This is a genomic window from Sphingobium agri (genome assembly GCF_023051225.1).
GTDB classification, from domain to species: domain Bacteria; phylum Pseudomonadota; class Alphaproteobacteria; order Sphingomonadales; family Sphingomonadaceae; genus Sphingobium; species Sphingobium agri.
In genome coordinates, this window is the sequence record NZ_JALKHS010000020.1 from 1 (window position 1) to 55,509 (window position 55,509).

A 55,509-nucleotide genomic window follows, 5' to 3' on the forward strand; every position below is an offset into this window, starting at 1 on the left:
AAAAAAAGGCTCGGCGTCAGCAGCAAATCGGCCCGGTTCAACATGTCTCGCAAGCGATACTGGCGGTAAAGATTGATGCCGGCATCATCGACGCATGTGCTGCACACATTGAGATCAATCTTGGTCTGGAAACAATAGCTTCCGTCCCCCTTGATCATAAACTGCCGGCCGCAGATCCACCAGGCATCGTGCAGCGTGACCACCGACGGCACGCCTTCCTCCTCGCATATCTTGAGAAGCGGAGCGCCCAGGCCTTGGATCGAATGGAAATGCACTACATCTGGCTTGGTGAAGCGCAGGACTTCGCGAAAGCCGTGCGTGGTATATTCGGAGTCGAACGTCAAAGTGGGATCATGCGTATCCGGCACGCAGATCGCGAAAACGGGAATGTCGCGGGCATGATATTTGAGGATCTGATAGGGCTCCGCCGCGCCTGGCGGGGCTGTCGTGAATATCGCCATTTCCGTGTCGTCGCGCTGATGGAGCCGATGGGCCATCTGCTCGGCGACGATGGTGGCCCCACCGAAACTGCGCGGCTCGAAAAATACATTTGCCGCCAGAACCCGAAGGGGCTTGCGGGGCGTCTCCAGCCGCTCGACGATGGAGGACAGTTGGGTGCGCGCGATGCTGTCTTGGCTGTACCGTGCCAATACAGCCTTCCTGGCGCTAGCAGCGACGTCGAGGCGCAATTCGCGGCTTGCGATCAGGGCTTCCAGACCTTCCAGCCAGGATCGAGGATCGCTTGCTAGCATCCCGTTCCGGCCATGGTCGATGATGCCGGTGAATTCGGCCCTGGTCGAACATACCGATGGCAGTCCGACGATGCTGGCCTCGATATATTTGATATTACTCTTGGCGTCGTTGAAGAGCGTCGGCTCCAACGGAGCGATCGCAATGTCGCAATCGGCCATGAGCTGAAGATATTTGGGATAAGTGGTGCCGCTGAAGCGCTCGATTCGTTTACCGAAACGGGAAAAGTCAGCCGGCAGGTTAAGCTCCCCGATGATGCGCAACCTTACTTCAGGGTGGTTCTTGAGGCAGGTCCGGATCGCTTCGGCCGCTTCCAGAAAATCCTCGTCATGGGTATTGGTGCCTGAGCCATAGACGATCCGTATGACAGTGTCCGTCGCCCGCTTGCGGGCCATGGCCGCCTTCGCCGCCGTCAGGCTTTCGGCATCGAGAGCGTTTTCCACGACATGGACCCGCGGCACACCCGCCTCGCGCATGGCCTGTGCCAGGGCCCGCGTCGATGCGATGCCCTCATCGCATGCGAGCATGGCTTCCCGATAGTTCGGGACACCAGTCAGGACTGCCCTTTGTATGGTTGGGGGAACGGCCTTCAGGCTGGCATTGGCCATATAGGCGTTGGGATCGAAGATGAGATCATCGACTTCCCAGAAGGTGGTCAGGCCCAGTGCTTTCGCCTTGGCGATGCACTGCAACACGCTATGCGCGGCAGGCACCCGGTAAAAGATAACCATGGAATGGGTGGTAAGAGCCGCCTCGCACCGGCTCGCCTCATGCCAGTTGATGACAGTAGTGTCAAAGCCGAGACGCTTGAAAAGCTCGCATTTCTGATCGACGCGATATTTGCGGCATTGCGGGATGCTGAGCTCGGCGATGATCAGGATGCGTTTGGTAGCAAAGCGCGGCAGATTGCGATTGCTCGCGGACTCTCCGATTTTTCGGAGATAGGTCAGAGCAGCTGCAAGATGAAAGGGGCCGCGCGGCGTGCGTGGATCCTGAAATATGCTCGGCCGAAAGCGCATGCTGGTGTCGCGGCGCTCGCCGGCGCCATGGCGGATATAATGGAGCAGCGGATTATAGTCTGCATCGCCGACATCTGGATACTGGTCGAGATACCAGGCCGTATCGAATAGGCTGTTGGGATTTCTCGCCTCGCGCCAGCCATGTTCCATATAGTGCAGCAGGGGGTCGACGCCCGCAGCAGCAATGTCGGGATATTCATTCAGATACCAACGCCGGTCGAAAAGGCCGGATTGCCGAACGTCCTCAATCTGATCGGCAGGAATCTGAGACGGCCGGGCTTTTTTAGGTGATTTAATAAGATTCTGAAAAACTTGACCTAATCGAACCATAACCCGCCGTGCCCCAAATATAACTATTTTCGATTAAGAGGAAAGCACGGCAGGCGCAAGTTTAGCCTCACGGCCATGTGTTCTGATGGGGCCCTCGGACGGCTGCTCCCTCAACTATCGGGAGAGGGTCATCGCCGCCGCGCGCCGGGTTGTATGCGATCCCGGCGGCGCGGCGTCGCACGACGGGGTACGTCTATGCGGCGGCCTCATAGGGATTGAAGCCGAGCGGCATGTCGATGTGGAAATAGGCACTGCCTTCCGGCGTGCGCTGAACGATCGGCATATCGATCCGATGCGAAAGGCCGCTATAATGGCCGATCAGCGTCTTGCGCGGCATGTCCTGCACCCGCGCGACACTGCCGCGGTGCATCAGGCGGCCGTGCCAAATCAGCAAATCTCCCTTCTTCGCCAGAAACTGCTTCGGCGCGATGCCGCGGCGGCTGATCTCCTCATCCGCGATGGCGTTGACGAACCGCTCGGAAATCTTGGACCAGTTGGTGTGGCTACGCTCTTCGGGCGTTAGGAACATGCGAACCTTGTGGCTCTTGAGCAGCGGCCATTTGTGAGAGCCGGGCACGAACTCGAACGGCCCGCTGTCGGCGGAAATATCGTCGAGCGCGATCCAGGACGCGGCGTACCAGCTGTTGATATAGGGCGGATTGAGATAATCGTCCTGATGCCAGTTGCGCTCGGTGCTGACCCAGCCGGTCAGGTTAAGATGCAGACCCATCTCCTCGCCGATCAGGCTCTCCATAAGTTTCATCATGGGCGGGTACAGGCTCACGTCCCGCATTTCTTCGATATACATATAGGGTACGGGACAATCCCATCCAAATTTGGACGGGTGACGCGCCCTGATCTCGCAATAGCGATCAATCAAGTCGTGCGGAATGAAGTTTTCCTTGATGAGGTAGCCATTGTCGCGCCAGAATTTCTGATCGGGAGTGAGCCTGCTTTCATCACATGTCGCGCGATCGAGAGGCGGCGCAGTGGTGTCGTCCACATCCTCGGCCAGCATGTCGAACGTGATGGCGCCTATGTCTTGGAGGCGGCTGTCCCAAGCGGAAAGCAGCGCGCGTTTTTCAATCTCCAAATCTATGATGCGTTCAAGCAGATTCTCGTCCGCATGATAACGAAGACCAAGCGGAGGCGATTGGGAAGGTACGCTGCGAGGGCGAATACCGGCAAGCTCCTCGCCATGTCCGGTCAGAACATAATGTTCATAGGCGTCGAAATTGTCAGAATGTGATGCCGCATGCAGCAAGTCAGGGTTGTTCTCCAGATATCTTCTGCTGTTGAACAGGTCTCGAGGAAGCGGCTGAACCAGAATATTGGCGGGCTGGGCAGGAACAGGCTCGGCCACGGAGTCGGCGATCGATTCCACAGGCTCAGGGGCGAAAGCCGCCGATGGTCGTTCCATGGTCTTCTTGGAACGAAAGATATCTAGGATCGGCATGGCAGGACTCCCCTTCGCAGACTTTTGAACGATCACATTGCGGTAAGACGGACTTAACGCCAGTTCTGGGGGCTTAGCAAGGCTAGGGCTGTTAGTCGGGCATCTGGGCACCTTTAGCGCTGTCGCCAAGCCTTTGCGGTACTTCTAGGATACGAAATCCATCGAGTTCCTGAGCAGGTGGACAATGCAGGTCTGAACGATTGCGCCGGAGAGGCCCGTGAAACACGCCAGCTTAGTCTTCCAGCATGACGGGCCTGTGCTCGTCATAGAGCCTACGAATCTCCTCTTTCTGAGTTAGGCTCTGGAACAGGTCGATCATCTCGGCTTCAGCCTCAGCATAGCCGTCGATTTTCCTGATCCTGCTCATCTCCGCCTTCACTTTGCCCAGATGGTCCTGATCCGGCCAAGGATCGACGCCATTCGAACCCACGCCCCATTTGAAGAAGTCCGCCCAATCCCGCTTGGATCCATCACCAACGGCGCCACGGCCACGCTGACGTTTCACATAAAATTCGACAAAGGTCCGGTTCCAGTAGTGGTTGACTTGGCCTAGCAAGGAGCCCTGCTGGCTTTGTGAAGCCGAAGGCAGTGCCCGTGCTTCTCCGTCCGCCCCTATAACCTTCGCGTCCTGGGAGTAAATTGGTGTATGAATGGCAATTGAATTCGCGGCCCGCAACCGGAATAGGGTCTTTACATGGTCGTTCCACGAGGCGGTCCTGAAGCGCTCCATGACCAGACCATCACCCAAGTTGAACGACGTGTCACCTCCGAACCATCGCCAGTTCAGGGCAACTCCATCCGCACCATATGTCTGTGAAATGACGTCGATAAAGTCTGAAATTCCGACGATCTTGTTCTCAACGACTGGGATGAGGAATTCGTCCGCATCCAGAAAGGTGCACCACTCGGCTGCAGCTACAGTCCGGTTGTGGTAGAACGCATGCCTGAATGCCTTCATCTGAGGCGAAAGCCCTGGGGCTACCTCATTGTGAATATGCTCGACGATTCCAGCGTCGTGCAGAATATCCAGCATCTGTCCAGACAGATCATCGTTGCTGTTCGAATATATGATGATCCTGTCGAAGCCTAAGACCTTGTAATGCGCTACCCATTCGGTGATGAGTAGCCCCTCGTTCCTCATGGACGAAACGATGACGGACTTAAGGCTTGCATCTTGACTCTTGAAAAGCGGTGGATCCTTTGGCTCCTCAATAGCGAGAAAGTCAAAATCCACAGAAATCGTTTCTGTGCTTTTGCCGTATTCAGACAATGGTTTCTCCATCAGGCATCTAAGGTAGGCTTTAGCCTACGCGTCTTCATGTTTTGAGTAGTCTTAGGCACTGCGCTGGTGCAAGCGTTTCTAACAAGCTGCGAGGAAACATATTGCGCCATATTCACTTCGGGGCGGATTTTACAAGCGTATGCGCTGCATCATGCCTCTCTGAGAGGCTGTTGGAACGCTGACGTAATGGTGAGTGATGAGCTTCGATGATTCCGAGGGAGTGCAACACAGCCCTTTAGATTAAATTAAAATAATCCGCTATATGTGCGGCATATTTGGTCGCTCGCGTCGTCGCCTCTTGTCCTAAATTATGCCGTTCAATGGTATTGGATTGAACGGCCACGATCTCGTCGTAATGGCGCTGGTTTGCATTGCCGATCGTCACGCTGTCGGCATGGCGGCGATGATCGTTCAATGCCTTTGGCGTAAAGGCGATGCTGCCGCGTTCCAGCAGGCGCAGATAGGCCACCCAGTCACCGGCATTGCGATAGGAGATGATCTCCTCGCCATGCTGGGTGAGGACATCCTGAAGCACCGAACGGCGGAAGACGGCGCCGCTGGCATTGGGGATCGTGTTCTTCATGAACAGGGCTGAGGCAATTTCTTCCCGCCCTGTCGCCTTATAGGGGCGGGTCCAGCGCGCGGCGTCGAGGTCCGAGACATAATCGAGATAGTCGTTCGCCGTGACGATGCCGTGAGCGTCGATCTGCCGCGACTGGCAATAGCTTATGACGACAGCGGGATCTTCGAACGCTGCGACCGTCTCGGTCAGGAAGGAAGGATGCGCCAGGTCGTCGGCTTCGGCGATCCAGACAAGATCGCCCTTTGCCAATTCCAGGCCGCGCTGCCACTGCCTGAAGACGGAACCGGAATTCTCTCGGTTTACGACCAGTCTGGCCGATATGTTGCAGCCGGAGAGAAATTCCCTGATGACCTCGACACTATTGTCGGTTGACTTGTCATCGAGGACAATAATCTCATAGATGGTATAGTCTTGATCGACGATCGTTTGCAGTCTGTCCCTGATATAATTTTCATAATTATAGTTGGGAACAATGACGGAGACCGTCGGCCTTTTCTCGCCGAGATAGATCAGCAGATCTTGGACATATGTGTCGAAGACGAAATCCCGGTCGATCAGCGACATGGATTTTTGTTCGCAGGCCTGCCGGTGTTCATCGCTGGCGAGCAGGGCGATTATCGCCTTGGCATAGGCGCGCGTGTCGAAGCGCGGCACGAGAAGGCCATCGCATGCCGTTATCAGTGCATCCATGCCCGTGGCCTGCGCAAAGGCGACGACCGGCAGGCCGCAATCCATCGCCTCGAGCACGACCGAAGGGAAGGGATCCTCGCGCGAGGTCAGCGCGAAAATATCCGCGCCAGCATAATAGAGGTTAGTTTCCTGCACGAGGCCCGGAAACAGGAAATGCGCCGATTTGCCTGAGTCCTCGACAGCCTTGTGGACCTTTTCGGTCCACTCTTGCGCGTCATGGCCGATCCAGATGAAAATCGCGCTGGGTAGCTGTTTCAGGATTTCCAGCCCCGCCTCGACAAACAGGTCGACCCCCTTCCGCGCATCGGCATAGCCGACGCCCAGAATGACGGGCGCATCCGGCGCGATCTCCAGATGTTGGCGCAAGGCTCTGCGCGCCGAGGCGATGCCGTCCTTCTGCCGCCGATAGCCGTTGATCTTGTAAAGGCCCTGCGGCCGTATCAAATGATTTTCCGGCGACAAAGGCGCGAATTCCGCAAAGGCGTCGGCGACCGGCTGCGACGCGAATATGACCTTGTCGGCGAGCTTGACCACCGACCTGGCGCTGTTTTCCAGCCCATGTTGGCGGATCACGTCGGGCATCTCATGGATCAGCGAGATGATGCGATAATCCTGCTCCTTGAACAGGGGCAAGATTATCGCTGAGACCAGTGTATTGCAGATGACGCTTTGCGCGCCCAAATCGCGCAACTCTCTTACCAGTCTACGCGCATAGGGGCCGTGGGGATCATGACCCGACAGGTCGTGTAGATAGCCGACTTCTCGGAAGGCATCTTTCAGCGGCCCGTCGTCCAGCAGGAAGGTATGCACCTCATACCCGCTTTTCGACAGGGAACGCGCGATGTTGAGGGAGAGGTATTGCGCGCCATGATGATAGGCATCGTGGCACACGAGGGCGATTTTCCCATGTGGCGCGGCCTGTCCCGGCTGCCAGCCGGCGATGGCGCGGCGCGTCGCCTCGAGATAGGCGAAGCCCGTTTCCATGTCGGGTTCGAGATGCGCGCCTTCCGCCCACTCGTTCCATGCATTGACGAATACCAGCCGTTCCTGCGGGTTCGGATTGGTCCTGATTGTGTCGGCGACGGCATTTTCGAGCCACCGCTCATAGAGAGCGGGCGTATTATTGACGAATATGGCCCCGCGCGTCTTGCGCCGCGCCGTATTGTCCCATCCCGGACATACGGACCGGAACAGCCTGTAGCTCGGCTCGGGATAGGCTTCGCTGCGCCGGACGAAATCGGTCCAGTCGTAGACCCGCCCTTCGAAATCGCCGCGAAGGGGCAGGACATTGCCCGTGATGTCCGTAGGACTGGAATTATTGGGCGGAAATTCGACCGCGGCGTCGAGGCCGAAGGCGTCGAGGTCGGTCTGTCCAAAAGATTGCGTACAGGCGAGAAAAATTTCTCCGATGCCATTGTCCCGGCACCACTGACGCCAGCGTTCGGCGGTTTCCTTGGGGAAAGGCAGGATAGCTGGGCGATAGATCAGCAGCAGCGGCTTGCCGTCGATGCGCAGATAGCGCGGATCACGCAGATAGCGCGCGATATCGGCGATACAATTGATGTCGTCCGTCGGCGAATGTTCCTGCGCCATCAGGATTTCGGCGTCCGACCCGTCCCAGCGCCGCGACCAGTTCTCATTGGCCCAGCAGACACAGAAGGGGTGATCGAGCGTGGGATCGTTGAGCCAAGCTTCCAATGGAGATTCGAGCAAACGCTTGCCAGCGAACCAGTAATAATAGAAACAGAACGCCTCTATCCCGTAGATTTTGGCCAGCTCTATCTGCTTGCGCTGCGTTTGGGTATCGTTGAGGCTGTAATAGCCGATGTCGGGGTGAGGGACATGGGGCTGATAATGGCCAACAAATTGCGAGCTGGCCGGACGGACGTTGGTCCATTCGGTAAAGCCTTTGCCCCACCATTTGTCATTTTCCGGGATGGGATGGAATTGCGGGAGATAAAAGGCGATGAGCCGCGCCTGTTTGACCGGCAGAGGATCGAAATGTTTTTGCGGAACGAACTCAACCTGCGGCGGCGACCATATAGCCGCCGCGCCGTCCGCCGGGGGCACCTGGCGAACTTCATAGCGACCGCTAATGGCATAATGGACGAGGGGATTGATTCCGGCGGCGGCCACGTCGGGATTGGCCTTTAGATATCCGGTCGAGCTCAGCTTGGGCGACGGATCGCGTCCGAGAGCCGCGCCAAGTTCAAGATAGTGAACGATCGGGTCGATACCCAATTCCGCGACATCGGGGTAACGATTGAGATACCAATCAATGTCGAAAAGACCGCTTTCTCGAAGAACATTAACGTCATTTTCGTCGAAATCGACAAACATATTAAGCCCAGACCCTGAAATTTTTCGTCTTCGTCACAGTGTCGATTATAGGGGGCAGAACCGGCCCTCTTGCATCCCATGTTTCACATAATGTTCGAGCGGGTCCATGCCGGCGGCAGGAACATCGGGATACATGTCACAATATTTGTCGGCGTCGAAGATACCGCGTCGCCGAAGCGACGCATAAGACCATCTGGATCGCCATCCCTTCGGCGCCAAATGCCACCAAAAGGGGCGCTGCCGTATCAAGGCTTCTGAAAGACGGACCATCCAAAGGCGTGCGGCGGCCTCTTGCTCGAATCTTGCCTCGACGGCCTCTCGCTCCTTTTTGTCCTCTACCGATTTTCTCTCTAACTCATCTCCATAAGCCTGAAGTTCTGCCAGCAAGCCTACGAACTTTTCTCGCGTTTCATGCGACGCCTGCAATTCTCTCGATAGCGCGGCGACTTTTGCGCTTTCAGCCAAAAGGGAGGATCGTTCGACCTTCGATTTTTCGGCCTCTTCCCGTGTCGCATAGAGAAGGCGTGTCAGCAGGCTCACTTCCTGGACAAGCCGCTGCGCTTCCTGTTCGGCACTCCAGCATTTATGTTCGGCGAGCCTCTTTTCATCGGCAAGGCGCCGTATCTCGAGGCTCAGCGGATAGATGTCCGTCGCATAGCTGCCCTGCTGGCCCTCACCATGGCGCGGTACGGCCTCGAGCTTGCTCCGAGCGGTGTCGAGCGCCTTGCTTAAACGGTCTATTTCATGGCGCTGCTCGGTCAGCTTCTGATCACGCTGCACCAGCGCATCGGCATGGCGCTGGGCCTGGCCATGTTCGGCCGCCGCGATTTTCTCGGCATAGGCCACTTTGGCTTGCAGCGCGGCCAACGCATGCTCGTTGCCGCGGCGTTCGCCGGCAAGGCGGAAGATCCATTTATCGGCGTTGATCAGCTTGGCGCGCAGCCTTTCAATTTCGCCCTCCAGCGCTGCCGCATCGAGCTTTTGCTGCTCTGCATCTTCCTGCCGGCGCTTTAGTTCGGCATAGGCCTGGTGAACTTCCTCTTCGCGCTGCCGCAGCTGACTTTCGAGAAGCCCCGCATTTTCGGCAAGAGGTTGGAGCTGCGCCAATTTCTTGTCCAATTCCGCCTGTACGTCATTCACCGCATGGAGCGCACGCTGAAGTTGTTCGCTACGGCGTTTATATTGGTCGATGTATTCGCGCAGACTCGACGCTTGGCTGCGCTGGAATGTTAATCCCTCTTCGATCACTTGTGAATCAAGGTCCGCATTCTGTGCATAGTCAGTGACCTGAAGAAGCGCGCCCCATTGATTGTTATCGGACAGATGTTGCGCCCGGTTCTGGCGGGCATCGCCCCCCTCATCGTGGATCAAGGCAGATTTTTGCGACATTATCGAGTTTCTCACCTTAAGTTCGCGCCTCGAATCGGCAGGTGTACCCGCATAATGGCTTGAAAAATTTGAAAAAATTAATCAAGAAAAATCCGCGCATATTCGAAAACATTAAATGTCAATTGTATGTTACAAATTGCTGTACACGTTAACAGCATTTCCTACGTTGTCATAAACGTCTGCGCGGCCTTTATGAATTATCACCGCTCTGTTGCATAATTCATTGACCAATTCTGTGCTATGGGATGCCAATATCATGGCTCTGTCGCTGCGTTTCTCGAACAGCTCATATAAACATTTTCGTTGAAAATTTTGATCGCCTACCATGATGATCTCGTCGATCAGATAGCAGTCGAACTCGATAGCAAGCGACATGGCAAAGGCAAGGCGTGCACGCATGCCCGATGAGTAGGTTTTCACCGGCATCTTCAATTGGGCGCCCAGTTCGGTGAAATCTTCGACGAAGCTGCGAATATCGGCGTAGTCTCGCTGATAGATGCGCGCGACGAAGCGGGCATTGTCGTAACCGGTCAGGCTGCCCTGAAAGCCGCCAGCAAAGCCTAGCGGCCATGACACTGACATTTGGTGCCTGATTTTGCCGGAGGTTGGCATTTCCACGCCGCCGATCAATTTAATAAGCGTACTCTTGCCTGCCCCGTTGCGCCCAAGCAGCGCTACGCGTTCACCCCGCTCCACCACGAGGTTGACATTGTCGAGTACGCGCTTGTGTCTCGAGCCGTGTTTGTACGACTTGCAGACGTTGAGGCAGGTGATCATTCGACCGCCAATGTCCGGCGGACTCGGCGACATAATATCAGGCCTATCATTATGGCAACCAGTGAACAGACAATTGGGTTCCAGATATTATAATAGGCCGTGACTTGATCGCCCCATATGCCCTTGCGCATCATTTCCATGCCATTCACGAATGGCGAAAGGAGAAGATATTCCCTGACCTCGGGCGTCATCCAAGAAAGCATATAAAATAAGCCTGAAAAAGGAATCATGACATATGTCGTCACTGGAATAAATTTTTCCATTACCTCGGAAACTTCAGAAAGTGGCGCTATGACAAGGCATAGAGAGAAGCAGAACAGAGCGTATAAAAACCACCCTGCTATAAAAAGGCCGATATCTGAAGGAACAGGCATTTCCTTCATGATGACTAGAACTATACCTATGAATAGATAGGCCATCATCCCGCCTAGAATTTCAATAATAAATCTCACTAGGATGAAATCAACGATCTTGACTTGGCGATGGTAAAGCAGGCTTGAATTTGCTGTGAAAGCAGCCACGCTGCGGGACACGCCATGACGGAATAAGGTGATTGGAATATAGCCTGTCGCGACAAAGGCGATGATCCCCAACCCATGTTGCGTCGGCCCCTTCGTCAGGCTCCACATCAGGCCGACCAGGCCCGCGAACAGCAATGGTTCGACCATGATCCACAGGAAGCCAATATTTTCTCGTCCGAAGCGCGTCGTCAGTTCGCGGATCATAAGAGCGTGAATCACGCGAAGTTGGACCGACCAGCCATTCTGCAATTTGCGCAAAGTGACTCTAGACATCGATCAGTCTTCCGATGCGTGTTCGACGACGCCAACCATAAACATCCAAGCAATGAAATAGAGGCATAAGGATGCCGCGAACACGATCAGCACATTCAAGAACCGCTTAGGCAGCAGTGGGCTATCCGGCACGTTGGGATCGACAACGCGCTCGAGATAGAATTGCTGGCGCTGCGCCTCGGCGCGGGCCTGGACGAGGGCGGTGTTGGCCGCAGTCATGCTCTGGGTCGCGAACTCCTGTTCGACCAGGAGGTTCTCATAACCGCCCAGTTTCGACGCGATGCCGCTGCCGGTGCCGACCACACGGCTGTCCTGCGAGGCGATCTGCACCGCCATGGCGCCAATCCGACTGCGGAGCGACGGAATCGAAGGGTTATTGGGGGCGACCCGCTGCATGAGGTCGAGTTGCGCCTGGAGCGCTGCGCGCTGCGCGATCAAATTATTGGAAATCTCCAATACGCCCACAGCCTGCTGCTTGGGATCGATCAGCGCCTGTGTGTTGCGATATTGGGTAAGCGCCACGCGCGCCGCCTTAGCGCGCTCAGTCGCAAGATCGACCTGCCGCTGCGCCTCGACGATGCCCTTGCTCTGTGCGCGGGCGTTGAGGCGGTTGACCAGCCCTTCGCTCAGATCCAGCAGCCGCGCATTGATGGCGTAGGCGTCCTGCGGCGTGAAGGCGCGGGTCTTGATGACGGCGGTGCCCTCTTCGGTTTCGAAGCGGGCATCGACCATCTTACCATAATATTTGAACAGGCTCTCGAAGCTGCTGTCGGACAAGGGGCCGGGGAAGCGTGAGAAATAATCAGCTTCGTGCGCATTATATTTGTCACGAATGCCAGGCATTTTTTCCAAGGCCTTCAGGGCATCGCGCGAACGTACGAAGGTCAGCACCTCGTTTGTCTGCTCCTGTCCGCCCGATATGCCGGTCGTCTGGACGAGATTGGCAAGCGTCGAGGTCTGCGACTTCTTTTGGTCCGGGCTTTTGATGACGAAGCGCGATTCCGAGATATAGATGTCGGAAGCGATCAGGCCATAATAGACTGCTGCCAGCAATGTGGGCAACATGACGCAGAAAAGAAACCAGCGCCGTTTGCGTACCCATACCGCTAGCGCGGATCGGCGGGATGAGCTTTCGGCCTCGATAGGGAATGAGGGGTTTACGTTCATAAGATCTTCGGCGCCTCAAGGGTACTAAGCCGCCCCTGCCGCTAGGCCAACATCGGGCAACGCGCAAGGCTAAGCAGCGTCCTTTTGACGCAAACACAAGAGGAACTATTGTTTATTCTCGGACCGCGATGCTAAGGCGTGGCACCCAAAAATGCCGCAAGCCTTCGAGAACATCAGCGATGCAAGTCAAGAATATCGTTTACCTAATCCTGCTCGCCGGCCTCGCAGGGTGCGCAACGCTCCCCTCAAGTGGCCCAACGGGCGGGCAGATCGCAAAAACAGCTGCTGCCCCGAAGGATGGGTCTGCGCCGATCCAGATTGTGCTGGTCCGCACGATTGCGGATGTGCCGGGAACAGATGTGGTGGCGACGGCCGTGCTGCCTGAATTAGCACCTCCTCCAACCGATATGATCGGCCCAGGCGACGTGTTGGATATTAACATTTACGAAGCGGGGGTCACTTTATTCTCGGGCGTTGGCGGCGGAGGGGTGAGCCAGATTACAGCCAATCCCGGCGTGCAGGTGCAGAAGCTGCCGCCGACACGGGTTGACGATCTGGGCGATATTACCATTCCCTATGCCGGTACGCTTCACGTGGCGGGGATCACGACTGGTGAGGTCGAGGCAATGATCCGAAATGCCCTCGCCCGCATGTCGCAGAATCCGCAAGTGATCGTGACGCTAAGCGAAGCTATCACTAATTCAATCATCGTCGGGGGAGAAGTGGCAAGGCCGGGCCGGCTCGTGTTGCAGACAAACCGGGAGAAGTTGTCCGATGTGATCGCCCTTGCAGGTGGTTATCGCAGGGAAGCAAAGGATTTGCTGCTGCGAATTGTGCGAGGCGAACAAAGCGCAGACGTCCGTATCAATGACCTTGTTGAAAATCCTAAGCTGGACATACGAGCATATCCTGGCGATCGGCTGATGCTGATCGATGATCCCCGCACTTTTTCCATATTGGGCGCGTCTGGTCGAGTTGAGCAGGTTCCGTTTCGTCGTTCGTCAGTTTCCCTCGCCGAAGCGATTGCCACAGCAGGCGGTGTTAATCCGGGCGTTGGTAATCCGGCCGCAATCTTCGTGTTTCGCTATGTTCGCGATGAGCAAGGTAAGGAGGTGCCGATGGTCTATCACATCAATATGATGAGAACCGGTTCCTTTTTCCTAGCGCAGCGCTTTGCCATGCGGGATAAGGACGTGCTCTACTTCGGAAACGCAGCGGCCAACCAGCCCAGCAAGCTCATCCAGCTGATCAGTCAACTCTTTTCTCCAATCCTGACCGTTACTGCCGCAGTGCAGGCGGTAAAATAGCAACAGGCTGAAGCGGGTGAAAATTACACCCGGCCTTCATAGGAAGTGGAAGATGGAGATCAAATCCTTCGATGTCTCTGGCCTCACGCTCTTGACACCCCACCATATCGGGGATGAGCGCGGCTATTTCGCGGAAACCTTTCGCGCTGATCTGTTCGCCCAGCATTGCGGAAATTGGACGTTTATTCAGGACAATGAATCCCGCAGCGTCCGCCCGGGTACTATTCGCGGGCTGCATTTTCAGAGCGAGCCGCACGCCCAGGGCAAGCTGGTTCGTTGCACTGCCGGGGCGCTGTTCGATGTGGCCGTGGATATTCGCCAGGGGTCGCCGACTTTCGGGCAATGGATCGGCGAGACGCTGACCCCAGACAATGGTAAGCAACTCTGGGTTCCGCCGGGCTTTGCCCATGGTTTCTGCTCCCTCGAGCCTGATACGGTCATCTGTTATAAGGTGACTGCGTATTACAGCGCCGAATGCGACAAGGGGCTGCGCTGGGACGATCCGGCGATTGGGGTCAAATGGCCCGACGTCGTCGATCCTGAAACCCTCTCGCCCAAAGACCGGCAGCAGCCATTGCTCGCCGAACTGCCCGCCTATTTCACCTGGAGCGAATAACCTCATGCGCGTAATTGTCACTGGCGGCGCCGGCTTCATCGGCTCGGCCCTTGTTCGCTACCTGGTGCTGGATAAAGGCTATGAAGTCCTGACCATAGACGCCCTGACCTATGCGGGGTGCGAGGCTTCGCTGAAGGTGGTCGAGGGCAAGGCCAGTCACCGTTTCCTCAAAGCCGACATCTGCGACCGCACGGCGATGGACGAGGCAATCGCTGGATTCCGACCCCACCGCATCATGCATCTGGCGGCGGAAAGCCATGTTGACCGCTCAATCACCGGCGCGGCCGACTTCATCCAGACCAATGTCGTAGGCACCTTCACTCTTCTGGAGGCGGCGCGCGGTTATTGGAACGCGCTTGCCGGAGAAGCCAAGAACGCTTTCCGATTCCTCCACGTCTCGACCGACGAGGTCTATGGCTCGCTGGGTGATGAGGGGCTGTTCGAGGAAAGCACGCCCTACGACCCAAGTTCGCCCTATTCGGCGTCCAAAGCGGCGTCCGACCATCTCGCCAAGGCCTGGCAGCGCACCTATGGGCTGCCGGTGGTCGTGTCGAATTGCTCGAACAATTACGGCCCCTATCACTTCCCCGAAAAGCTGATCCCGCTCACCATCCTGAACGCCCTCGCGGGTCGCGCGCTGCCGGTTTATGGCAAGGGCGAGAATGTGCGCGATTGGCTCTATGTCGACGATCACGCCCGCGCGCTCGACCTCATCATCGAGCGGGGGGTGCCCGGCGAAACCTATAATGTCGGCGGCCGTAACGAACGGCGCAATATCGACGTGGTGCGCAGGATCTGCGCGGTACTGGACGAGCTGGTTCCTGCCGATGCGCCGCGCGAAGGGCTAATCGAGTTCGTCACCGATCGCCCCGGCCATGATGCTCGTTACGCTATCGATGCGACCAGGCTGGAGACAGAGCTGGGCTGGCGCGCGCAGGAGAATTTCGACAGCGGCATCGAGAAGACGGTGCGTTGGTATCTTGAGAATGATTGGTGGTGGCGACCGCTTCGCGATCGTTATGACGGCCAGAGGCTTGGGCTGAACGCCGCGCCTGCGCCTGCCGGAGTGGCTGCGTGAGGATTGCCGTCACCGGCAAGACTGGGCAGGTCGTCACTAGCCTGATCGAGCGTGGCGCTGCCGCAGGACATGAAGTGATCGCGCTGGGCCGGCCCGAACTGAACTTGGTCGATCCGGCTTCGGTCCTGCGCGCGCTGGAGGCTGCGGCGCCCGACGTCATTGTCTCGGCCGCCGCTTATACTGCTGTCGACAAGGCCGAGAGCGAGAGCGCGCTGGCCCATGCGGTGAACGGGACGGGCGCTGGCGCGGTGGCAGAGGCGGCAAAGGCGCTGGGCGTACCGCTGGTCCATGTTTCGACCGATTATGTTTTCGAGGGCACGCTGGACCGGCCTTATCTAGAGACTGACCCCACCAGGCCGACTGGCGCCTATGGCGCATCCAAGCTGGCGGGAGAGCAGGCAGTGCTGGCTGCCCATGGCGACAATAGCGCGGTGCTACGCGTGGCTTGGGTCTATAGTCCCTTTGGCTCGAATTTCGCGAAAACGATGCTGCGCCTCGCGGGTGACCGGGACGAGGTGTCCGTCGTCGCCGACCAGCTCGGCAATCCGACCAGCGCGCTAGATATCGCTGATGGCATTCTTCGGGTTGCTACCAATATGGTAGCCAATAGCTATCCGGAGTTGCGCGGCGTCTTCCACATGACGGCTAAGGGTGAAGCCAGCTGGGCGGATTTTGCGGAAGCAATCTTTGCGGCTTCCGCCGCGCATGGCGGACCTACGGCGCAGGTGAAGCGGATAACCACCGCCGACTATCCGACCCCTGCCAAGCGGCCAGCCAATTCACGGCTCGACTGCAGCCTGATCGCGAAAGTCCATGGCGTGGCTCTGTCGGACTGGCACCAATCACTGGACCGCGTGATTGCCCGCCTGCATTCCGCAGCAGCCTGAACTGACCACCTAAAGGAAACGACGACACATGAAGGGCATTATCCTCGCCGGTGGCAGCGGCACCCGCCTTTATCCGATGACGCTGTCGATATCGAAGCAGCTCATGCCGGTCTATGACAAGCCGATGATCTATTATCCGCTGAGTACGCTGATGCTGGCGGGTATTCGCGAAGTGCTGATCATCTCCACGCCGCGTGACTTGCCCGCCTTTCAGGCGCTGCTGGGCGATGGATCACAATGGGGCATGCGCTTTGAATTTGCCGAGCAGCCGAGCCCTGATGGCTTGGCGCAGGCCTATATCATTGGCGCGGATTTCGTTGCCGGCCAACAGTCGGCGCTGATCCTGGGGGACAATATCTATCATGGCCACGGTCTGCCGGAACTGCTTGCCAGCGCCTCGTCGCGTAAGCAGGGGGCAAGCGTCTTTGCCTATCATGTCCACGACCCCGAACGGTATGGCGTGGTGAGCTTTGATGAAGCCAAAAAAGCCATCAACATTGAGGAGAAGCCGACGCTTCCCAAATCCAACTGCGCCGTTACAGGCCTCTATTTCTACGACGAGCAGGTGGTGGACATTGCTGCCAACCTAGAGCCGTCCCCTCGCGGCGAACTGGAGATCACCGACGTCAATCGCGTCTATCTGGAACGCGGGCAGCTCAATGTAGAGATCATGGGCCGCGGGTTTGCTTGGTTAGACACGGGCACGCCTGATAGCCTGCTTGATGCGGCGGAATTCGTCCGCGTTCTGGAGAAACGGCAAGGGTTTAAGATCGCCAGCCCGGAGGAAATCGCGTTCCGGCAAGGTTTTATCGGTGCGGCTGAGCTGGAGCAGGCGATCGCCAAGCTCGGCAAGTCTGATTATGGCCGCTATCTGCAAGGTATATTGACCGAGGTCTGAAGAGCTACCCAGTGGTGTGATATAATTTCAGAAAGCGTATCGGAGCTGCGGCTCTTGACCAAGGCGCTCGCCGCTGCGACCTTCTGGGCATGACGCCGATAGAACGCGCAGCTCGCGCCCTGTGCAAACTCGATGGCCACGCCGAAGATGATGAGCGCGAAGGAAAGCCCTTGTGGCGCAGCTATCTGCCACAGGTGCAGGCCGTGCTGGAAGCTATTCATGAGCCTAGCCTGCGTATGACGGAGGCGGGGGCCGCAGTCATTCGATATGTTGGGCCAGAAGAATCGCAGTTAGCCTATCAGGGCGATGCGGCGAATGTCTGGCGCTTCATGATCGATGCGATGCGAGAGGATATTTCGCCGAAACCCGATCGGATCACAAATTAAAATCGCAAGCGATAACTCTGAGAGCGCCAACACGATCGCATTTGCGATTTCAAAGCTTGGTAATCAGGGGCTGAACCGTGGTCTATCATCATCTCGGGGCGCTGTTTCTACGGCAAAGCAGGCAATCAAGCGGGTTACATGCATCATTCATTATGTCCGGTGCCCTACCATTTCGCAGATTCGGTCAAATCTATCGGATGAAGGCCGCAGATCAAGCGGCTTCGCGTTGATCTTTGGCGGCGCGCTTTGTGAAAATTCAGTGGCTATAGGAAAAGCTCCTAATGACTCTGAGAAATATCGTAGGATCAACAAAGTGGCGTTTAAGAGAGGCAAGCGGATAGGGTGCTACAAGCAGATCGGATCCGGCCTTAGCTGGGATCTGCCAGTCCAACAAACTCACTCTGATCGTAATATCGAATTTTCTCCACAATCAGGGGAGCTTGGCCCTGGAGCATCAGCAGTTGGTCGGTAGAGCGCATCCGCATGATTTCGTCGGGGTTCATGAGGTTGCGGGCGCTGATCTGCGTGCTGGCCGACCGGGTGAGCTTGCCGCCGTCAAACATACTGGCCTGGGAATAGCCCGCCGTCTGATATTCGAGGGTTTCCTGTCCCAGCGTCTTCGACAGCAGTTCGGCCGTGGCGAGGTCGTTCACCCCGAACGCCTGAAACACCCCGGCGTTTGACAGGAAGGTGCCCGCGCGCTCACCATAGAGAGCGCGCAACTGGTGCATGTCCTGCAAGATCGGCCAGAGCTGCAACCCGTATCCGGCCATCAGCCCCATGGCGCGCTCGACAGGCTCCAGTCTACCTAGAGCAGCGAACTCATCGAGCAGGACCAGGACGGGCCGCGCCGGTTTGACGGGTGAGCGGGCCATGTCGGTAAGCGCCTGGGCGACCAGTAGGCGCAACCAGCGCGAATAGGCGTCGAGCCGGTTAGGGGGGAGGCACAGAAACACCGTGGAAACCCCTTCTTTCAACCCTGCGAAGGTGAAGTCCGATGCCGATGTGCTGGCGACGATCCGGGGGCTGTCGAGAAAATGGGTGTGCCGCTGGGCTGAGGACAATACCCCTGCGGCCTCGCGATCGGACTTGCCGAGTTGGCGGTTGGCGGCGCGGGCGATCAGGCCACCGGCACCGCGGCTGTCCTGCATGAGGGCGAGTAGATCGGCGAACGCCTTGGGGGCGAGGGTCAGATAGTCGCGCACGGTCGCCAGGGTGCGGTGTTCACGCTCTTCATGGACGACCGCATAGAGGATCAGCCCGGTGATCAGCGCCTTGGCTTCCTCGTTCCAATGAGCCTCGCCGCCTTGCCCCGCCGGATCGTGGACCAGGGCGTCGGCCAGCGTCATCGCATCTTCGGCCAGATCGAGGCTGGCGGGGTCGAGCCGGTCGAGCGGATTGTAGCGGGCAGGGGGTTGCCCGGAAACCTCGAATGGGTCGAGGCACCAGACCTCGCCTTTACTGGCACGCACCTTAGCGGTGACGCGGGCATTCTCGCCCTTGGGGTCGATACAGATCACCGAGCGGACGAGGGTGAGCAGATTGGGGATGATGGTGCCAACGCCCTTGCCGCTGCGTGTCGGGGCCATGGTCAGCAGATGGGCCGGACCATTATAGCGCAGCAGCTTGCCGGATTTCGCCGATCGCCCGATGAGCAGATCGCCGCCGTTAGTTTCAAGCGTGTGCATATCGGCCCGCGATCCGAAGGAAGCGGAGCCGAGCAGATCGTTGCGGCGCATCCCCTGGTTGAACCTCCAGACCGCGATCCCGAAGGCGACCAGCGCAGCCCAGGCAATGGTGCTGGCGATGGATTCCGGGAGCAGCTTGCCGAGCAGCCATTGCGTGCCGATCAGGACAATAATGCCGCCGACGACCGCAAAGCCGCCGCTGATACCCCGTTCACCCCCGACCAGCGGCCCCGCCATCATTTCTTCTCCTTCAACCGTTGAGCAGAGGGGCCATCAGCATGGTGCGCTCAGTTCTGCTTCCGCATCGAATGCGCGGTGGCCGCGGCGCTTCCAGAGCGCCAAAATGTTTCCATCCTCCCGCGCTTTGGCGGCAAGATCGAGCAGCGCGCCATAAAGCGTCGCCCGGTCATCATCAGCGAGATCGACAAGTCCCGCTTTCTGAACAAGCCCGCCCAGTTCAATCAGGTGGCGCGTGCGCTCCCTCCGCTGCATCACCCACTCCCGCGTATCAGTGCGGCGCTGGCCGGCTTCAGCCCGGCGAATGGCGCGCTGCGTTCGCACCATTGTCTTGTCGGTTGCCGCAATCTCATGCGCGAGCCTTCTTCCGCCGCTGTTGAAAGAAAGCTTCGCCCCTCGCGCGCCACGCCTCCCTTGTTTCTGCATCGGGCGCTTCTACCGCCGCGATGAGGGCGCCGGCGAGCACATCAAGATCAAGCATATCGGCCCCGGTTACAGTCACAAGCTGGCCAAGCTGCTCGACCTTTTTCGCCTTCAAGGAGCGGGCCTTGTCATTCAGCGCCTTTAGCTCCGCATCATAGTCGCGCACCTTGCGCATTGCTCTTCCCCTAACCAATTGAAAGCATTAGACTATCAGCACCTCGCTTGGAAGGAATCGACGGAACCTGAAAATGCGATGAAGTCACTCAAGCGAACGGCAGAGAGTTTGAGTGCGCGCTTATACGTCGTTGCCGACGTGCTGCTAAGCTGCGAGAATCATTGAGTAATGGCGATCTACCATTTCTCAGCCAAAGTGATCAGCCGCGCCAATGGGTCGAGCGCGGTGGCTTCGGCCGCCTATCGTTCAGCATCCGAATTGCAGGATGAGCGGCTTGGTCGTGCCCATGATTTCTCAAACAAAGCGGGGGTGGTTCATTCCGAAGTGCTGCTGCCCAAAGGAGCACCGGAGCGCCTGACTGATCGCGCAACCTTGTGGAACGAAGTCGAGACAGGGGAGAAGCGCAAGGACGCGCAGCTGGCGCGCGAAGTGGAGTTCGCCATCCCCCGCGAAATGGACCAGGCGCAGGGCGTTCAGCTCGCCCGTGATTTCGTCGAAAAGCAGTTTGTGAAACGTGGCATGGTGGCCGACCTCAATGTGCATTGGGACAAGGGCAAGGATGGGCAGCCCAAGCCCCACGCCCATGTGATGCTGTCGATGCGCGAAGTGGGGCCCGATGGATTCGGCAAGAAGGTGCGCGAGTGGAACGGCACGGAGCTGCTGAAGGAATGGCGGGAGGCGTGGGAAGCCCATGTTAACGAGCGCCTAGCCGAACTGGATATTGATGCGCGGATCGATCATCGGACGTTGGCGGCGCAGGGGATCGACCTTGAGCCGCAGCACAAGATCGGCCCTGCCGGATCGCGGCGGCTTGAACGTGGCGAGGGCGCCGAACGGGCGGAAGATCATGTCCGGATCGCGCGGGAGAATGGCGAGAAAATCATCGCCAATCCCTCCATCGCCTTGGACGCGATCACGGCTAACCAAGCCACCTTCACGACCCGCGATCTTGCCATGTTCGTGCACCGGCACAGTGACGGGAAGGCGCAGTTCGATGAGGCTCTGAGGGCGGTGCGGTCCAGCCCCGAACTGGTGGCATTGGGGATCGACGGGAAGGGGAATGACCGCTTCACGTCCCGCGACATGATGGCGGCTGAGCAGCGGTTGGAAGGGGCGGCCGATCGGCTCGGACGCCAGGCACAGCATGGCCTTGCCGATCGGCATCGCAACGACGCATTGGTGGCCGCTGAAGCACGGGGGCTTGTCCTCTCCACGGAGCAGCGCGGAGCACTGGAGCATATCACCGGCAGGGAAGGTCTGGCGTCTGTCGTCGGCTATGCCGGGACGGGCAAATCGGCGATGCTGGGCGTGGCACGCGAAACTTGGGAGGGTGCGGGCTATCAGGTCCACGGCGTGGCGCTTTCGGGCATTGCGGCGGAAAATCTGGAGAGCGGTTCGGGCATCGCTTCCCGCACGATCGCGAGCATGGAATATCAGTGGGAACAGGGGCGCGAGCAGCTTTCGCCGCGTGACGTGCTGGTGATCGATGAGGCGGGCATGATCGGTACGCGCCAAATGGAGCGGGTGCTGTCCCATGCCGCCGACGCCGGGGCGAAGGTGGTGCTAGTCGGCGACCCCGAGCAGTTGCAGGCGATCGAGGCAGGCGCGGCATTCCGCAGTCTGGCCGAGCGTCATGGCTGGGCCGAAATTGGCGAGATACGCCGGCAGCGTGAGGAGTGGCAACGGGACGCGACCAAGGCGCTGGCGACGGGCCGGACGGGCGAGGCAGTCCATGCCTATGAGCAGGGCGGCATGGTCCATGCGGCGGAAACGCGTGAGCAGGCGAGGGCTGAGCTGATCGACCGCTGGGATGCACAGCGGCGCGCCGATCCCAACCAGAGCCGCATCATCCTGACCCACACCAATGCCGAGGTGCGCGACCTCAATCTCGCCGCCCGCGAGCGGCTGCGCGATACCGGCGAATTGGGCGCGGATGTGAGCGTGACGGCCGAGCGAGGTGCGCGCGATTTCGCCAGCGGCGACCGCGTCATGTTCCTGAAGAATGAGCGCGGGCTGGGCGTGAAGAATGGCACGCTGGGATGCGTCGAAACGGTGTCGCCGGAACGCATGGCGGTGCGGCTCGACGACGGGCGCAGGCTGGCGTTCGACCTCAAAGACTATGCCCATGTCGACCATGGCTATGCCGCCACCATCCACAAATCCCAGGGTGTGACGGTCGATCGCACCCATGTGCTGGCGACCCCCGGCATGGACCGCCATTCGGCCTATGTGGCGCTATCGCGGCATCGTGATGGAGTGCAGCTTCATTATGGCCGTGAGGATTTTGCCGACCAGCGCCAGCTTGTGCGCACGCTCGGCCGTGAGCGGGCCAAGGATATGGCGTCGGATTATGCCCGAGATGCCGACGGGCCGCGCCGCGCCCTTGCTGGCCTGCGCGGGCTGTCGGGCGAGATCCGCTTGCCCGAAGCGCGGCCCAAGCGGAATGGTATGTTCGACGGCTTGCGGCTGTCGCGCGCTGCCTCACCGACGACGGAGCCAGCGGCCGCTGACCGGACGCTGGTTCGGGCGGTGGAGCGCGTGGCACGGGCCACAGGGGCCATATCTCAGGCGCAGGAGAAGGGCGCCCCCGTGTTGGAGCATCAGAAAGTCGCGCTTGAACAGGCGCGCACTGCGCTCGATCAGGTCCAGCCCAATGCGTCGCGCGACATGAGCGTGGCGATCGAGCGCAATCCGGGCCTTGCCCGCGAGGTGGCATCGGGGCGCAGCGGTCCGATGCTCGCCGCCATGGCGCACGAGGCGCGCTTGCGGGCCGATCCGCATCTGCGCGCCGCACAGTTCGTGGAACGCTGGCAGGGGCTTCAGGCAGAGTATCGCACTGGCGACAAGGCGGGCCGCGAAAGGGCCGGCGAGGCTATGGCCGGCATGGCGAAAAGCCTGGAGCGCGACCCGCAAATGGACGCAGTGCTGCGCGGGCGGGCGCGCGAATTGGGGCTCGAAATGGGCATGGACCGTGGGCGTGAACTTGGCCGCCAGCTGACCCAGGGATTGGGGCTGGACCGGGACCGCGGTCTCGAACGATAGGAGGAAGAATGGACCAGTATCGCGAGGTCGAGCAGGACGACCCGGTCGCGGCGTTCGAGCAGCTGCGCGGCGAGGTGACGCTGCTGCGCCGGGCGGTGGAAGGGTTGACGGCCGCGCGCGAGTCCATCGACATTCCCGATTATGAGCCAACGCTCGCGCGCACGGAGAAGGTGCTGGGGATATTAGCGACGCAGGTTGATGCCGTGCGCAAAAGTCCCGCCATGGCGCTGACGCCGGAGACGGTGGGGAGCCGGCTGAACGCCTCCGTCAAGGAAGCGGTGAATGCTGTGCGGGGCGAGGCGCAGGCGTCAAAAGCAGCGCTGGACGGCGCAGTCAGCGATCTGCGCAGGCTGGCAGGATCGGTGCGCTATGCAGAGGAGCAGAGGCGCTGGCTGCTCATATCCGGTGGCGGTGGCCTGGCATTGGGCCTGCTGCTCTATGCCGCGCTGGCGGGGCCGATCGCGCAGTTGATGCCCGCAAGCTGGCACTGGCCCGAGCGCATGGCGACGCGGGTGCTAGGCAAAGACACAATCTGGAATGCAGGCCAGCATCTCATGGCCAGTGCCTCGCAGCCGAGCTGGGATGCCATTGCCGACGCCGCCAATCTCGTCCGTGACAATCGCGAAGTGATCGAGAGGTGCCGCAAAGCCGCCGCCAAGGCGGAGAAGGCCGTGCACTGCACGATCGAGGTGAAGGGCGAGTAGATCTCCTACCGATCATTCCCCTGCCCAAGAGCATGTGCGGCCGCCGACAGCGACATCACCTCGATGCCATTTCCCAGCGGGAAAGTCTCGGATCCGGGATAAATCAGGATACGGCGGTCGGGACTCAGATCTTCGCAGGCCGAATGGAAGCCGCGTTCGACCTTGGGCGAGAGGCTGCGCTTGACTTCGAACACCCATAGGCGGCCATCGGGGTGCCGAAGGAGCAGGTCGATCTCCGCGCCGGCGGATGTGCGGTAAAAATAGGCTTCCGTCCCCTCCGGCGCCGCGGCCACCAGGCTTTCAATCACAAAGCCTTCCCAACTGGCGCCTGCAACGGGATGGCCAAGGACTGCTTCCCGATCCGTCAGGCCGAGCAAAGTATGAACAAGCCCGCTGTCCCGGACATAGACACGGGGTGACTTCACCAGGCGCTTAGCACCGTTGCTGTGCCAGGGAGCAAGTCGGCGGACGAGCAACAGATCGACAAGCAGGTCGAGATAATTGGCGACCGTCTGGGATGTAACCCCGAGGCTGCGGGCGAATTCCGAAGCATTGAGCAGGCCGGATTGATGATGAGCCAGCATTGTCCAGAAGCGGCGCAATGTTTCTGCCGGGATTCGCGGACCCATCGTCGGAATGTCCCGTTCGAGATAGGTCCGTATGAAATCCTGCCGCCATCGTTGGCTCGATCGGTCCGATCCCGCCAGATAGCTGTCGGGAAACCCGCCTCTGATCCAGAGCCGTTCGACATCCGGCCCCGCTATTTCCAGAGCGTCCACCGGCCCCATTTCCAGATAGCTGATCCGTCCGGCCAAACTTTCACTCGACTGAGCAAGAAGGTCCATGGATGCCGACCCCAGGAGCAGGAATCGCCCCGCTCGTAATCCCTTGCGTCGCCCGCGGTCGATAAGGCCGCGCAAAAGCCGGAAAAGCTCGGGCACCCTATGCACCTCATCAAGGATGACGAGCTTGCCCTCATGGGCGGAAAGGTAGAGTTCCGGTTCGGTCAATTTCGCCCTGTCAGCCTCAGACTCCAGGTCGAGATAGAGCGATGGCCGGGCTTCACCGACTTCTTGCGCCAGCGTTGTCTTGCCGACCTGCCTTGGGCCAAGCAGCGCCACTGCAGGGCTATGGGCAAGGCGATCGACCAACTGTGTTTTGATATGACGCTCAATCATCCTTGCAATATTCAATGTTAGGTTGAAATTTGCAAGGTATGAAGGCGATCAAGCCGCTGCCGGATGAGTAACTTGGCGGTGGCATCTGACTCGAGGCTGGTGTTCGATGTGCAATCCATTTGGCTTTATCAACTGTTGATAAAACGCTATGGATATCTCAAAGGAGTTCCCTATGATTAGTGCGGATCTCGGGCAGCAGCTTGAAACCTTCGTGGCCAGCCTGGTGGCTAAAGGCCGCTACAACTCGAAAAGCGAAGTTCTGCGCGAAGGGGTGCGGTTGATTCAGGATCGGGAAACGCGCCTGGCGGCTCTTGATGCGTCGATCGCGCGTGGGATTGCCGATGCCGATGCAGGCAATACGACACCTGCGGACGAGGTGTTTGATCGCCTTGAGTCTAAATATCGCGCTATGGATGCCGGCTCATAATGATCGTCCATCTTTCGGCCGAGGCCGAGCAGGATCTTGAGACGATCGGTGACTATATCGCCCGGGATAATCCACTACGGGCAATCAGCTTTCTGCGCGAGTTGCGCGAAAAATGCCTTGGCTTGGCGGACCTGCCTGAGCGTTTCCCGCTTGTGCCGCGATATGAAGCATCGAGCGTGCGGCATCGCGGGCACGGCAATTATCTGATCTTCTATCGGGTCAAGGCGGAGAAAGTGGTCATACTCCACATTCTGCACGGGGCCCAGGATTATAGCGCGATCCTTTTTCCTTCCTGACGGGCCGCAGCCTTTGCCGGAGCGATCTATTCCTGATTTGCGCGGGTTTATGGCATGATCCAGGTGAAGGGCAAGAAACCTGGTCGAAGCTGGGGCCAGTCGAACAGTTGCCATTCCAGAGCATGATCGATGAAACACATTTCTATCGATCATAATATCCCCAAAAATGATTAATAGAAGGCAGCCCTGACATCAAAGCCTGATCGCCTCTCATTAAATCCGCACCCACTCGACCTCGGCAAGGCTGATCTCGTCCCTCCGCCGGTCGTAGATCTGCGTCGTCCGGGTCGAACTGTGATTGGCCATGGCGGCGGCGTTTTCCAGCGTGCCGCCATTCTTCAGATAAGTGGTGATCCCGCTCGCGCGAAAGCTGTGATTGCCAATGCGGGTTGCGATGCCAGCAGCCTTCGCGCGGCGGCGGGGCCATGGCATTGGACACGCTTCGACGAGCCGCTGCCCCATGAAGAACTTGGCAGTTGGAATCTGGGTCGAAGCTGCTGCTCAACACGCATGCGCCACCGCGGCCTTGTCACCGCTTCGCACCTTGCTGGGCGCGAACACCCGTCCCGGTCTCCGCCAGATTCTAAACGGCCGCCAGCACCGCCATCACCGGATCCTCGCTGTCATCCATGATGTTCGACAGCCTTAACGGTGCAGCGCCTGCTCCAGCGCCTGGCGAATGAACCGCTGATACGGCATGCCCTTGCTGGCGGCTGTCGCCTTGACCTGCTCCAGCAACTCGGCGGGCAAACGCATGTTGACCCGCGCGTCCTTGCTGCTGAACTCAAACCGCGTGGGTGTAAGCGCAGAAAGATCATAGCCGGTAAGATCAGCGGAACCGACGAAATCCTCGGCCTCCTCATCGCTGGACAACAGCGGAAGGGGTTTATCCTTGCTCATAGTGCCGCACCTCCTTGGCATGCATGTAACGGGCGCTGATCGGACGGATAAATCTGGCCCCATCCCGTTCGCGCCAGGTGAAGGCCAGAAACACATGACGGCCACTGCTGGCGCGGCCGATCGCCAGAAAGCGCGTCTCCACCGTCGAATGTGCGACATCCGGTCCTATGGACGGCGTACCGGCGAACACGCTTTCAATTTCTGCCAGCGTGACACCATGTTTCTGGCATTTCGCCTGGTTGCCTTCATCCCAATCGAAGCCAGCGACATTTTTGCTATCCATGCCAGAGAATGGCATTTGTATGTACGTATGTCAATCCCTGTGGTGCTGAGGCGGTCGCGCAACCCTGCGCCAGTTCACGCCGCTCCCGGTTGGGCGTCTGGAGCAGTCGGGCGTGGAGCTTCAAATCCGCACCCGTTCCACCTCGGCAAGGCTAATCTCGTCCCTTCTCCGGTCGTAAATCTGCGTCGTCCGGGTCGAGCTGTGATTGGCCATAGCGGCAGCGTTTTCCAGCGTGCCGCCATTCTTGAGATAAGTGGTGATGCCGGTCGCGCGGAAGCTGTGGTTGCCGATGCGGGTTGCGATGCCCGCGGCCTTCGCGCGGCGGCGGACCATGGCGTGGGCGTCGGGCTGGGATAGCGGGGTTTCGCTTAGACGTTTCGTCTCGCGGCTGATGGTGCGGAACAGGGGCGCCTTGGGTTCGACCAACTTGCAGGTTTCGATATAGGCGAGGAGATATTCCTCCAGTTGATGGTGGCAGGGCATTTCGTGCCGCTTGCCGCCCTTTTCATGCAGGCGCAGCCAGTGGCGGCGGCCTTGCACGAACACATCCTCCCGCTTCATGGCGAGCGCTGCGCCGACGCGCGCGAAACTGTAGACCATGAGGCCGATCAGCGCCCGATCGCGCAGGCCCGCTTCCGTGGAGATGTCGATTGCGTCGAGCAGGGCGCGAGCCTCCTCGGCCTCCAGTACGGGCGTGCGTCCGGTGCGCGCGCTATGGGCGGGGCCGCGCACGCTTGACGCTGGGTTGAAGGGGATGATCTGGCCGACGACCAGCCAGTCGAACAGGTTGCGCACCGCTGCGAGGCGCAGCTTGACGGTAGGCGCAGATAGCGACTGGCCCAACTCCTCAACCCAGCCCGCGACATGGAGGGGCGCAATGTCGCCCAGGTCACGTACGCCATGGCCGAAGCACCAGTTGAGGAAGTCGCCCGCAGCTCGCGCATAAGCGCGCCGCGTGTTCAGGTTTCGGATGTTCGCCGCGAAAAATTCAAGGAAGCGCATCCGCGTGGCTTGTGAAGCCTCGGCTATGATCACCGGCGCGGAGGAAAGAGAGATGAGGCCGGTCATCAGAGGCGCTTGGCGAAGGGTTTCATGGCAGCGGAGCCTAACTATCCATCATCCTTTGATAAAGGACATTATCAAAGGATGATGTACAGCTGCACACAAACTCGCAAAATGTGTTTTTTAATCAAAATCATGACATAAAAACTAAATGTGGCATAAATGGAAAAGATGGTAAAATCCGACAATCAAGGGGCTTGGGTATAGAATATGACCTTACAGGTGAATGTTACCGCAAATGGCCGCATGAGCCTTCCAGCTGATGTTAGGAAACGTTTGGGCCTTACAGGCGGCGGGGTACTGATCGTGGAGGAAACGCCTGATGGCGTCATTCTGCGCACTGTTGCCCAATCCGTCGCCCATGCGCGTGCGCTGGCCCGCAAATATACTGCAGACAAGCCGGAAGCTTCGGTCGATAGCTTTCTTGCTAACCGCCGCGCGGAAAGCGGCGAATGACGGCGATCGTTCTGGACGCCTCGGCCTTGCTCGCCATGCTGCGCGATGAGCCGGGCGGTGACAAGGTGGCGGGTGCACTCATTGGCTCACGCATGTGCACTGTAAATCTTGCCGAGGTGATTAGCCACTTTGTGCATAACGGCATGCCGCCCCAGGAAGCGGACGCGATGTTGCGGCCCCTGCCCGTCACTTGGGTGGAGGCGGATGCGGAGCTCGCGAAAATCGCAGGCCATCTGCGCGCCGCAACGTCCGAAGCAGGATTGTCGCTCGGCGATCGCTTCTGTCTGGCCTTGGCTATTCGTGACAGTCTGCCAGCTTGGACGGCAGACCGACAGTGGGCCTCAGTCGCCGAGACAATCGGCGCCAAGGTGAAGATCATTCGTTCTGGCAAACGCAACCTGAGTTCGTATCAGTAGCCTTGGTCTGAATAGTTCCAAGGGCTAGATGGCCATCAAGTGTTTGTTAAATAACCCAAGATATCGCCTGACAGAGATAAGGCGGGGCTTATGGGGCACACGAACACTGAAAATCAGCAGCTGGCGTGGGTGAACCTAGCCAAGGCCGTGTGCATCGTTCTCGTTGTAGTCATGCATTGCGAAAATCACTTCCTGCAAGCCAAATGGATCGAAGGTGGCTGGATATTTGAGCAGTGGCACATGCTCAATGAGACGATCCGCCCGCTGCGAATGCCCATGTTTTTTCTTGTGTCGGGCCTTCTCGCTTCATCCTCGATCCTGGAGCCGAGAGCTGACACTGAGCGAAAGCGACTGCTGCGCCCCCTCTACCTGTATGTGGTCTGGGGAGTGATCCTGCAGGCGCTGATACCAGTGCTGCCAGAGCAGACCTTCTTTAACTGGTCGGAGGACAACAGCTTACTGGCGATCCTGCTGGTCGCTGTTGCCGCTTGGTATATGGTCGCGCTGGCGGTGTATTACATATTCACACGTCTGACTTTAGGCCTGCCACTTTGGTTGGTTTTGGGAGGCTGCGCTGTCCTGTCCGCACTCGCGGCGTTCTACGAAACTTCGCTTGCAGGGCATCAACATAAGATTTTGAGGTGTGCCATCTTCTTCGTGGCGGGTGTCAGGATGAAGTCATTGGTCCTTGCCTATGCGAGCAGTGCGACAGTTCGGCGGGCGTTAACACTGCTCAGCTTGTATTTACCGGGAGCTTTGATCTGTGCGTCTTTGGGCACATTTTTCCTGATCGTGGATATGCTCGCCGTGGCTTTAGGGATCACTTTGGCTGCCATCGCGGTCCAGAAGGCGAAGGCTTTGGCCAGTGTTGCTTCATGGTTAGGCAACCGAACGCTAGGGATTTACCTCATCCACTTCCTGTGGCTGGAGATGACCTTGATCGCTCTGCAATCTGGGGCCGTATCGCAATTGGTGGGAAGCTTCTGGTTGGGAATGATATATCCCCTGATCGTTGCCGCCGTCATCATTCCGGCCTCGATCGTGACACGTGACTTGCTTACGAAGGTGGGTGCGTGGTGGTTGTTCGATTATCCTTGGGAAAGGATAAATGATCCGGAGTCCGGCGCCCTATCCACTGCATTGCATGATCCGGCGATCTTAAAGAGGGTATGAAGCTGGCCTCGCAGGCCTGGCGATATCAGTGACAAATTACATGACATTGTCCAGAATTGGATTATATTCAGATCTGGAGTGTATATGCCTCAGCCGACCCATAGTATTGGCGTCTCTGCGCCTGTTCTGGACCTTTCCCGTTTCGAGCCGTCGAACCGCCGCCGCCTCAGCGCCCCTGCCCTGCGCACCTTTCTCGCAATCGCCGATCTATGGGGGTTGAACGAAGAACAGCGACGGCTGATGCTGGGCTATCCGTCGCGCTCTACCTTCCATAATTGGTGTAAGCAGGCGCGGGAGCATGGGTCCATTACGCTCGATGTCGATGCGCTTACTCGAATCTCCGCTGTGCTTGGCATTCATCAGGCGCTTGCCATGCTTTTCAGCGAAGAGCGTGACGGCGTTGCCTGGCTCCGTCAGCCGCATGATGCCTGCGTTTTCGGGAGCAGGTCGCCGCTCACGCTAGCCGCTAATGGGACGCAGGATGGCTTGATGACGGTTCGCCGCTTCTTGGATGCGGCGCGAGGTGGCCTTTATATGCCCCCCACTGCGGCAGAGGCCGATTTCGCGCCCTATGAGGATGATGAGATCCTCTTTCAGTGACGGAGATATTCGCCGCCGCGCCCTGCCCAAGCTATCGGCTCATCCCCTCGCGCTTTCCGCCGATCGGGCTGTTCGACACGGTTGCGACGGCAGCGGATGCGCAGGCTGTCATGGAGCTTGCCGGTTGGACCAACGACCGTCTTGTCGCTGATCGACTGCACCGGCTACCGGAATACCATTGGGTCTATGGTCGGCCCAATAGCAGCGTCATCATGGCGGCATTTTTACATACCGCGGCCGACGGCATGCGCTTCAACGGGCCGGAACTGGGCGCATGGTATGCTTCAAAGGAAATCGAAACGGCTGCCGCTGAGGTCGGGCACCATCTTCGCCGCGAAGCCATCGCCCGCGATGTGCCGGGCATGAGCCGAACCTACAGGGCTTATTCGGCAAAGCTGGTGGGTGAGGATTATCGCGACATAAGAGGGCTGAAAGGCGATCATCCCGATCTCTACCGTCCCGACAGCTATGCCGCCGGGCAGCGCTTTGGCGAACAGGTCCGATCCGAAGGAAAAGCAGGCATCATCTTTGACAGCGTGCGGCGTCGAGGCGGCACCAACATGGTGGCCTTCATTCCGCCCCAGGTCACGAATGTCATGCAGACCGACCATTTCGAGATCAGCGTGGAAGCCCGCGCGCGGGCCATCAACGTCCGCCGCTTGCACCTGTAGCAAGGGCAAGCCCCCTACTGTTGCAACGGCCATAGTCGGTACTCCACCCCGATCCGTTGTCGCGCGCCGCGCCGCTTCCTGACTATCGCCCGCACATGGTGCCGCGCGGAGGACGCGTCCGGAAAGCTGCGCCTTTGCCGCTGTCCCTTGGCGCCGATCCGTCCCCAGCAGGTTTCGACCACATAGTCGCCGAACAGGTCGATGCTCATCCAGATGCTATAGTCGCGCGCGATGTTATGGGCCGGGTCCAGGGCGCGCAGGTGGATCAGGCGGGAAGGAAATGCGTGCTCCATCGCCACAGGATAGGCGTAAGCGCCCTACCCGTCTTACGACTTGTCTGACTCAGTGCCGGTCCATTGATTCACCGCATCGATCAGCGGAACGGATGACCGCTTTGATCAAGCGGCAGAAAACCCAACGATCAAATGCCATGATGCGGCTCGCAAGCTATGCCGTCACCATCGCCATCCATTTCTTCACGATAACCCGGCTCACCATCATAGATAGGCGCGGTCCCGGCTGCTCGTGCGGAATTACATCCCGGCCAATAGTCACCGGCCTGAGGCGCCCTCGCTCGCATAAACCCGAGGCTAACGCCAACGGGCTTCATAAGCTCTACAAGCCGGGTCCGTCCGTCTGCCGTGGCAGCTATGCTCCCCACGCCAACCAAAATTCCCAGCAAGCCTCCAAATATCAGAATGCTCCACCCGTTCATGCGCTGCTGCGCGCGGCGCTTTCGCATATATTGCGGCGATGGCCTGATGAGAACTGCTTGGAAAGGCTTTCGAAAAGACATCGAACCGGCTTATCGTGAAGCAGTAAACAGCCGCTTACGTGAACAGGTTCGCTCCTCTGGCGATGATGAGATCGGGAGGCGATTGCCTCAACTATTAACATTGAGCCCGCATCATGACGGCCATGGGGCGTTCGGCCTGGCCGACTTATGACCTATTGCAGAGCCCCGGAAAAGATGGCAGGGCGCTGGCCTGACGGGCGGGTATAGCTCAATGGTAGAGCACTAGCCTTCCAAGCTTGTGATGCGGGTTCGATCCCCGCTACCCGCTCCAGTCTGAATCCGGTTTCCAGTCCCGACAGCTTTCGCCTTCATCGGCAAGTCGCTGCGACGCTGGTTGTTTCACGATTGATGAGGCTGCCGCCGGGGATCGGCGACAAGGTGTGTAGCTGTCGAATGCACCCGACATGATCATTTGGCCGTCGGTCTAGTCAGGTTTTAGCCGAACCTTGCACTTCTTGAACCAAGGTCAGCGTGTTATCGCGCGCAAGCGTCCCGATCTTCACTTGCCCAAGCTTTGCATCGAGCAGGTGAACGCCAAGGATCGCGGGCGGTTTTCGCCATCTAGCGATCCTCCTCTTCGTCCTCACCAAGATCGACGAACAACTCGTCGAACGTCGAGCGCACCGGCTGATTGAAGTCGATACCCCGCGTGCCTTCAACCTGATCGCGAATGGCGCTGGCTTGAGGCCCTGGCACCAAGAGGGGCACCAGATCGAGCGCATCGCAAATTTCGGCGTATAGAGTCAGGCGATCGCGGCCCTGACGGCCCCCGATCAGATCACGTTCCAGCTCAGAAATGCGCGCGCGATCGCGACTACGGAAGTGCGCCCATCGCGGGCTGCCCTGTTGGCGCAAGCGGTATTCACCCTGCTCCTAATCTAATGAAAGGCAGCCACAGCCCGAGGCTGAAAATGCCTCTGCCTAATCGCTTAGAGAAAAGATATCTAAATAGTATCCATAGGATATCTATTTAGTATGTGCTCGTGCCACCGGACTCTTGGAATTAGGTGGTACCATGGAGGAGCGCCGCTTAACGGCGACCAGGGCATAGCCGAGACTATCGTCTTTCGACCCTCCACCCATAGCCATGGTCAAATGTGCTAGCAGGAGGAAAAGCAGAGCGAGTGGCAGCAACAATAATAATTGCAGGGGCCAATGCCGCGTGGGCTTGCTCAAGCGTAACGCAACAACAATCAGCTTGTTGGCGATGACGGCAATGTCGTTACCACGCTCTTCGATCTGCACATCGGTGAAGGCATCGAACATGCGGTTCAGCGCATATTTCGTGAAGCGATGAAAATCATAGGGCGCATAATGAACGCGTGCTGAAAAGGGCACAGTGGCGATCAGCGTTCCGCCTGGTTTCAGCACGCGCTCGATTTCCGCGATCAAGGTCATCGGTTGAGGGGAATGTTCCAGCACCTCGGTGCAAAGCACTGTGTCGAAGCTGGCATCCGGGAACGGGATAGAAAATCCATCAAAGGGAATGACTTCGTCATTTCCCTGCATGGCGAAGGCGCTCGCCTGCGGCACGTCGATCCCGGTGTATCGTACGGCCTCAGGCAGAAGCTGCGGTACGGCATTTCCCCACATCCGACATCCAGAAGATCACCGCGCAAACCCGCAAGCCTCGGGCCAAGAAAAGTCCAGATCGTTCCCAATTGAAGATCGGCAAGACAACGGATCTTGAACGCAATCCTGGATGGCAGCGACGAATCTACCCGTATAGGAATCGGTTGAAAAAGTTCGACCTGCGAGACTTCAGGCATAGGAGTATCCGATCTTGCGAGCATGGGCGTCGGCGGCTTCCTCCGCGCTGTCATAGTCGGCCGCATGATAGCTGGCGGCGAGCGACGCCACGCTTGGCGGGCGATCGGCATAGGCCAGGTCGCATCCCCAACAGCGGACTATCGCATGGCGCAGGCACGCGGAGAGAGGCCAGGTTCATTCTTCATATCGCTGGACTAACCCCTCTTTATTGAGCAAATGTTAACCATGTTGGGGGATTTTGGGGCATGAAAGAAGCGTCCCTTATCGCGGCCATGCCGCAAGCAACAGAACCGCTGGCGCGCCGCATCCGCGGCCAGGCCCTGCGCATGGTGACGCGGGCGAAGGCATCGCATATCGGATCGGCTCTGTCGATCGCCGACATCATGGCTGTACTTTACGGGCGCGCTTTGCGGGTAAGCCCCGCCGCTTCCAAACATAGCGAGCGGGACCGTTTCATCCTTTCAAAGGGCCACGCCTGCGTAGCCGTCTATGCAGCGCTCGCGGAAACAGGCTTTTTCGACCAGGCGCTGCTGGAAACCTATGGCGCGGATGGGTCGATGCTGATGGCGCACATCAGCCACAAGGTGCCGGGTGCGGAATTTTCCACCGGGGCGCTCGGTCATGGCTTGCCCTTCGGCACCGGCAAGGCACTGGCGGCGAAGCGGAAGGGCCAAGCCTGGCGCACGGTGGTGCTGACGAGCGATGGGGAATGGGGCGAGGGCAGCAATTGGGAGGCGGCGCTGTTCGCGGCGCATCATGGGCTCGATAACCTCATTTGCATTCTTGACTATAACAAGCTGCAGAGCCTTAGGACGGTGGACGAGACGCTACGGCTCGAGCCGCTGCACTCCAAGTTCGAGGCCTTTGGCTGGGCGGTGCGCGAAGTCGATGGGCACGATCATGACGCCCTGACCGAAGCGCTGGAAGGCGCGCCCTGGAAAGCCGGCAAGCCGATGATGCTGATCGCCCACACCATCAAGGGCAAGGGCGTCAGCTTCATGGAGAATAAGGTCGAGTGGCACTATCGCAATCCCACCCCAGAATTGCTCGAGCAAGCTCTGGCCGAGATCGAGGGGGAGACGGCCGATGCGTAACGCCTTTATCGAGGAACTGACGGCGCTCGCCGAACTCCATGACAATATCGCGCTGGTCGTCGGTGACCTTGGCTACAGCGTGATCGAGGAATTTGCGGAGCGCTTTCCCGACCGCTTCATCAATGCCGGGGTGGCCGAGCAGAATATGACGGGCCTCGCCGCTGGAATGGCGAGCGAGGGCTATCATGTCTTCACCTACTCCATCGCCAATTTCCCGACCTTTCGGTGCGCCGAGCAGATCAGGAACGATGTCGATCATCACCGTCTGCCCGTGACCGTGGTCGCGGTGGGTGGTGGCGTATCCTATGGCGCGCTCGGCTATTCCCATCATGCGGTGCAGGATTATGCGCTGATGCGGGCGATGCCCCACATGACCATTGCCGCTCCTGGCGATCCGCTGGAAACGCGGGCCTGCCTGCGCTGGCTGGTGGCCAACCCAGGGCCTTCCTATCTGCGCCTTGGCAAGGCGGGCGAGCCGCGCTTTCACGAGAGCATCCCCGATGTGGCACCTGGCCGCTGGGTTCCCGTGCGTGATGGCAGTGGTGATGATGTTATGCTGTCCACGGGGGCGGCGCTGGGCGCGGCGATTGACCGCGCAGAAGGCCGCGCTGTCTGGTCGCTGCCGCTCTGGGGCATGGCAGCCAAGGCTGGCCAGCCTGCCCAACTGGCGCGGCATGGTCGGGTGACGACGCTGGAGGATCATCTTGCCGATGGTGGCTTTGGCTCCTGGCTGACCGAGAGCGTGGCGGGAACGCCCGCTGCCGCAAGGATCGAGCCAATCGCGCTGTCACCGGAGATTTGCGATATGGTGGCAGGGCAAGCCACGCTCAACCGCATCGGGGGTCTCACCCTTTAACAGCTTCTTTACCACGCCTGTTCATAGGATAATCTCCATGAAAGCGATCATCCTTGCAGGGGGCCTCGGCACCCGCCTCGCCGAGGAAACCTCGGTCCGGCCCAAGCCCATGGTGGAAATCGGCGGCAAGCCGATCCTGTGGCATATCATGAAGATATACGCCCAGCATGGCGTGGACGAGTTCATCGTGTGCCTTGGCTACAAGGGCTACATGATCAAGGAATATTTCTTCAACTACGCGCTCCACATGTCGGATGTGACGATCGACCTGCGGCGCGGCACTACCGACGTGCATCGCAACGCCTGCGAGGACTGGAAAATCTCACTGATCGACACGGGCGCGGAGACGATGACCGGCGGCCGCCTGCGCCAGGCAATGCAGTATCTCGGTAATGACGAGGATTTTTGCCTCACCTATGGCGATGGGGTTAGCGACCTAAATGTCGGCGCGGCGATAGATTTCCACCGCTCGCATGGGCGCAAGGCGACTGTGACGGCGGTGCGTCCCGCGAGCCGCTATGGCCAGCTTGACCTCGAAGGCGACCGCGTCTCCGCGTTCGCCGAAAAGCCGCTTGATGAAGGGGGCTGGATCAATGGCGGCTTCTTCGTCCTCAACCGCTCGATCGGCAACTACCTGAGCAACAGCGATGCCTGCGTTTGGGAACGCGAGCCGCTGGAGGGCCTTGCAGCCGATGGCGAACTGCGCTCCTTCTTCCATGACGGTTTCTGGCAGCCGATGGACACGCTGCGCGACCGCCAGATGCTCGAAGGCATGTGGGAGCGACAAGAGGCCCCATGGAAAACCTGGCACTAAAGCGCCACGCTGCACGGGCGGTAGCGCCCGATCTCGCCTTCTGGGCGGGGCGGCGCGTGCTGCTGACCGGGCATACGGGCTTTAAGGGCAGCTGGTTGCTGGTGCTGCTCGACACACTGGGAGCGAAAGTCACAGGCCTGGCGCTGGCGCCTGACACGGTGCCGTCGATGTTCGATTGTGTAGGCGGGGCGGCGCTCTGCGACCATCATCTCGCCGACATTGGCGATGCCGCGGCGGTCGAGGCGATCGTCACCCGCGCTGAGCCGGAGATCGTCCTGCATCTGGCAGCGCAGCCGCTGGTGCGCGCCTCTTACGCCGATCCGCTGGGCACCTATCGCACCAATGTCATGGGCACGGCGCATGTGCTCGACGCCTGCCGCAAGACGGCGAGCGTTCGCACCATCGTCTCGGTCACCACCGACAAATGCTATGCCAATGATGGCCGCAGCGAGGGCTATCGCGAGGATGCGCCGCTTGGCGGCCATGACCCCTATTCCAACAGCAAGGCCTGCGCCGAGCTGGTGAGCGCCTGCTGGCGTGACAGCTTCTTGGCAGAGCATGGCGTCGGGCTTGCGACGGCGCGCGCGGGCAATGTCATCGGCGGCGGCGATTGGTCGGCCGATCGCCTGGTCCCCGACGCGATCCGCGCCTTTTCCGCAGGCCGCGCGCTGGAAATCCGCAATCCGGACGCCGTCCGCCCTTGGCAGCATGTGCTGGAGCCGCTGACCGGCTATCTGCTGCTGGCAGAGGCGCTCGCCACTGATCCGGCGCGCTTTGGCAGAGGCTGGAATTTCGGGCCTGCGCCAGCGGACATGGCGAGCGTGCGCGATGTCATCGATCTGCTGGCAGGCCATTGGGGCGTGACGCAGCCCTGGGCAAAGCAGCCCGGCGAGCATCCGCATGAAGCGGCTATGCTGACGCTCGACTCTTCGGCCGCAGCTGAGGCGTTGAACTGGTGTCCCCGCCTGTCGCTGGATCGGGCGCTGAAGCTCACCGCCGACTGGTATCGTGCCGATGACAAGCGCGCCACGACTTACAGCCAAGCAGAGGATTTCCTCGCCATGGTGCCGGCGTGAGCCGCATCTTCGTCACCGGTGCTGGCGGCTTTGTCGGCGCTGCCGTTGCTGATCTCGCCGCGCGCGAGGGGCATGTGGTGACGGTACTGGTGCGCAATGCGGCTTCGCCGCGCGTCGTCGCATTGGCAGGAAGATGCGCTGTCGTGATAGCCGATCTCGCTGATAACGAGGCGGTGCAAGCGGCTATTGCGGAGGCCCGCCCCGACATCATCATTCATTCGGCTTGGGAAGGCGTGGGCGGTGCTGCCCGCGCAGGCGACATCCAACTCGACAATATCCGCACCACCGTCGCGCTGCTCGACGCTGGCATCGCTGCGGGTGCGCGCCGCTTCATCGGCATCGGAAGCCAGGCCGAATATGGCCGGCATGACCGCCGCATCGACGAAAGCGCAGCGACCGAACCTTTTCTTCTCTATGGCGCTGCCAAGCTCTCCGCCTGCCATCTGACGCGCCAGCGCGCCATGGAAGCGGGGATCGGCTTTGCCTGGCTGCGGCTCTTTTCGCCCTATGGTCCTGGCGACAATCCCAATTGGCTGATCCCCTCGGTTGCTGCGCAAATCCTTGTGGGCCAAGCGCCGCGCACCAGCCTTGGCACCCAGAAGTGGGATTATCTGCACATCGTCGATACCGCGCGAGGCGTACTGGCCGCTGCGCTCACCGACAGCGCACAGGGCGTCTTCAACCTGTCGAGCGGTCGCGCCGTTACCGTGCGCTCCATCGTCGAGCGTATCCGCGACCTTGCCTGTCCGGGGCTTGAACTGCGCTTTGGCGACATCCCGTTCGGCCCTAACCAGATCATGCATCTGGAGGGGGATTGCAGCCGCCTGACCGCGGCGACAGGCTGGAGCCCGACTATCGCCATTGAGGATGGGCTTGTCACCGTGGTCGATGCGCTGAGGCTGGCGGCATGATCGCGCCTGCCCTTGATCGTCGTTTCATCGGCTTTCTTCTCGCGGGTGGGATCAATACGCTATTCGGCTACGGCGTGTTCGGCGGCTTGGTGCTGCTGGGCGTGCTGCCGCATGTCGCTCTGATCGTCAGCACCGTGGCGGGGGTGCTGTTCAACTTCCTGACGGCCAGCGCCGTCTTCAAGTCGCGTGATATTCGCCGACTGCCGCGCTTTCTGGCCGTCTATGCGGTCATGCTCGGCTTCAATATGGTGCTGCTCGACCTCGTCATGCGCGCAGGGCTTGGCCCCCTGCTCGCGCAGGCGGCCATCCTGCCATTCTTCACCCTCACCTTCCTAGCCATGCGCCGCTTCGTGTTCGTGGCCTCGCCGGAGCAGACATCATGAAGACCATCTCCATCGTGACGCCCTGCTTCAACGAGGCGGACAATGTCGAGGCCTGCCGCGATGCGGTCGCCTCGCTCTTCGCCCCCGGCGCGCCGCTGGAAGGCTATGGACGCGAGCATATCTTTGCTGACAATGACAGCAGTGACGGCACGCAGGACATCCTTCGCAAGCTGGCTGCCAGCGACCCCTCAATGAAGGTGATCCTGAACGCGCGCAATTACGGACCTTTTCGTTCCAACTTCAATGCCTTGCGTGCGGCTACCGGCGATGCGGTGGTGGTGTTCCTGCCCGCCGACCTTCAGGACCCGGCAGAGATGATCCCGGAATTCGTAAAGCTATGGGAAAGCGGGGTAGAAGTGGTCGCAGGCGCCCGCGTCAACCGACAGGAGAGCCTGGCGCTGCGCAGCTGCCGCGCGATTTTCTACCGCACGGTGCGGAGCCTTAGCGACATCGATATTCCGCTGAATGTCGGCGAATTCCAGCTGCTCGACCGCAAGGTATGGGAAGCGGTAGTCAGCCATGACGATCATTATCCCTATATTCGCGGTATCATCGCTTCTGTCGGCTTCCGCCGCGCGATCGTGCCCTATACCTGGGCGGCAAGGCGTTCGGGCATTTCGAAGAACAATCTGCCGCGCTTAATCGACCAGGCGCTGAACGGCATTTTCAGCTTCACCAACGCGCCCATGCGGTTATGCACCTTTGCGGGAGCGACGATGGCGGCGCTCTGCATCCTTTATGCGGTCGTGTCGGTTGGCGTCTACATCGCGCGGCCAGACCTCGCCCCGCGCGGTACGATGACGCTGATCGTCGCGCTCTTTTTCCTGTCGGGCCTGCAACTCGCCTTCATGGGAATATTAGGGGAATATGTGACCTCCATCCACGCGCAGGTGCGCAAGCGGCCCTTGGTCGTTGAGCGCGAGCGGATTAACATGGGCAAAGATGAGGCGGAGAACCCCGCCCACGCACTCCAGCGGAAATTGACGTCGGAGGCGGCGTGACGAGGGCTCTAGCCCCGACTGCCTTAGTCCACGATCGACACATGGCCCGTGCTTCTGCCCCCCTGCGGGGGCTCTTGGCGGTGCTCATCGCGTCGTTCGCGCTCGACAATGTGCTACTGCTGGGTTTCTTGGGGTGGCCTCCGCTGCTGGTGGCGGCGCTTGCCGCCATTCTGCCTTTCGCCCTTGCCTGCCTTGTCTGGAAATCCGTACCCGGCGAGCGTCGGATAGGCGTTCCGACCATCCTCATCTGCTTCGCCGTCACCGTCATCCTGCTGATATTGGGCGGCGAAGGACGGCTATTCTATGCCACCGCCGACTGGCAGATCCGCGACGCCGTGCTGGCCGACATGGGCAATCATCACTGGCCCTTCGATTATTGGCTCGACGGCTCGTCGAAGCTGCTGCGCGCGCCTGTCGGCATGTATCTGGTTCCAGCGCTTCTGGGAGGCTCCAACCAGATTGGCCGCGACTGGGCGCTGTTGGCGCACAATATGCTGGTGCTCGGACTGCTCTTGTCGATCGGTTCGGCGCTGTTCGAAGGTCGGCGGGGCAAATGGATCGCGCTTATCGTGTTCGTGATGTTCAGCGGCCTGGATGTCATCGGCAACCTCATCAACGATGCGGCCACTGGCGCTGCGGATTGGGACCATATCGAACGCTGGGCGGCCAATTATCAATATAGCTCGCACATCACCCAGATTTTCTGGGTGCCCCAGCACGCGTTTGCAGGCTGGACGGCGGCGCTGACCTATATGCTGTGGCGCAAAGGGGTAGCCCCGATCGGCCTGTTCGCGGCCAGCCTGCCGCTGGCGGCACTCTGGTCGCCGCTTATCCTGTTCGGGGCGCTACCGTTCGCCGTCTTCGCCGGGGTTCGCGCCCTGCTCACCCGGGCCTGGAACTGGCGCGACATATTGATTTGCGGGCTTGCGGTCCTGCTGGCGATGCCAGCGCTCCTCTATCTATCCGCTGGCGCCACATCGGTCGGGGGCGGATTGTTCCCGATGAACCCTTCTGCCTACGTCCTGCTGTTGCTGTTGGAGGTCGCGCCCTTTTTTAGGCCGCTGTTGCGCGATCAGGATGGGGCGAGCGATCATGCCACGACCCTGATTGCAGGCCTCTGCCTCCTGCTCATGCCGCTCTGGGCCATCGGCATGAGTAATGATTTTCAGATGCGCGCCTCCATCATGCCGCTGGCGCTGGTTGCCGTCGCCTTCGCCCGCTGGGCCGATCGCGTGGAGAGCCGGTCCGGCAAGGCATGGTTTCTTGTCGTCATCACCTTGGGATCGGTGACGGGAACGGCCGAGATCGCTCGCGCCTTCCGCCTTGCCCCCTCCCCTGCGCCGCGCTGCTCGCTGGCGGGGGTATGGCACCGCCAGACAGGCTTTGCTGTGGCGCATGACAGCTATTTCGCAGCGCGGAATGCTTTCCCGATAAGGATTGATCCGAGGCAAAGGGTGGGCAGCGCGCAGCCGACTGACTGTTGGGGACGCTCTTGGAATATGCCTCTTCATCGGCAGGAGCACCCGTGACTTCATCCCCTGCAATTCTGGCTGCATATGCGGCGTTGCTCGTTACGGTGCTGCTGACACCCTACGCCTCGCTCTGTTCCGCCCTGCGCCAGAAACGCTGCCGCTTCTCCAACTGGGGGGTTTTATGCGCAGTACTTCTGGTCGGCGCCTCCATCCTGACGGTAGCGCGGGGTGGTGCGGTGCCATTGCTCTGCACCGCCCTCCTGCTTCCGCTTGTTGGCCTCGGAACTGGCGCAATTCTGGGTGGCGTCACGGCTGTCCTGCTGTTCGCGACAGTCACATGGTGGACAGACTATCCCCAACTCAGTGTCATTGCCGGGATTATCTTCTTCCTGCTTGGACTGACAGCCGGTTTGCTGCCGCGTTGGAAAGCTTTGGTAGTAACTGGAGACAGGAACCCGCCCTTGCTATGGGGGGTGCTGCTTTGCCTTCTCATCGGGCTGGGGGCTGGACTTGTCACGACGCCGTTCGAGGCGCTCGATCCACTCTATACCGCGTGGCATCATTGGAGCGCCCTTCTTGCGCCGGTAGAGGCGTGGCGCGGGGGCGGCATTCCCTATCGTGACTTCCCGATTCAATATGGGCTAGGTCCGACGACGCTGTTGATGGCGAGCTGCGGCGACGATTGCTGGCGTGGCATGTTCTATACGGCCATTGCCACCAACGCTCTGTATTTCGCGACGCTTGCTGGCTGCACGATCATATTGACGGAGCGCTCTACGCGTGGCGTGCGTTGCCTGGCGCTGGTCGCGCTGTTTTGCGCTTGCTTCATCTGGACGGGATTTCCAATCCAGCTGGCTGGCCCTGCAATTACGCCAGCAGTGGCGGGACTGCGCTTCCTGTCCATCTCCGCGCTGCTGTTTTATATCTTGCTCGCTGAGCAGAGAAAATTCCGGCGTGATTGGATCGGTCATGCAATCTGGTTGGTAGATCTTTGCTGGTCGCCCGAGGCAGCCTTTTTCGGGACAGCGATCTGGTGGCCTTACCTGGCTTTGCGTGATGCCGCTGACACGCAAGACGGCCGTGCCGCGCTGTTCATGCTGGTGCGTGGCGGAATGCGGGGGGCAGTTGCCCTTGCAGCTAGTATCTGCTGCTTGGCGGTCATCTTATTACTGCTTTCGAACGGAAGTGCCACATTCCAGGATTTTCTCGCCTATATCAGCCATCCCCCCGGGATGGTGCCGATCAAGCCAACGGGGACGATCTGGATCGGCTTGGCATCGATCATGCTGGCCATAGCTATACTGGCGAAGCAGGGCCTAGCCCCTCCGGCGCGCCGCTCATATGTCTGTCTGCTAGGGTTCGTGGCGGCGAGCATCTATTATCTCAGCCGTAGCCATGACAACAATATCCTGAACCTATTTCCACTTCTGGTTCTCGTGCTGCTGGCGATACTAGCAGGCGTGGACCACGTTGGAGCATCAGCGCGGGGCTTTATCAAAGCGTTCGTTCATACGATGTTGGCAGCGATGGTGGCCTTCATTGCGACCTTCAATTTCGCGCCTTGGCAAGAGGGGCTGGAGCGGGTCGGCCTAAATCTGGGGCCAGCGCGCATGATTTCCCGGTGGACGCCGACGCGAAGCGGGGGCCTTTCCATCCTGCCCCACGATGCGGTGGCGGGCCTCGACTATCTGCGCGATCGTAATGCTGGCATGGTCATGCTGTTCGATGATTACCGGGTCATTCCCCGGAATTTCTCTGGCACGGCATGGACCAGCGTCAATAATGTCGCCAATTTCGAGCCGCTGCCTGGCGCGATGATCGTTGACTATATCCAACGTGGAGCAGCCGCCTATCAACGCCCTGGGTGGATCCTCGTCGGCCCGGGCTTTAGCGCTTGGGCTCTCGCCTTCCGCACCGCCTATGATGTACGTGAGGAAAAGGCGTTCGGTCGCTACCGCGCCTATTATTTGGTGCCGCGGCTGAGTTCCGTGGCTGGACAGAGTGACAGGCTTGCTGCGTTAGCCTTGGATCGCGCCAAGCCCAAGATCAAGAGATAGCTATCGGATAGCTATCATCTAGGTATCCAAAAGATATCATATTGTTTGATTGACCAGAGATAATTCTTGGATATACTTTTAAAAAGTATATCCAAGGAGCCATGCCATGCAGATTACGCGCTGGGGCAATAGTCTTGCGATCCGTCTGCCTGCGGCCGTCGTCGAAGCCCTGTCGCTTAAGGAAGGCGACGATATCGAGGTCCGCATTTCCGGCGATCGCACCTTCATCATCGACCGTGACCAAAGCCGCATGGCGGCGCTGGAGAGCATCCGCAGATTGCGCCGTCCCCTCCCCCTGGGCTGGAGCTTCGATCGACAGGAAGCGAATGAGCGGCGCTGATGCCGAAAATCTTCCTGGACACCAATATCGTCATTTATGCCTTCACTGATGATCCTCGATCGGACCTTGCAGAGGCGCTGCTGGCGCGGGGGGCGGATATGAGCGTGCAGGTTCTAAATGAATTCACCAATGTCGCACGCCGCAAGCTTGGCTTGGACTGGAGGCAGGTTGAGGACGCATTGCAAGCTATCCGCGTGCTTGCCCGGACGATCCATCCTGTGGACCTCGATACGCACGCGGGCGCCCTCGACCTGGCCCAGCGCTATAAGCTATCCTTCTATGACGCCCTGATCCTGTCGGCAGCGCTAAAGGCAAAATGCGATGTGCTTCATTCGGAGGATATGCAGCATGGCTTGCTGGTCGAGGGGCGCTTGCAGATCATAAACCCTTTTACGGCGGCGGCGGGGCAACCCAGCGAGCCTTTATAAAGAGGGTGCGCGAAAGCCAAATTCGTGCTTTCGAGTAGAAATTGCCAGAGCGGCATAATGGGCAAGGGAACGATCATAATGGGCACCCCGCAAGGCGAACTGTTCAAGCTCGACAGCCCCCTTGTCGGCGAGATCCGCGGCGAGCGGTCGCTGATGGCCTTTCCCTTCTTTGCGCTCAGCAAAAACGCCTGGATGAAGCCCCTCGCCTACGCGACACCCACCGTTTCGATCGAGGTGCGGCCGAGCGCGCGGGGTGTTGCCACCATCTACGACAAGGAAATCGTCCTCTATATCGCCAGCCTCATGGCCTCGAAGATCGACGAAGGCGCAGCGGTTTCTCAGGATTTCACCTTCACTGCCCACGACCTGTTCAGCGTCACCGGCTCTAATCACAGCGCCCGTTCCTACTCGCGCCTGGCCGACGCGCTGGAGCGGCTGCAGGGCACGCAGATCAAGACGAATATCGAGGCTGGAGGCGAAGGCGAGGACGGTTTCTTCTCCTGGTTGTCCGAAGCGCGGCTGCAATATGCGCGCTCGGGCAAGGGCGAAAAGCGGCTGAAGGCGGTCAAGGTGCGGCTGTGCGACTGGCTGTTCCGTGCCATCCTGCGCGACCGGCAAGTGCTTGATTATGCGTCGACTTATTTCCAGCTGGGCCCCATTGAGCGCCGCATCTACGAGGTGGCGCGCTCTACCTGCGTCGATGGTGAACCGCTGGAGATGGACCTCCAGACGCTGAAACTTCAGATCGGCTTTCAGAACCCGCTTTCCAACTTCCGTATCGCTATGCGCCAGATCGCGGCGGCCAATGCCATTCCCGACTATGACATCAGCCTGATCGAGGACGCACCGGCAGAGGACGGCCCCCGCAAGGTGGGACGCAGGCCTGCCAAGGCGCGGGTCATCCTCTCCCGTCGGCCGCAGCCGGTCCCTGAACTGATGATCGAGGATCAGGTCGAAGAGGCCTGATAGCCCCCTTTCCTACCGCTGACCTGCAAAGGGCTCTGCCAAGCCCTGCCTGATTCGCGCCTGCGTGTTTTGGCGGGCTAATTTCTACTCGAAAGCACGAATGGGGACGTCCTAATTCTACTCGAAAGCACGAATCGAGAGGCAATTCCTACTCGAAAGCACGAATCAAACGGGGTGAATTTTCGCTTTCCTACTCGAAAGCACGAACCGTAAAGCCTTCCACCACACGGATATTACTGCGAATATGTTGCAGCTGGCCATGGGGGCTGAGCTGAGATGACTGAAGGGGTGGCTGTGACCACATAATAGAAAGCCCGGCACGAAGGCCGGGCATCCATTTGGGTAGTGGAGCGACGTCGCCAAACGTCGACCGGGTCTCAAACAGTCCCTTCTCCCTACGCCAGATTGAACGCCGTTTCAAGGATGCGCACTTCGCGCCACGGTATCTTTTTGTCTGGTGACGGCCTTCCGCATGGAGGGACGAATGGGAACGCTTGGCTTTGGCGAGGCGATGGTGTCCGCGCTTGGCGCTGTGAAGACGCCGCGCCAAACAGGATACGCACGGGCGCGATCCGGTGCGCCGCACCCGACAGGCGCGCCGGTGCTGCGCGACAGTGTGGAAGCAGGGACCTTCGAACATGTCTTCTTCGTCGCCCCAGCCAAGGGCGAGACCGACCGTTTGCTGCGCGCCGCCCGCCGCATCCTGGACGCGGGCCGCCAGCTGCGCAGCGAAGCCCGACGCGACGGCCGTGAACTGACTCCGGCAGAACGGCTGCTGACGTCACTTACCGCAGCCAGCGTGCGGGTTTTCGAAGAGATCCTGACCCTTGCTCGCCTCAACAAGGGCCGTGTCTTCCCGAGCTATGATCATCTCACGCAGGCAACCAGTCTAGGCCGCGCCACCGTCGCGCGGGCCCTAAGAATTCTAGAGGGGATCGGCTTCCTCGTCCGCCAGCGCCGTTTCAAGCGTGTTGAAGGCGACGGCCCCGGCCCCCGTTATGAGCAGACTTCCAACGCCTATCGCGCATTCCTGCCTAAGATCGTCCAAGCCTATCTGCCCCGCTGGATGCGCCCGGCCCCTATCCCTGACGACGAGTTGCAGCGCGAAGCCGACCGGATCGAGGAACTCGAGCATATGCACGCCCGACTGCCAGCCCATGAGCAGGCCAAAGCCGCGCTTAAAGGCCCCCTGGCCAAGGTCCTTGCCCGGCTCGACACCGCGCTAGAGCGCCAGGAGCGTGAGTCTCAAAAAGAACCTCAACCGCTACTAGATTCATTTATAAAAGAGATCAGCGGAGTTGGCCTTAGCGGCCAACAACGTCATTACATATAAAACCCAGCTTCACCCTCACCCCAACCTCCCACAACACCACAATCCGGCAAAGCCTGAACGCACCGCTGCGCGGTGCGAATGCTCCCCAACGGGAGCAAACGGTTATGGTGTATGCAAAACCCGTCGAGGCGCTGGAGGACAGCTTTTAATGAGGAAGCGCAGATTCGATGGTCAGTAACCAGCGCTACCTTTGGAAACCGCAATCCGGAAAGCATGCGCGCCACCATATGCGGGCGAAACAGGGGACAGAATTCCCTTCCTCGTGGGCATAAGGCGGAATGGCTAGCCTTGGGCTTCCATCATGGTATCGGATAGCTATCTTCTGGATAGCCTTTTGGCCTAGCATTCAACGCCTGCCTGTTTAAGCCGCTGTCTTTGCAAGATCGAAACTGTCGGCCCGCGCCAGGCTCCAGCTTGACCGATAGAACTCGTTGCCTTCTCCGCCCGAGATCAAATCTCCTGACATCAGGAAGGTATGGATCTGCGCAAAGAACCCTATCGGCTTGCCGCTCGACAGCTTCCGAAGAAGGGCGATGATAGTTGCAGGCGAAACGGAGGAGACGCCTTCCACCGTGATCGATTGTGCTATCTATGGAGCAATTCCGCTGCGCGCCAAACTTATTTGCCCTTGCGGCGAACTTGCGGCAGCATCGCGCACAAACAGCTATCTGAAAACAAGGATGCATTATGAATTGGCCTGAGATCGAGACTTGTTCGGTGTTCCGCGGCACCGTCACCGCGATCGGAACGTCGGAAGTGGGAGCGCCGGAAGTGCGCTATAGAGGTGTGGCCGTTCCGCAAACGGTAGTCGCGACCAGTAAAGTTAACGGATACCACATTTCGGCATTTTGCGGACTCGATGCAGCGCACGACGACATCGCGCTCTATTTCCCGAACGGAGCCGTGGCAAATGTGATCCATTTCCATCGGGTCAACGCCGAGTGGAATGGGATGGAGGAAATATTCGTCCAAGGCACTGCAAGAGGGGGAAGGGGCCTTGAGATCGGCTCCCGCGCAAGAAGTGGGAATTCCTACCGGGACAAATTCCATCCGAGTTGCGAATACACCGGCATGGATGTTTGTGATGGCCCCAACGTCGATGTGGTTGGCGATGCGCATCATCTAAGCCGGTGCGTCCAGGGCAAATTCGACCACATCCTGTCGATCGCTGTTTTCGAGCATCTTCTCATGCCGTGGAAAGTGGCGCTTGAGATGAACAAGGTGATGAACGACGGCGCCCAAGCTCTGATTATCTCGCATGGCATATGGCCGCTTCACGAGGAGCCGTGGGACTTTTTCAGGTTCTCGCAGGAATCGTGGTCAGGGATATTCAACGTCCACACGGGCTTTCGCATGGTGCGGCAGAGCCAAAGCCTTGCGGCCTACACAGTGCCCAATTTTGCCAGCGGCGGCGACTTGCAGGGGATGGATATCAACCCGAGCTACCTTATGTCCGGGTGCCTCGTCGAAAAGATCGGACCCGCGAAGGTGCAGTGGGAGGAGGAAGTCTCAGATGTTTACGATATCCATTACAATCACACCTGAGACGTTATTCGTGAAGCTTGGTTGTCTCGACTGATAAGTCTACCCGCCTCTTTGAGGCGCTGACGGCCTTTCTAATTAGCCGCTCGGACTCGGTGCGGCTCGCCACGCGGAATCGCAGCATGTCGACCAGACCGAAATAATGCTTGGCAAGGCAGCGGAACCGCGTCACCACATCGCCGGAAAAGTCGTTGATGGTCTCAGTGAGGGCCGCCGACGCCTTCGGAGGAAAGGGCGATCGCCTTGCCATCGGTCAGGGCGTCCTTCTGAAAAATTGATGCCCGTATTCCATGTCTTATCCTCATTTTTGAGGATGAAGATGGCGGCGGTTGCGGGGACGGGAGTTGCGGATCGCTATCTGACGGGTGGCCAGGGCGGGCTCGTCGGCTTCGAACTGGCTGGTGGGCTCGAGGCTGGTCGGCGTCTTATAGACGCTTTGCAGCTTTTCTATCATGTCGCGAATATCGGTGACGCTTAAAGCTTGGCGATCCATCCCGGCTCCACGACCCACTACCAGCGAACGAGGCCGAGCAGCTCGCGTCCGGTATATCACCGGAGTATGTCCGTCTTTCTGTGGGGAAGCGATATTCTGGCTGACATCGATCATGCGCCAGCTGCCGCCGCATGAGCCCCCGAGGAGCTATGCCCTCATGGCGTCTCTCCTAACCTGTGAACTCATCTGAATAGCTATCGGATATCGATTAGGTATCCGATAGCTATTCAGATATTCAGGCGCCGCTTTTCTGCTTCTCGGCTAAGGCTGCGAGAGCCTGTTCCAGCACCGCGCCCAGCGGAAGACCCATATCATCAGCGATGGCATAAAGGGCTGTGATCGTCTCCTCGGTCGCCTTGATGTTGATCTGGCGGTTGCGTCCAGTGGTGTGACGCCGGGGCTGACGCGCCGGGGCAGGGGAGGGCGCGGCCTGAGCTTTCCGGCTTGGAAACCCGCTCGCCTGCGCAAGCTGGTCGATCGCTTCCGCCGCGACAGGGCGGGAAGGACTTTCTGGCGCGAAATCATCAAGGTCGCCAAAAGGGTTTGCCCTGCTCATCATGCCATCTCCGTCTTGTTTGCAGTCGCATTCCGGCTGTCCCTCAGCCGCTCGATCACCTCGACAGCGAACTGCTCGGCATTGACGATCGCCTTGTCGAGATTGGGCACGTCTTTCTCGTCCAGATCCTCCAGCGTCTTCCGGAAGGAAAAGATCGCCCTAAACGCCTCTCGCTCATGCAACTGCGTCGTGAACACCGGCACCCCGGCATCGTTGAGGCCACTCTGAATATGCCCCATGGTACGCGTGCGAATGATCGGACTAGTGCGGGTGAGGAGCACGCCGAAGGGCACGGCGCGTCCCGTCATCCTCTCATGCTGCTTGAGCACCTTGATGGCCCGCCCCGCCTGCTCGGCATCAAGCTGCGATCCTTGCATCGGGATCACTACCAGATCGGCCTGGCTGACGGCGAGCAACACAATCTTGGCGGCGGTGCCCTCCAGATCAACGATGACGAATGGGGTCTGCGCTGCAGCCTCCTCGATCTGGTCGAGGATATTGTCCTCGTCCACATCGGCGATGATGGAGAGGTTTTCCGAAAGATCGGCCCCTTTGCTCCAGGCCTGGATCGGATGATTGGGATCCGCATCGATCACCGTCACCTTAGCGCCACGCGCCACTTCCGATGCAAGCAAAAGCGCGGCCGTTGTCTTGCCGACGCCGCCCTTCGGACTGACAAATACGACTGTAGGCATGAGCGTCCCCCTTTTCGGATACCATCTAGCTATCTGGTGGCTATCAGGTCAATGGATAGCTATCGAGTAGCTACCGGATAATTCGAACTAATCAGGCTGGACGCTTTTCCTTTGTTCCTTTTGCCCAATCCGCTATCGCGGCGCCGCATGCAGCCGAGCCGGACAGAACCCTATCCTTTGGAAAAGGCCAGCGCCGGGCTGACCCTGGCTATCCATTTTGATGCTTTCCGTGCGGATCCCTGGGCTTATCTGACGGCCATGTGGTGGCGCATACGCCGCAAGAGGCTGCGGTCGCGTGGCCAGATGGCGCGGCTCCTGGGGACGTCGCCAAGAGCCTATGACATGTGGCTGATGTTGCGGGATCACGTCATTTCTACTGCAAACAGCAGCGGCGAAAAGCCGCCGATCCTGGCCTTGATTGATGTGAAAGCAGGGCGGGTAGAGGAGACCCTGGAAAATCTGGAAGCGGAAGGCTTGCCAGCGTTGTTGATTGGCACGGCGGACGTGCCGGATCTGGCGACGGCAGCACGACAGATTGATTGGAGCGCCGCGCCCTGGTTGATGCCGATCGTAGCCGGCGACAGGCTCGCGCGGGAGGCGGCAAGTGCTTACCGCGCTGCAATCGCCGGGGCGAAGGCCGGGATCATCTATGCGGATGACGACCTGATCAGCAAGGATGGCCGACGCACCGCGCCGCACTTCAAGCCTGACTGGAACAGCGAATTATTCCCGCATTTCGATTATCTGTCGGGGTCCTGCATTCTTCGGGCCTCGCGCAATGATCTCGAAGCGCTTTCCAGGACTCCTGATTGGCCCCGCCGATTGGTGGAACGGGCATTAGGAGAGGGGACCCCGCTGCATATCAGCAAGATCCTGCATCATCGCCAACAGCGCCCCCGCCCTCAATTACCGGCTGCTCCCGCCAGTCCAGCAAGTCCCCTGCCGTCGATCAGCGTCGTCATACCGACGCGCAATCGCGTGGATCTGCTGAAAACCTGTCTGAACGGCCTCGCGGCCACCGACTATCGTGACATGGAAGTCATCATCGTCGATAATGACAGCGACGATCCGCAGACGCTTGAGTTTCTCGCTGGCCTTGATCCTGCGCGTCATCGCGTTTTGCGGCATGCGGGGGCGTTCAATTACTCCGCCATCAACAATCGTGCCGTGGAAGAAGCGCGCGGCCGTCTGCTGTGCCTGCTGAATAATGATATCGAGGTGATAGAGCCGAATTGGCTGGCAACCATGGCGGCCCAAGCCATGCGTGACGATGTCGGCGCGGTTGGCGCGCGGCTGCTCTATCCCGATGGGCGTATCCAGCATGCCGGGGTCGTCATCGGTATGGGGAACGCGGCGGGGCACGCGCACCGCTTCCTTCAGCCCGATGAGGAGGGCTATTTCCAACGTCATGCGCTGCCGCAATTCGTCTCGGCGGTGACCGCTGCCTGTCTGGTCGTGACGCGCGATCGTTTTAATGCCGTCGGCGGCCTTGATGAGCGTAATTTCTCGGTTGCTTTCAACGATGTGGATCTGTGCCTGCGGTTGAACCAGCGGGGGTGGCAATCGCTCTACGAACCGCGCGCAACGCTCATACATCATGAGTCCGTTTCCCGTGGCTTTGACCGGGACCCTGAGGGCGCCGCGAGGCTGGCCGGCGAGTTGGACGCGCTGAAACGGCTATGGGGGACGGAGGAGGTCGTCGATCCTTTCCATCATCCTGAGCTGAGCCGCGCAAGCGAGCGCTTTGTGGTGAGGCTGGAAGCGTGACAGACCGACCCAGGCAGGAAGTTGCCCGCCTAGCGCTGCCACAAGTGACCTTGTGCGCCGCGACGTCGGTCAATGTGAAGGCGACACTGCGCGCGCTGGAGGCGAGCTTGGCGCAGGTCGACTTCGCGACCTGTAAACTCTTCACGGATGCGCCTGTGCACAACGTGCATAAGGATATTTCCGTCATCCCCATCCCACGGCTCAACTCTGCGGCCGCCTATTCGGATTTCATGCTCTCGCAACTGGTTGACCATGTGAAGACATCACATTGCCTGGTGGTGCAGTGGGATGGCCATGTGATCAACGCGGATCGGTGGCGTGCCGAATTTCTCGACTATGACTATATCGGGGCAAGCTGGCCGCAATTTGATGACGGGCATGATGTCGGCAATGGCGGCTTTTCCCTGCGTAGCCGGCGATTGATGGAGGCCTGTAGGGACGGCCAGTTCGTGCCTTTTCATCCCGAGGATATTGCGATCGGCCGGGCAAATCGCAGCTGGTTGGAGGGCCGGGGGGTGCGCTTTGCACCTCGGGCGCTGGCAGACTTGTTCGCCACTGAACGGAGCGGGAGCCTGGGACAGAGTTTTGGCTACCACGGCGTCTGGCATATGCCCTGTGGGATCGGGGTTGATGCCTTCTGGCGAATTTATCGGGATCTGGACGACAAAACGACCGTGAAACATGATTTTGCCAGCATCCTGAAGGACGTAGGACGTGGATCCGGCGGCTTCCGGCGCATGGTCAAAATGATATTTGATCGCGTGAGAGTGCGCAGGGGCTAGGACAAGGGTGAAGTCTGCTTTGACCAATATTTTTCCCGGCTTGCCGCTCATCGAATCTCCGCTTTTTCCAAAGCTCAAGGGATCGTTGGGGCTGACCCCGCAGGAGGAGCAGATCGCCACCGACCTTCATGAAAAAGGCTATGCGGTGTTCAGTTTCCCAGATGCGGACCTTGATACCCGAATTGAACGGATCAAGCATAATCTCGGCCCTCGCTATGGCATTGATTTTGAGGATTCGCAAAGCAACAAGACCCTGGGCGAGCGGCGCATTCAAGACGCCTGGAGTTTTGACGAGGACGTCCGTGCGATCGCTTCCAACGAGGCGGTGTTGGGTCTACTGAGCAGGCTTTATGGCCGCCGCGCATTTCCGTTTCAGACGCTGAATTTCCCGGTGGGTACTCAACAGGACGCCCATTCGGACTCTGTCCATTTTTCAAGCCTGCCCGAACGGTTCATGTGCGGGGTATGGCTGGCGATGGAGGACATTAGCTCCGAGGCCGGTCCGCTATTTTACTATCCCGGATCACATCGTTGGCCCATCATGTCGAACGCGCTGATCGGGCGGCGGGGTTATGGGGGTGACCTGAGCTCGGCGCAGGACCCATATAGTAGGGCTTGGTGCGCGCTATGCGAAGCTCATGGGGCGCAGGAGGAGACGTTTCTGGCGCGAAAAGGGCAGGCGCTGATCTGGTGCGCGAACCTGCTACACGGCGGCAGCCGTCAATCCGACCCCTGTCTGACGCGCTGGTCACAAGTGACACATTATTATTTCGACGACTGCATCTATTACACGCCGGCGTTTTCCGACGAAGTGGTGGGACGATTGCATCTGCGCGACTTGGTGGCGATCAGTGACGGACAACCTCGACCGAACAGCTATTTGGGCGAGCAGGTGGAGAAGCACGCTACGCCTACCCAGGCTCCTGTTCGGCGACCCTCTCTCCGGCGCCGACTGCTAAAACGGCTGTGCCGTTGAAGCTCATTGTAGCGAAGGGTTAAAGGCATATCAAATTTCAGGGATTGTTACGTGAAATTGGCAAAGAAATTCATCTACAAAATGATGGTTGCGAGCAGAGCTAAAGGCTTTGATGCCAATTTTTATTTATCTCACTATCAAGATCTTAAAAATATAAAAAGCAAGAGGCAGGCTTTAGCGCATTACTTGAAGGTAGGTAAAACTGAAGGAAGATTTATCAATGAAGATATATATCTTCAGAACGCTTGGTTAGAGAATAGCGATATTCGTGATGAGTTCGATGTTTCTGCTTATAAATTTTATAACAAGGACTTGGTCTCCAGATTTGAAACCGATGAGGAATTTTTCCAACACTATGTGCGCCATGGCCGCAAGGAAGGAAGAATCTCTCGTTTCGCGGAGGATGCAGACCCCGATAATCAGCTTCGGGAAGAGGAAAAGTGGAAATCTATATTTTCCACTTCCGAATTCCTTGCGTGGTGCGGGGATGAACTAGGGGATGATCTTCCGACATCACGGGAGGACGCGCTTGAGATTTTCTGCACGCAAGGCATCGAAAAACTTTGGCCGATCAATTTCGAATATGCCTTTGACGTCCAATTTCTGCGCGATAACAGCATTTTGCCGGAGCATAGCCATAAGTCCGACGCCGATCTCTACAGGGCTTGGCTGACGGAAGGTTTTCCGGCGGGCGCTGCGCCTAACGAATGCGTTTTTCTCGTCTCCTATCTCGGGGGGCTGCCGTTTCCGCTCTCTTTCAATTGGCAGGCGTTTGTCCAAAGGTCGGGATTGTCCCCTAGGACTACCCGAAGCCAAGCCCTGATCGCTCTATTCAACGAACCGGCGCGCAAGGTCATTCGTAGTATCGACCTTATGGGAGATGACGCTGCTTGGCTGCTTGGCTGTATTGCCCGTCGCGCCCTCACGCATGGTGAACCGCGCAAGGCAGTCTCCCTGTTCAAGCAATCGACTGCGATCAACCCTAGCGCGGAAACGCTATGCTTCCTGGGAGATGCGTACAGGGAACTGGACGCTGTTGAGGAGGCTCTCGAAGCTTATATGGGCGCGATGGATACGGGCCGCGCTCCCATATGGGCCTTTCTCCATACCACCTCGATATATGCTGATCGCAAGGAGTTTCCTGAAGCATTCGACATTCTGCGCAAAGCGCATCCTCTCTGGCGACAGAAGGTGGAGTTTGGGCGAAAGCTTCATGAGGTGGTTCAGCTCTATTTTGACCATCAGAGTGCGCGAGCGCATGCGCTCTATCGGGAGACGATAGAGGAAACCGGCCTTGTTCACCGAAAAGCCGTCGATGCGCTTCTCACGCAAACATTGGATGAAATCCGGGCACTGTACCTGGAACTGGAGAGCCTTCCTGTTCCCATAGGAGGAAACCTGGAAGGCTATGTAGCCATCCTCGCCAATGACGATCTGCGGCAATGTACCCATTATCGCATCGAGCAAAAGGCCTTGCAGTTCGAAAGCGCCGGCATACCGGTCAAGATCTTTTCCCATTCCGACGTTCAGGAATTTGTCGACAGCCTGGTCGGGGCGAGAGCCGCGATCTTTTACCGGGTTGCCGCTCTTCCGCCGGTTCTACGGGCCATTCTGCATACGAACAGCATGGGGCTGGATACCTATTATGAAGTCGACGATCTGATTTTCGACTCCAGCTGTTACCCTGATCCTTTCCCTTCCTTTGAAGGTCAGGTCTCGGCCATTGAATATGCGGGGCTGCAATTTGGTGTCCCGCTGTTCCGTTACGCCATGTCGATGTGCAAGGGCAGCATTGCCTCGACCCCCGCTCTGGCCGAGCGGATGCAGGCAGTGACGGCTACCGATGCTAACATCGTCATCCGCAACGGCCTTGATGAACGCAACAATGCGGCCGTCACCATGGGCGCCCACCCGATCCGAC

58 protein-coding genes, 1 tRNA gene and 1 pseudogene (1 of these 60 only partly in view) are annotated in these 55,509 nt (G+C 59.0%); 34 read left to right on the forward strand and 26 right to left on the reverse strand.

The window, feature by feature from the left end; all coding sequences use genetic code 11:
- The 8 genes from MU848_RS17225 to MU848_RS17260 all read right to left on the reverse strand — a co-directional run.
- Positions 1-1,919 (reverse strand): glycosyltransferase family 4 protein (locus MU848_RS17225; protein WP_247234420.1); only part of this gene is annotated, 1,919 nt, incomplete at its 3' end.
- Between the two features lie 373 nt (positions 1,920-2,292).
- Positions 2,293-3,519: a phytanoyl-CoA dioxygenase family protein gene (locus MU848_RS17230; protein ID WP_247234422.1), complete on the reverse strand. Its 1,227-nt coding sequence runs from the start codon at positions 3,517-3,519 to the stop codon at positions 2,293-2,295.
- A gap of 268 nt (positions 3,520-3,787) precedes the next feature.
- Positions 3,788-4,837, reverse strand: coding sequence for a glycosyltransferase family 2 protein (locus MU848_RS17235; protein WP_247234424.1), 1,050 nt, complete (start codon positions 4,835-4,837; stop codon positions 3,788-3,790).
- Positions 4,838-5,072: 235 nt separating this feature from the next.
- Positions 5,073-8,450: a glycoside hydrolase family 99-like domain-containing protein gene (locus MU848_RS17240; RefSeq protein WP_247234426.1), complete on the reverse strand. Its 3,378-nt coding sequence runs from the start codon at positions 8,448-8,450 to the stop codon at positions 5,073-5,075.
- Between the two features lie 45 nt (positions 8,451-8,495).
- Positions 8,496-9,839, reverse strand: a complete 1,344-nt coding sequence (locus tag MU848_RS17245) for a hypothetical protein (protein WP_247234428.1) — start codon at positions 9,837-9,839, stop codon at positions 8,496-8,498.
- 129 nt (positions 9,840-9,968) lie between these two features.
- Complete coding sequence (locus MU848_RS17250; RefSeq protein ID WP_247234430.1) at positions 9,969-10,616, reverse strand: ABC transporter ATP-binding protein; 648 nt, start codon at positions 10,614-10,616, stop codon at positions 9,969-9,971.
- Positions 10,613-11,341, reverse strand: coding sequence for an ABC transporter permease (locus MU848_RS17255; RefSeq protein WP_247234432.1), 729 nt, complete (start codon positions 11,339-11,341; stop codon positions 10,613-10,615). The genes MU848_RS17250 and MU848_RS17255 overlap by 4 nt, the downstream gene beginning before the upstream one ends.
- A gap of 72 nt (positions 11,342-11,413) precedes the next feature.
- Entirely contained in the window at positions 11,414-12,475 is a 1,062-nt protein-coding gene (locus MU848_RS17260) for a capsule biosynthesis protein (protein WP_247234434.1), read from the reverse strand.
- A 281-nt stretch (positions 12,476-12,756) separates the two neighbouring features.
- Here MU848_RS17260 and MU848_RS17265 point away from each other — a divergent pair, with 281 nt between their 5' ends.
- The 6 genes from MU848_RS17265 to MU848_RS17290 all read left to right on the forward strand — a co-directional run bounded on the left by MU848_RS17265 (position 12,757) and on the right by MU848_RS17290 (position 17,749).
- A complete protein-coding gene (locus tag MU848_RS17265) occupies positions 12,757-13,884 on the forward strand; it encodes a polysaccharide biosynthesis/export family protein (RefSeq protein ID WP_247234436.1) in 1,128 nt (375 codons plus the stop codon).
- Between the two features lie 52 nt (positions 13,885-13,936).
- Entirely contained in the window at positions 13,937-14,500 is a 564-nt protein-coding gene (gene rfbC, locus MU848_RS17270; protein ID WP_247234438.1) for a dTDP-4-dehydrorhamnose 3,5-epimerase, read from the forward strand.
- A gap of 4 nt (positions 14,501-14,504) precedes the next feature.
- Positions 14,505-15,578 carry a dTDP-glucose 4,6-dehydratase gene (gene rfbB, locus MU848_RS17275; protein WP_247234440.1) on the forward strand — a complete coding sequence of 358 codons (1,074 nt, stop codon included), beginning with the start codon at positions 14,505-14,507 and terminating at the stop codon, positions 15,576-15,578.
- Positions 15,575-16,465 carry a dTDP-4-dehydrorhamnose reductase gene (gene rfbD, locus MU848_RS17280; protein WP_247234442.1) on the forward strand — a complete coding sequence of 297 codons (891 nt, stop codon included), beginning with the start codon at positions 15,575-15,577 and terminating at the stop codon, positions 16,463-16,465. The genes rfbB and rfbD overlap by 4 nt, the downstream gene beginning before the upstream one ends.
- Positions 16,466-16,493: 28 nt before the next feature.
- Positions 16,494-17,363 (forward strand): glucose-1-phosphate thymidylyltransferase RfbA, encoded by an 870-nt coding sequence (rfbA, locus tag MU848_RS17285; RefSeq protein ID WP_247234444.1) that lies wholly within the window; start codon positions 16,494-16,496, stop codon positions 17,361-17,363.
- An 89-nt stretch (positions 17,364-17,452) separates the two neighbouring features.
- Positions 17,453-17,749, forward strand: coding sequence for a hypothetical protein (locus tag MU848_RS17290; RefSeq protein WP_247234447.1), 297 nt, complete (start codon positions 17,453-17,455; stop codon positions 17,747-17,749).
- Between the two features lie 368 nt (positions 17,750-18,117).
- Here MU848_RS17290 and MU848_RS17295 read toward each other — a convergent pair whose 3' ends face one another.
- From MU848_RS17295 to MU848_RS17305, 3 genes are all read right to left on the reverse strand, one after another.
- Entirely contained in the window at positions 18,118-19,674 is a 1,557-nt protein-coding gene (locus tag MU848_RS17295) for a type IV secretory system conjugative DNA transfer family protein (RefSeq protein ID WP_247234449.1), read from the reverse strand.
- A 36-nt stretch (positions 19,675-19,710) separates the two neighbouring features.
- Positions 19,711-19,929, reverse strand: a complete 219-nt coding sequence (locus tag MU848_RS17300) for a conjugal transfer protein TraD (protein WP_247234528.1) — start codon at positions 19,927-19,929, stop codon at positions 19,711-19,713.
- 94 nt (positions 19,930-20,023) lie between these two features.
- Entirely contained in the window at positions 20,024-20,272 is a 249-nt protein-coding gene (locus tag MU848_RS17305; protein ID WP_100239993.1) for a conjugal transfer protein TraD, read from the reverse strand.
- A gap of 168 nt (positions 20,273-20,440) precedes the next feature.
- On the opposite strand from MU848_RS17305, the gene traA reads away from it, so the two are divergent.
- Together traA and MU848_RS17315 are read left to right on the forward strand one after the other, a co-directional pair.
- On the forward strand, positions 20,441-23,314 hold the full coding sequence (traA, locus tag MU848_RS17310) for a Ti-type conjugative transfer relaxase TraA (protein ID WP_247234451.1): 2,874 nt from the start codon (positions 20,441-20,443) through the stop codon (positions 23,312-23,314).
- Positions 23,315-23,322: 8 nt separating this feature from the next.
- Complete coding sequence (locus MU848_RS17315) at positions 23,323-24,018, forward strand: DUF6118 family protein (protein WP_247234453.1); 696 nt, start codon at positions 23,323-23,325, stop codon at positions 24,016-24,018.
- A gap of 5 nt (positions 24,019-24,023) precedes the next feature.
- Here the strand turns inward: MU848_RS17315 and MU848_RS17320 are convergent, their stop codons facing one another.
- Positions 24,024-25,196, reverse strand: a complete 1,173-nt coding sequence (locus tag MU848_RS17320; protein WP_247234455.1) for an ATP-binding protein — start codon at positions 25,194-25,196, stop codon at positions 24,024-24,026.
- A 172-nt stretch (positions 25,197-25,368) separates the two neighbouring features.
- Between MU848_RS17320 and MU848_RS17325 the strand changes: the two genes are divergently transcribed.
- Entirely contained in the window at positions 25,369-25,623 is a 255-nt protein-coding gene (locus tag MU848_RS17325; RefSeq protein ID WP_247234457.1) for a type II toxin-antitoxin system ParD family antitoxin, read from the forward strand.
- On the forward strand, positions 25,623-25,919 hold the full coding sequence (locus MU848_RS17330) for a type II toxin-antitoxin system RelE/ParE family toxin (protein ID WP_247234459.1): 297 nt from the start codon (positions 25,623-25,625) through the stop codon (positions 25,917-25,919). Before MU848_RS17325 ends, MU848_RS17330 begins: the two co-directional genes overlap by 1 nt.
- 213 nt (positions 25,920-26,132) lie before the next feature.
- On the opposite strand, the pseudogene MU848_RS17335 reads toward MU848_RS17330, so the two are convergent.
- From MU848_RS17335 to MU848_RS17350, 4 genes and pseudogenes are all read right to left on the reverse strand, one after another.
- Positions 26,133-26,339, reverse strand: a pseudogene (locus MU848_RS17335) (tyrosine-type recombinase/integrase); the annotation flags it as partial.
- A gap of 225 nt (positions 26,340-26,564) precedes the next feature.
- Complete coding sequence (locus tag MU848_RS17340; RefSeq protein ID WP_021239677.1) at positions 26,565-26,819, reverse strand: CopG family antitoxin; 255 nt, start codon at positions 26,817-26,819, stop codon at positions 26,565-26,567.
- Positions 26,806-27,102: a BrnT family toxin gene (locus tag MU848_RS17345; RefSeq protein WP_184477484.1), complete on the reverse strand. Its 297-nt coding sequence runs from the start codon at positions 27,100-27,102 to the stop codon at positions 26,806-26,808. Before MU848_RS17345 ends, MU848_RS17340 begins: the two co-directional genes overlap by 14 nt.
- 120 nt (positions 27,103-27,222) lie before the next feature.
- The gene (locus MU848_RS17350) at positions 27,223-28,170 is read right to left on the reverse strand and encodes a tyrosine-type recombinase/integrase (RefSeq protein WP_247234461.1); all 948 of its coding nucleotides are present in this window, start codon (positions 28,168-28,170) and stop codon (positions 27,223-27,225) included.
- A gap of 204 nt (positions 28,171-28,374) precedes the next feature.
- Between MU848_RS17350 and MU848_RS17355 the strand changes: the two genes are divergently transcribed.
- From MU848_RS17355 to MU848_RS17375, 5 genes are all read left to right on the forward strand, one after another.
- Positions 28,375-28,620 (forward strand): AbrB/MazE/SpoVT family DNA-binding domain-containing protein, encoded by a 246-nt coding sequence (locus MU848_RS17355; RefSeq protein WP_247234463.1) that lies wholly within the window; start codon positions 28,375-28,377, stop codon positions 28,618-28,620.
- Positions 28,617-29,036, forward strand: a complete 420-nt coding sequence (locus MU848_RS17360; RefSeq protein WP_247234465.1) for a type II toxin-antitoxin system VapC family toxin — start codon at positions 28,617-28,619, stop codon at positions 29,034-29,036. The genes MU848_RS17355 and MU848_RS17360 overlap by 4 nt, the downstream gene beginning before the upstream one ends.
- A gap of 90 nt (positions 29,037-29,126) precedes the next feature.
- A complete protein-coding gene (locus tag MU848_RS17365) occupies positions 29,127-30,209 on the forward strand; it encodes an acyltransferase family protein (RefSeq protein ID WP_247234467.1) in 1,083 nt (360 codons plus the stop codon).
- A gap of 84 nt (positions 30,210-30,293) precedes the next feature.
- Positions 30,294-30,809, forward strand: a complete 516-nt coding sequence (locus MU848_RS17370; RefSeq protein WP_247234469.1) for an MbcA/ParS/Xre antitoxin family protein — start codon at positions 30,294-30,296, stop codon at positions 30,807-30,809.
- Entirely contained in the window at positions 30,806-31,480 is a 675-nt protein-coding gene (locus MU848_RS17375; protein WP_247234470.1) for an RES family NAD+ phosphorylase, read from the forward strand. Before MU848_RS17370 ends, MU848_RS17375 begins: the two co-directional genes overlap by 4 nt.
- Before the next feature lie 14 nt (positions 31,481-31,494).
- Here MU848_RS17375 and MU848_RS17380 read toward each other — a convergent pair whose 3' ends face one another.
- Both MU848_RS17380 and MU848_RS19090 read right to left on the reverse strand, forming a co-directional pair.
- Positions 31,495-31,773 carry a WGR domain-containing protein gene (locus tag MU848_RS17380; protein ID WP_247234472.1) on the reverse strand — a complete coding sequence of 93 codons (279 nt, stop codon included), beginning with the start codon at positions 31,771-31,773 and terminating at the stop codon, positions 31,495-31,497.
- Positions 31,774-31,901: 128 nt separating this feature from the next.
- On the reverse strand, positions 31,902-32,276 hold the full coding sequence (locus tag MU848_RS19090) for an excalibur calcium-binding domain-containing protein (protein ID WP_315862481.1): 375 nt from the start codon (positions 32,274-32,276) through the stop codon (positions 31,902-31,904).
- A 197-nt stretch (positions 32,277-32,473) separates the two neighbouring features.
- On the opposite strand from MU848_RS19090, the gene MU848_RS17390 reads away from it, so the two are divergent.
- Positions 32,474-32,547: transfer RNA gene (locus tag MU848_RS17390), tRNA-Gly, on the forward strand.
- A gap of 290 nt (positions 32,548-32,837) precedes the next feature.
- Here MU848_RS17390 and MU848_RS17395 read toward each other — a convergent pair.
- A complete protein-coding gene (locus tag MU848_RS17395) occupies positions 32,838-33,131 on the reverse strand; it encodes an XRE family transcriptional regulator (protein ID WP_247234476.1) in 294 nt (97 codons plus the stop codon).
- 111 nt (positions 33,132-33,242) lie between these two features.
- Positions 33,243-33,869 carry a class I SAM-dependent methyltransferase gene (locus MU848_RS17400; RefSeq protein WP_247234478.1) on the reverse strand — a complete coding sequence of 209 codons (627 nt, stop codon included), beginning with the start codon at positions 33,867-33,869 and terminating at the stop codon, positions 33,243-33,245.
- 422 nt (positions 33,870-34,291) lie between these two features.
- Here MU848_RS17400 and MU848_RS17405 point away from each other — a divergent pair, with 422 nt between their 5' ends.
- The 13 genes from MU848_RS17405 to MU848_RS17465 all read left to right on the forward strand — a co-directional run bounded on the left by MU848_RS17405 (position 34,292) and on the right by MU848_RS17465 (position 46,777).
- Positions 34,292-35,140: a transketolase gene (locus MU848_RS17405; RefSeq protein WP_247234480.1), complete on the forward strand. Its 849-nt coding sequence runs from the start codon at positions 34,292-34,294 to the stop codon at positions 35,138-35,140.
- Positions 35,133-35,996 carry a transketolase family protein gene (locus MU848_RS17410; protein ID WP_247234482.1) on the forward strand — a complete coding sequence of 288 codons (864 nt, stop codon included), beginning with the start codon at positions 35,133-35,135 and terminating at the stop codon, positions 35,994-35,996. The genes MU848_RS17405 and MU848_RS17410 overlap by 8 nt, the downstream gene beginning before the upstream one ends.
- A 37-nt stretch (positions 35,997-36,033) precedes the next feature.
- The gene (gene rfbF, locus MU848_RS17415) at positions 36,034-36,810 is read left to right on the forward strand and encodes a glucose-1-phosphate cytidylyltransferase (protein WP_247234484.1); all 777 of its coding nucleotides are present in this window, start codon (positions 36,034-36,036) and stop codon (positions 36,808-36,810) included.
- The gene (gene rfbG / locus MU848_RS17420) at positions 36,792-37,886 is read left to right on the forward strand and encodes a CDP-glucose 4,6-dehydratase (RefSeq protein WP_247234486.1); all 1,095 of its coding nucleotides are present in this window, start codon (positions 36,792-36,794) and stop codon (positions 37,884-37,886) included. Before rfbF ends, rfbG begins: the two co-directional genes overlap by 19 nt.
- A complete protein-coding gene (locus MU848_RS17425) occupies positions 37,883-38,797 on the forward strand; it encodes an NAD-dependent epimerase/dehydratase family protein (protein WP_247234488.1) in 915 nt (304 codons plus the stop codon). Before rfbG ends, MU848_RS17425 begins: the two co-directional genes overlap by 4 nt.
- Complete coding sequence (locus MU848_RS17430; RefSeq protein WP_247234490.1) at positions 38,794-39,180, forward strand: GtrA family protein; 387 nt, start codon at positions 38,794-38,796, stop codon at positions 39,178-39,180. Before MU848_RS17425 ends, MU848_RS17430 begins: the two co-directional genes overlap by 4 nt.
- Entirely contained in the window at positions 39,177-40,181 is a 1,005-nt protein-coding gene (locus MU848_RS17435; RefSeq protein WP_247234492.1) for a glycosyltransferase family 2 protein, read from the forward strand. The genes MU848_RS17430 and MU848_RS17435 overlap by 4 nt, the downstream gene beginning before the upstream one ends.
- 41 nt (positions 40,182-40,222) lie before the next feature.
- Positions 40,223-41,710 (forward strand): hypothetical protein, encoded by a 1,488-nt coding sequence (locus tag MU848_RS17440; RefSeq protein WP_247234493.1) that lies wholly within the window; start codon positions 40,223-40,225, stop codon positions 41,708-41,710.
- Positions 41,707-43,710, forward strand: a complete 2,004-nt coding sequence (locus MU848_RS17445) for a hypothetical protein (RefSeq protein ID WP_247234496.1) — start codon at positions 41,707-41,709, stop codon at positions 43,708-43,710. Before MU848_RS17440 ends, MU848_RS17445 begins: the two co-directional genes overlap by 4 nt.
- Positions 43,711-43,816: 106 nt before the next feature.
- Positions 43,817-44,050, forward strand: a complete 234-nt coding sequence (locus MU848_RS17450) for an AbrB/MazE/SpoVT family DNA-binding domain-containing protein (RefSeq protein ID WP_247234498.1) — start codon at positions 43,817-43,819, stop codon at positions 44,048-44,050.
- Positions 44,050-44,478, forward strand: coding sequence for a PIN domain-containing protein (locus MU848_RS17455; protein WP_247234500.1), 429 nt, complete (start codon positions 44,050-44,052; stop codon positions 44,476-44,478). The genes MU848_RS17450 and MU848_RS17455 overlap by 1 nt, the downstream gene beginning before the upstream one ends.
- Positions 44,479-44,556: 78 nt before the next feature.
- Positions 44,557-45,444, forward strand: a complete 888-nt coding sequence (locus MU848_RS17460) for a replication initiator protein A (protein ID WP_247234502.1) — start codon at positions 44,557-44,559, stop codon at positions 45,442-45,444.
- Positions 45,445-45,928: 484 nt separating this feature from the next.
- The gene (locus tag MU848_RS17465; protein WP_247234504.1) at positions 45,929-46,777 is read left to right on the forward strand and encodes a helix-turn-helix domain-containing protein; all 849 of its coding nucleotides are present in this window, start codon (positions 45,929-45,931) and stop codon (positions 46,775-46,777) included.
- 361 nt (positions 46,778-47,138) lie between these two features.
- Here MU848_RS17465 and MU848_RS17470 read toward each other — a convergent pair whose 3' ends face one another.
- The gene (locus MU848_RS17470; protein ID WP_247234506.1) at positions 47,139-47,348 is read right to left on the reverse strand and encodes a hypothetical protein; all 210 of its coding nucleotides are present in this window, start codon (positions 47,346-47,348) and stop codon (positions 47,139-47,141) included.
- A gap of 116 nt (positions 47,349-47,464) precedes the next feature.
- Between MU848_RS17470 and MU848_RS17475 the strand changes: the two genes are divergently transcribed.
- Complete coding sequence (locus MU848_RS17475) at positions 47,465-48,322, forward strand: class I SAM-dependent methyltransferase (protein ID WP_247234508.1); 858 nt, start codon at positions 47,465-47,467, stop codon at positions 48,320-48,322.
- A 4-nt stretch (positions 48,323-48,326) separates the two neighbouring features.
- On the opposite strand, the gene MU848_RS17480 is transcribed toward MU848_RS17475, so the two are convergent.
- The 4 genes from MU848_RS17480 to MU848_RS17495 form a co-directional block, all read right to left on the reverse strand.
- A complete protein-coding gene (locus tag MU848_RS17480; RefSeq protein ID WP_247234510.1) occupies positions 48,327-48,569 on the reverse strand; it encodes a hypothetical protein in 243 nt (80 codons plus the stop codon).
- Positions 48,570-48,620: 51 nt separating this feature from the next.
- A complete protein-coding gene (locus MU848_RS17485; protein ID WP_247234512.1) occupies positions 48,621-48,812 on the reverse strand; it encodes a hypothetical protein in 192 nt (63 codons plus the stop codon).
- A 235-nt stretch (positions 48,813-49,047) separates the two neighbouring features.
- Positions 49,048-49,368 carry a hypothetical protein gene (locus tag MU848_RS17490; RefSeq protein ID WP_247234514.1) on the reverse strand — a complete coding sequence of 107 codons (321 nt, stop codon included), beginning with the start codon at positions 49,366-49,368 and terminating at the stop codon, positions 49,048-49,050.
- Entirely contained in the window at positions 49,368-50,063 is a 696-nt protein-coding gene (locus MU848_RS17495) for a ParA family protein (RefSeq protein ID WP_247234516.1), read from the reverse strand. Before MU848_RS17495 ends, MU848_RS17490 begins: the two co-directional genes overlap by 1 nt.
- Before the next feature lie 147 nt (positions 50,064-50,210).
- On the opposite strand from MU848_RS17495, the gene MU848_RS17500 reads away from it, so the two are divergent.
- The 3 genes from MU848_RS17500 to MU848_RS17510 are packed head-to-tail and all read left to right on the forward strand — an operon-like array spanning position 50,211 to position 53,588.
- Positions 50,211-51,830, forward strand: coding sequence for a glycosyltransferase family 2 protein (locus MU848_RS17500; RefSeq protein WP_247234518.1), 1,620 nt, complete (start codon positions 50,211-50,213; stop codon positions 51,828-51,830).
- Positions 51,827-52,612: a DUF5672 family protein gene (locus MU848_RS17505; RefSeq protein WP_247234520.1), complete on the forward strand. Its 786-nt coding sequence runs from the start codon at positions 51,827-51,829 to the stop codon at positions 52,610-52,612. The genes MU848_RS17500 and MU848_RS17505 overlap by 4 nt, the downstream gene beginning before the upstream one ends.
- A 19-nt stretch (positions 52,613-52,631) precedes the next feature.
- Complete coding sequence (locus tag MU848_RS17510; RefSeq protein WP_247234530.1) at positions 52,632-53,588, forward strand: phytanoyl-CoA dioxygenase family protein; 957 nt, start codon at positions 52,632-52,634, stop codon at positions 53,586-53,588.
- A gap of 513 nt (positions 53,589-54,101) precedes the next feature.
- On the opposite strand, the gene MU848_RS17515 is transcribed toward MU848_RS17510, so the two are convergent.
- Positions 54,102-54,368: a hypothetical protein gene (locus MU848_RS17515; protein ID WP_247234522.1), complete on the reverse strand. Its 267-nt coding sequence runs from the start codon at positions 54,366-54,368 to the stop codon at positions 54,102-54,104.
- 411 nt (positions 54,369-54,779) lie between these two features.
- On the opposite strand from MU848_RS17515, the gene MU848_RS17520 reads away from it, so the two are divergent.
- Positions 54,780-55,509, forward strand: the 5' end (the start) of a protein-coding gene (locus tag MU848_RS17520; protein ID WP_247234524.1) for a glycosyltransferase. 1,784 nt of this gene lie beyond the right edge of the window; only the first 730 of its 2,514 coding nucleotides appear in the window; it begins with the start codon at positions 54,780-54,782; its stop codon lies off the right edge, out of view.

What these genes read in the sequence shown, in the direction of transcription:
- MU848_RS17230 (WP_247234422.1), bottom strand. Translation starts at nt 3,519, where the DNA reads ATGGAACGACCATCGGCGGCTTTCGCCCCTGAGCCTGTGGAATCGATC.
- MU848_RS17235 (WP_247234424.1), bottom strand. Translation starts at nt 4,837, where the DNA reads ATGGAGAAACCATTGTCTGAATACGGCAAAAGCACAGAAACGATTTCT.
- MU848_RS17240 (WP_247234426.1), bottom strand. Translation starts at nt 8,450, where the DNA reads ATGTTTGTCGATTTCGACGAAAATGACGTTAATGTTCTTCGAGAAAGC.
- MU848_RS17245 (WP_247234428.1), bottom strand. Translation starts at nt 9,839, where the DNA reads ATGTCGCAAAAATCTGCCTTGATCCACGATGAGGGGGGCGATGCCCGC.
- MU848_RS17250 (WP_247234430.1), bottom strand. Translation starts at nt 10,616, where the DNA reads ATGATCACCTGCCTCAACGTCTGCAAGTCGTACAAACACGGCTCGAGA.
- MU848_RS17255 (WP_247234432.1), bottom strand. Translation starts at nt 11,341, where the DNA reads ATGATCCGCGAACTGACGACGCGCTTCGGACGAGAAAATATTGGCTTC.
- MU848_RS17260 (WP_247234434.1), bottom strand. Translation starts at nt 12,475, where the DNA reads ATGTTGCCCACATTGCTGGCAGCAGTCTATTATGGCCTGATCGCTTCC.
- MU848_RS17265 (WP_247234436.1), top strand. Translation starts at nt 12,757, where the DNA reads ATGCAAGTCAAGAATATCGTTTACCTAATCCTGCTCGCCGGCCTCGCA.
- rfbC (WP_247234438.1), top strand. Translation starts at nt 13,937, where the DNA reads ATGGAGATCAAATCCTTCGATGTCTCTGGCCTCACGCTCTTGACACCC.
- rfbB (WP_247234440.1), top strand. Translation starts at nt 14,505, where the DNA reads ATGCGCGTAATTGTCACTGGCGGCGCCGGCTTCATCGGCTCGGCCCTT.
- rfbA (WP_247234444.1), top strand. Translation starts at nt 16,494, where the DNA reads ATGAAGGGCATTATCCTCGCCGGTGGCAGCGGCACCCGCCTTTATCCG.
- MU848_RS17290 (WP_247234447.1), top strand. Translation starts at nt 17,453, where the DNA reads ATGACGCCGATAGAACGCGCAGCTCGCGCCCTGTGCAAACTCGATGGC.
- MU848_RS17295 (WP_247234449.1), bottom strand. Translation starts at nt 19,674, where the DNA reads ATGGCGGGGCCGCTGGTCGGGGGTGAACGGGGTATCAGCGGCGGCTTT.
- MU848_RS17300 (WP_247234528.1), bottom strand. Translation starts at nt 19,929, where the DNA reads ATGCAGCGGAGGGAGCGCACGCGCCACCTGATTGAACTGGGCGGGCTT.
- MU848_RS17305 (WP_100239993.1), bottom strand. Translation starts at nt 20,272, where the DNA reads ATGCGCAAGGTGCGCGACTATGATGCGGAGCTAAAGGCGCTGAATGAC.
- traA (WP_247234451.1), top strand. Translation starts at nt 20,441, where the DNA reads ATGGCGATCTACCATTTCTCAGCCAAAGTGATCAGCCGCGCCAATGGG.
- MU848_RS17315 (WP_247234453.1), top strand. Translation starts at nt 23,323, where the DNA reads ATGGACCAGTATCGCGAGGTCGAGCAGGACGACCCGGTCGCGGCGTTC.
- MU848_RS17320 (WP_247234455.1), bottom strand. Translation starts at nt 25,196, where the DNA reads ATGATTGAGCGTCATATCAAAACACAGTTGGTCGATCGCCTTGCCCAT.
- MU848_RS17325 (WP_247234457.1), top strand. Translation starts at nt 25,369, where the DNA reads ATGATTAGTGCGGATCTCGGGCAGCAGCTTGAAACCTTCGTGGCCAGC.
- MU848_RS17330 (WP_247234459.1), top strand. Translation starts at nt 25,623, where the DNA reads ATGATCGTCCATCTTTCGGCCGAGGCCGAGCAGGATCTTGAGACGATC.
- MU848_RS17340 (WP_021239677.1), bottom strand. Translation starts at nt 26,819, where the DNA reads ATGAGCAAGGATAAACCCCTTCCGCTGTTGTCCAGCGATGAGGAGGCC.
- MU848_RS17345 (WP_184477484.1), bottom strand. Translation starts at nt 27,102, where the DNA reads ATGGATAGCAAAAATGTCGCTGGCTTCGATTGGGATGAAGGCAACCAG.
- MU848_RS17350 (WP_247234461.1), bottom strand. Translation starts at nt 28,170, where the DNA reads ATGACCGGCCTCATCTCTCTTTCCTCCGCGCCGGTGATCATAGCCGAG.
- MU848_RS17355 (WP_247234463.1), top strand. Translation starts at nt 28,375, where the DNA reads ATGACCTTACAGGTGAATGTTACCGCAAATGGCCGCATGAGCCTTCCA.
- MU848_RS17360 (WP_247234465.1), top strand. Translation starts at nt 28,617, where the DNA reads ATGACGGCGATCGTTCTGGACGCCTCGGCCTTGCTCGCCATGCTGCGC.
- MU848_RS17365 (WP_247234467.1), top strand. Translation starts at nt 29,127, where the DNA reads ATGGGGCACACGAACACTGAAAATCAGCAGCTGGCGTGGGTGAACCTA.
- MU848_RS17370 (WP_247234469.1), top strand. Translation starts at nt 30,294, where the DNA reads ATGCCTCAGCCGACCCATAGTATTGGCGTCTCTGCGCCTGTTCTGGAC.
- MU848_RS17380 (WP_247234472.1), bottom strand. Translation starts at nt 31,773, where the DNA reads ATGGAGCACGCATTTCCTTCCCGCCTGATCCACCTGCGCGCCCTGGAC.
- MU848_RS19090 (WP_315862481.1), bottom strand. Translation starts at nt 32,276, where the DNA reads ATGTCTTTTCGAAAGCCTTTCCAAGCAGTTCTCATCAGGCCATCGCCG.
- MU848_RS17400 (WP_247234478.1), bottom strand. Translation starts at nt 33,869, where the DNA reads ATGTGGGGAAATGCCGTACCGCAGCTTCTGCCTGAGGCCGTACGATAC.
- MU848_RS17405 (WP_247234480.1), top strand. Translation starts at nt 34,292, where the DNA reads ATGAAAGAAGCGTCCCTTATCGCGGCCATGCCGCAAGCAACAGAACCG.
- MU848_RS17410 (WP_247234482.1), top strand. Translation starts at nt 35,133, where the DNA reads ATGCGTAACGCCTTTATCGAGGAACTGACGGCGCTCGCCGAACTCCAT.
- rfbF (WP_247234484.1), top strand. Translation starts at nt 36,034, where the DNA reads ATGAAAGCGATCATCCTTGCAGGGGGCCTCGGCACCCGCCTCGCCGAG.
- rfbG (WP_247234486.1), top strand. Translation starts at nt 36,792, where the DNA reads ATGGAAAACCTGGCACTAAAGCGCCACGCTGCACGGGCGGTAGCGCCC.
- MU848_RS17430 (WP_247234490.1), top strand. Translation starts at nt 38,794, where the DNA reads ATGATCGCGCCTGCCCTTGATCGTCGTTTCATCGGCTTTCTTCTCGCG.
- MU848_RS17435 (WP_247234492.1), top strand. Translation starts at nt 39,177, where the DNA reads ATGAAGACCATCTCCATCGTGACGCCCTGCTTCAACGAGGCGGACAAT.
- MU848_RS17440 (WP_247234493.1), top strand. Translation starts at nt 40,223, where the DNA reads ATGGCCCGTGCTTCTGCCCCCCTGCGGGGGCTCTTGGCGGTGCTCATC.
- MU848_RS17450 (WP_247234498.1), top strand. Translation starts at nt 43,817, where the DNA reads ATGCAGATTACGCGCTGGGGCAATAGTCTTGCGATCCGTCTGCCTGCG.
- MU848_RS17455 (WP_247234500.1), top strand. Translation starts at nt 44,050, where the DNA reads ATGCCGAAAATCTTCCTGGACACCAATATCGTCATTTATGCCTTCACT.
- MU848_RS17460 (WP_247234502.1), top strand. Translation starts at nt 44,557, where the DNA reads ATGGGCACCCCGCAAGGCGAACTGTTCAAGCTCGACAGCCCCCTTGTC.
- MU848_RS17465 (WP_247234504.1), top strand. Translation starts at nt 45,929, where the DNA reads ATGGGAACGCTTGGCTTTGGCGAGGCGATGGTGTCCGCGCTTGGCGCT.
- MU848_RS17475 (WP_247234508.1), top strand. Translation starts at nt 47,465, where the DNA reads ATGAATTGGCCTGAGATCGAGACTTGTTCGGTGTTCCGCGGCACCGTC.
- MU848_RS17480 (WP_247234510.1), bottom strand. Translation starts at nt 48,569, where the DNA reads ATGGCAAGGCGATCGCCCTTTCCTCCGAAGGCGTCGGCGGCCCTCACT.
- MU848_RS17485 (WP_247234512.1), bottom strand. Translation starts at nt 48,812, where the DNA reads ATGGATCGCCAAGCTTTAAGCGTCACCGATATTCGCGACATGATAGAA.
- MU848_RS17490 (WP_247234514.1), bottom strand. Translation starts at nt 49,368, where the DNA reads ATGAGCAGGGCAAACCCTTTTGGCGACCTTGATGATTTCGCGCCAGAA.
- MU848_RS17495 (WP_247234516.1), bottom strand. Translation starts at nt 50,063, where the DNA reads ATGCCTACAGTCGTATTTGTCAGTCCGAAGGGCGGCGTCGGCAAGACA.
- MU848_RS17500 (WP_247234518.1), top strand. Translation starts at nt 50,211, where the DNA reads ATGCAGCCGAGCCGGACAGAACCCTATCCTTTGGAAAAGGCCAGCGCC.